At 46.9% G+C, this 57671-nt stretch carries 49 protein-coding genes and 2 pseudogenes (1 of these 51 running past the window's edge); 34 read left to right on the top strand and 17 right to left on the bottom strand.

Going from position 1 to position 57671, the window contains the following annotated elements; genetic code table 11:
• From QUB56_RS17615 to QUB56_RS17595, 5 genes are all read left to right on the top strand, one after another.
• Positions 1-1115: the 3' end of a HEAT repeat domain-containing protein gene (locus QUB56_RS17615; RefSeq protein ID WP_332956854.1), read on the top strand. 1675 nt of this gene lie to the left of the window's left edge; only the last 1115 of its 2790 coding nucleotides appear in the window; its start codon lies off the left edge, out of view; it ends in the stop codon at positions 1113-1115.
• Positions 1116-1157: 42 nt separating this feature from the next.
• Positions 1158-1298, top strand: a complete 141-nt coding sequence (locus QUB56_RS17610; protein ID WP_332956853.1) for a hypothetical protein — start codon at positions 1158-1160, stop codon at positions 1296-1298.
• Positions 1299-1632: 334 nt separating this feature from the next.
• Positions 1633-2418, top strand: a complete 786-nt coding sequence (locus QUB56_RS17605) for a nucleotidyltransferase domain-containing protein (RefSeq protein ID WP_332956851.1) — start codon at positions 1633-1635, stop codon at positions 2416-2418.
• 62 nt (positions 2419-2480) lie between these two features.
• Complete coding sequence (locus QUB56_RS17600) at positions 2481-3203, top strand: pyridoxine 5'-phosphate synthase (RefSeq protein ID WP_332956850.1); 723 nt, start codon at positions 2481-2483, stop codon at positions 3201-3203.
• Between the two features lie 670 nt (positions 3204-3873).
• The gene (locus tag QUB56_RS17595) at positions 3874-4620 is read left to right on the top strand and encodes a hypothetical protein (protein ID WP_332956849.1); all 747 of its coding nucleotides are present in this window, start codon (positions 3874-3876) and stop codon (positions 4618-4620) included.
• A 55-nt stretch (positions 4621-4675) separates the two neighbouring features.
• On the opposite strand, the gene QUB56_RS37290 is transcribed toward QUB56_RS17595, so the two are convergent.
• Positions 4676-4837 (bottom strand): zinc ribbon domain-containing protein, encoded by a 162-nt coding sequence (locus tag QUB56_RS37290; protein WP_445243368.1) that lies wholly within the window; start codon positions 4835-4837, stop codon positions 4676-4678.
• Between the two features lie 25 nt (positions 4838-4862).
• Between QUB56_RS37290 and QUB56_RS17590 the strand changes: the two genes are divergently transcribed.
• Together QUB56_RS17590 and QUB56_RS37285 are read left to right on the top strand one after the other, a co-directional pair.
• Positions 4863-5216 (top strand): IS630 transposase-related protein, encoded by a 354-nt coding sequence (locus QUB56_RS17590; RefSeq protein ID WP_332956848.1) that lies wholly within the window; start codon positions 4863-4865, stop codon positions 5214-5216.
• 329 nt (positions 5217-5545) lie between these two features.
• Positions 5546-5806, top strand: coding sequence for a transposase (locus QUB56_RS37285; protein ID WP_445243367.1), 261 nt, complete (start codon positions 5546-5548; stop codon positions 5804-5806).
• On the opposite strand, the pseudogene QUB56_RS17585 reads toward QUB56_RS37285, so the two are convergent.
• The 4 genes and pseudogenes from QUB56_RS17585 to QUB56_RS17570 form a co-directional block, all read right to left on the bottom strand.
• Positions 5781-6056, bottom strand: a pseudogene (locus QUB56_RS17585) (zinc ribbon domain-containing protein); the annotation flags it as partial. The gene QUB56_RS37285 and the pseudogene QUB56_RS17585 overlap by 26 nt on opposite strands.
• A gap of 175 nt (positions 6057-6231) precedes the next feature.
• Positions 6232-6858, bottom strand: a pseudogene (locus QUB56_RS17580) (RNA-guided endonuclease InsQ/TnpB family protein); the annotation flags it as partial.
• Between the two features lie 619 nt (positions 6859-7477).
• The gene (locus QUB56_RS17575) at positions 7478-8500 is read right to left on the bottom strand and encodes a tetratricopeptide repeat protein (protein WP_332956846.1); all 1023 of its coding nucleotides are present in this window, start codon (positions 8498-8500) and stop codon (positions 7478-7480) included.
• A 348-nt stretch (positions 8501-8848) separates the two neighbouring features.
• Complete coding sequence (locus QUB56_RS17570) at positions 8849-9211, bottom strand: hypothetical protein (protein ID WP_332956862.1); 363 nt, start codon at positions 9209-9211, stop codon at positions 8849-8851.
• Between the two features lie 378 nt (positions 9212-9589).
• Here QUB56_RS17570 and QUB56_RS17565 point away from each other — a divergent pair, with 378 nt between their 5' ends.
• From QUB56_RS17565 to QUB56_RS17505, 13 genes are all read left to right on the top strand, one after another.
• Complete coding sequence (locus QUB56_RS17565; RefSeq protein ID WP_332956845.1) at positions 9590-9904, top strand: hypothetical protein; 315 nt, start codon at positions 9590-9592, stop codon at positions 9902-9904.
• 71 nt (positions 9905-9975) lie between these two features.
• Complete coding sequence (locus QUB56_RS17560) at positions 9976-11028, top strand: hypothetical protein (protein WP_332956844.1); 1053 nt, start codon at positions 9976-9978, stop codon at positions 11026-11028.
• Positions 11029-11325: 297 nt separating this feature from the next.
• Positions 11326-11784: a chemotaxis protein CheW gene (locus tag QUB56_RS17555; protein ID WP_332956843.1), complete on the top strand. Its 459-nt coding sequence runs from the start codon at positions 11326-11328 to the stop codon at positions 11782-11784.
• A gap of 113 nt (positions 11785-11897) precedes the next feature.
• A complete protein-coding gene (locus QUB56_RS17550) occupies positions 11898-13505 on the top strand; it encodes a methyl-accepting chemotaxis protein (RefSeq protein WP_332956842.1) in 1608 nt (535 codons plus the stop codon).
• A gap of 8 nt (positions 13506-13513) precedes the next feature.
• Positions 13514-14809: a CheR family methyltransferase gene (locus QUB56_RS17545; RefSeq protein WP_332956841.1), complete on the top strand. Its 1296-nt coding sequence runs from the start codon at positions 13514-13516 to the stop codon at positions 14807-14809.
• Between the two features lie 15 nt (positions 14810-14824).
• On the top strand, positions 14825-16531 hold the full coding sequence (locus QUB56_RS17540) for a methyl-accepting chemotaxis protein (RefSeq protein ID WP_332956837.1): 1707 nt from the start codon (positions 14825-14827) through the stop codon (positions 16529-16531).
• A gap of 379 nt (positions 16532-16910) precedes the next feature.
• Positions 16911-17300 carry a chemotaxis protein CheW gene (locus QUB56_RS37280; RefSeq protein ID WP_445243366.1) on the top strand — a complete coding sequence of 130 codons (390 nt, stop codon included), beginning with the start codon at positions 16911-16913 and terminating at the stop codon, positions 17298-17300.
• A gap of 2 nt (positions 17301-17302) precedes the next feature.
• Positions 17303-19546, top strand: coding sequence for a hybrid sensor histidine kinase/response regulator (locus tag QUB56_RS17530; protein ID WP_332956834.1), 2244 nt, complete (start codon positions 17303-17305; stop codon positions 19544-19546).
• 220 nt (positions 19547-19766) lie between these two features.
• The gene (locus tag QUB56_RS17525; RefSeq protein WP_332956833.1) at positions 19767-20813 is read left to right on the top strand and encodes a chemotaxis response regulator protein-glutamate methylesterase; all 1047 of its coding nucleotides are present in this window, start codon (positions 19767-19769) and stop codon (positions 20811-20813) included.
• 433 nt (positions 20814-21246) lie between these two features.
• Entirely contained in the window at positions 21247-21927 is a 681-nt protein-coding gene (gene deoC, locus QUB56_RS17520) for a deoxyribose-phosphate aldolase (protein WP_332956830.1), read from the top strand.
• 458 nt (positions 21928-22385) lie between these two features.
• Positions 22386-23261, top strand: coding sequence for a DNA repair protein RecO (gene recO / locus QUB56_RS17515; protein WP_332956829.1), 876 nt, complete (start codon positions 22386-22388; stop codon positions 23259-23261).
• Between the two features lie 231 nt (positions 23262-23492).
• Positions 23493-25064: an MFS transporter gene (locus QUB56_RS17510; protein ID WP_332956828.1), complete on the top strand. Its 1572-nt coding sequence runs from the start codon at positions 23493-23495 to the stop codon at positions 25062-25064.
• A gap of 26 nt (positions 25065-25090) precedes the next feature.
• Entirely contained in the window at positions 25091-26317 is a 1227-nt protein-coding gene (locus QUB56_RS17505) for a glycosyltransferase family 4 protein (protein WP_332956826.1), read from the top strand.
• 375 nt (positions 26318-26692) lie between these two features.
• Here the strand turns inward: QUB56_RS17505 and QUB56_RS17500 are convergent, their stop codons facing one another.
• Together QUB56_RS17500 and QUB56_RS17495 are read right to left on the bottom strand one after the other, a co-directional pair.
• Positions 26693-28381 (bottom strand): phosphatidylglycerol lysyltransferase domain-containing protein, encoded by a 1689-nt coding sequence (locus QUB56_RS17500; RefSeq protein WP_332956824.1) that lies wholly within the window; start codon positions 28379-28381, stop codon positions 26693-26695.
• Between the two features lie 2 nt (positions 28382-28383).
• Entirely contained in the window at positions 28384-29304 is a 921-nt protein-coding gene (locus tag QUB56_RS17495; protein WP_332956821.1) for an alpha/beta hydrolase-fold protein, read from the bottom strand.
• 179 nt (positions 29305-29483) lie between these two features.
• On the opposite strand from QUB56_RS17495, the gene QUB56_RS17490 reads away from it, so the two are divergent.
• Both QUB56_RS17490 and QUB56_RS17485 read left to right on the top strand, forming a co-directional pair.
• Positions 29484-29912, top strand: a complete 429-nt coding sequence (locus QUB56_RS17490; RefSeq protein ID WP_332956819.1) for an NUDIX hydrolase — start codon at positions 29484-29486, stop codon at positions 29910-29912.
• A 110-nt stretch (positions 29913-30022) separates the two neighbouring features.
• Positions 30023-30940 carry an NAD(P)H-dependent glycerol-3-phosphate dehydrogenase gene (locus QUB56_RS17485; RefSeq protein WP_332956817.1) on the top strand — a complete coding sequence of 306 codons (918 nt, stop codon included), beginning with the start codon at positions 30023-30025 and terminating at the stop codon, positions 30938-30940.
• A gap of 268 nt (positions 30941-31208) precedes the next feature.
• Here QUB56_RS17485 and QUB56_RS17480 read toward each other — a convergent pair whose 3' ends face one another.
• From QUB56_RS17480 to QUB56_RS17455, 6 genes are all read right to left on the bottom strand, one after another.
• Complete coding sequence (locus QUB56_RS17480; protein WP_332956815.1) at positions 31209-31439, bottom strand: hypothetical protein; 231 nt, start codon at positions 31437-31439, stop codon at positions 31209-31211.
• 82 nt (positions 31440-31521) lie between these two features.
• Positions 31522-31827: a small RNA NsiR4-regulated ssr1528 family protein gene (locus QUB56_RS17475; protein WP_332956814.1), complete on the bottom strand. Its 306-nt coding sequence runs from the start codon at positions 31825-31827 to the stop codon at positions 31522-31524.
• Between the two features lie 332 nt (positions 31828-32159).
• Positions 32160-32543 carry a hypothetical protein gene (locus QUB56_RS17470; RefSeq protein WP_332956813.1) on the bottom strand — a complete coding sequence of 128 codons (384 nt, stop codon included), beginning with the start codon at positions 32541-32543 and terminating at the stop codon, positions 32160-32162.
• 229 nt (positions 32544-32772) lie between these two features.
• Entirely contained in the window at positions 32773-33030 is a 258-nt protein-coding gene (locus QUB56_RS17465) for a hypothetical protein (RefSeq protein ID WP_332956812.1), read from the bottom strand.
• Between the two features lie 106 nt (positions 33031-33136).
• A complete protein-coding gene (locus tag QUB56_RS17460; RefSeq protein ID WP_332956810.1) occupies positions 33137-34102 on the bottom strand; it encodes a threo-3-hydroxy-L-aspartate ammonia-lyase in 966 nt (321 codons plus the stop codon).
• Positions 34103-34745: 643 nt separating this feature from the next.
• A complete protein-coding gene (locus tag QUB56_RS17455; protein ID WP_332956806.1) occupies positions 34746-40148 on the bottom strand; it encodes a cadherin-like domain-containing protein in 5403 nt (1800 codons plus the stop codon).
• 1413 nt (positions 40149-41561) lie between these two features.
• Between QUB56_RS17455 and QUB56_RS17450 the strand changes: the two genes are divergently transcribed.
• The 5 genes from QUB56_RS17450 (at position 41562) to QUB56_RS17430 (ending at position 46412) form a co-directional block, all read left to right on the top strand.
• Positions 41562-41816 carry a hypothetical protein gene (locus tag QUB56_RS17450; RefSeq protein ID WP_332956804.1) on the top strand — a complete coding sequence of 85 codons (255 nt, stop codon included), beginning with the start codon at positions 41562-41564 and terminating at the stop codon, positions 41814-41816.
• Positions 41817-41820: 4 nt separating this feature from the next.
• Positions 41821-43521 carry a CHAT domain-containing protein gene (locus QUB56_RS17445; RefSeq protein ID WP_332956802.1) on the top strand — a complete coding sequence of 567 codons (1701 nt, stop codon included), beginning with the start codon at positions 41821-41823 and terminating at the stop codon, positions 43519-43521.
• Between the two features lie 155 nt (positions 43522-43676).
• Entirely contained in the window at positions 43677-43844 is a 168-nt protein-coding gene (locus tag QUB56_RS17440; RefSeq protein WP_332956801.1) for a hypothetical protein, read from the top strand.
• A 1596-nt stretch (positions 43845-45440) separates the two neighbouring features.
• Positions 45441-45851 (top strand): AbrB family transcriptional regulator, encoded by a 411-nt coding sequence (locus QUB56_RS17435; protein ID WP_332956800.1) that lies wholly within the window; start codon positions 45441-45443, stop codon positions 45849-45851.
• Between the two features lie 90 nt (positions 45852-45941).
• Entirely contained in the window at positions 45942-46412 is a 471-nt protein-coding gene (locus tag QUB56_RS17430) for a regulatory protein RecX (protein ID WP_332956798.1), read from the top strand.
• A 99-nt stretch (positions 46413-46511) separates the two neighbouring features.
• On the opposite strand, the gene QUB56_RS17425 is transcribed toward QUB56_RS17430, so the two are convergent.
• A complete protein-coding gene (locus tag QUB56_RS17425; protein WP_332956796.1) occupies positions 46512-47027 on the bottom strand; it encodes a DUF4385 domain-containing protein in 516 nt (171 codons plus the stop codon).
• On the bottom strand, positions 47024-47449 hold the full coding sequence (locus tag QUB56_RS17420) for a DoxX family protein (RefSeq protein WP_332956793.1): 426 nt from the start codon (positions 47447-47449) through the stop codon (positions 47024-47026). Before QUB56_RS17420 ends, QUB56_RS17425 begins: the two co-directional genes overlap by 4 nt.
• Before the next feature lie 1072 nt (positions 47450-48521).
• On the opposite strand from QUB56_RS17420, the gene QUB56_RS17415 reads away from it, so the two are divergent.
• The 4 genes from QUB56_RS17415 (at position 48522) to ureG (ending at position 51821) form a co-directional block, all read left to right on the top strand.
• Entirely contained in the window at positions 48522-49013 is a 492-nt protein-coding gene (locus tag QUB56_RS17415) for a DUF4168 domain-containing protein (RefSeq protein ID WP_332956792.1), read from the top strand.
• Positions 49014-49439: 426 nt separating this feature from the next.
• Positions 49440-49877: an urease accessory protein UreE gene (gene ureE / locus QUB56_RS17410; RefSeq protein WP_332956791.1), complete on the top strand. Its 438-nt coding sequence runs from the start codon at positions 49440-49442 to the stop codon at positions 49875-49877.
• Positions 49878-50203: 326 nt separating this feature from the next.
• A complete protein-coding gene (locus QUB56_RS17405; RefSeq protein ID WP_332956790.1) occupies positions 50204-50917 on the top strand; it encodes an urease accessory protein UreF in 714 nt (237 codons plus the stop codon).
• Between the two features lie 307 nt (positions 50918-51224).
• Positions 51225-51821, top strand: coding sequence for an urease accessory protein UreG (gene ureG, locus QUB56_RS17400; RefSeq protein WP_332956788.1), 597 nt, complete (start codon positions 51225-51227; stop codon positions 51819-51821).
• A 70-nt stretch (positions 51822-51891) separates the two neighbouring features.
• Here ureG and murG read toward each other — a convergent pair whose 3' ends face one another.
• A complete protein-coding gene (murG, locus tag QUB56_RS17395) occupies positions 51892-52989 on the bottom strand; it encodes an undecaprenyldiphospho-muramoylpentapeptide beta-N-acetylglucosaminyltransferase (protein ID WP_445243365.1) in 1098 nt (365 codons plus the stop codon).
• Between the two features lie 185 nt (positions 52990-53174).
• Between murG and QUB56_RS17390 the strand changes: the two genes are divergently transcribed.
• From QUB56_RS17390 to QUB56_RS17380, 3 genes are all read left to right on the top strand, one after another.
• Complete coding sequence (locus QUB56_RS17390; protein WP_332956785.1) at positions 53175-54080, top strand: nuclear transport factor 2 family protein; 906 nt, start codon at positions 53175-53177, stop codon at positions 54078-54080.
• A 355-nt stretch (positions 54081-54435) separates the two neighbouring features.
• Positions 54436-55224 (top strand): SDR family oxidoreductase, encoded by a 789-nt coding sequence (locus tag QUB56_RS17385; protein WP_332956783.1) that lies wholly within the window; start codon positions 54436-54438, stop codon positions 55222-55224.
• A 1826-nt stretch (positions 55225-57050) separates the two neighbouring features.
• Positions 57051-57356, top strand: coding sequence for a hypothetical protein (locus QUB56_RS17380; RefSeq protein WP_332956782.1), 306 nt, complete (start codon positions 57051-57053; stop codon positions 57354-57356).
• A gap of 19 nt (positions 57357-57375) precedes the next feature.
• On the opposite strand, the gene QUB56_RS17375 is transcribed toward QUB56_RS17380, so the two are convergent.
• Positions 57376-57671 (bottom strand): hypothetical protein (locus tag QUB56_RS17375; protein ID WP_332956779.1); only part of this gene is annotated, 296 nt, incomplete at its 5' end.

The following is a 57671-nucleotide window of genomic DNA, read 5'->3' as shown; positions in this document are numbered from 1 at the left end:
TGCGTAAGTTGGCTGCTCTATCTTTAGAGCGGATTGGTGACAAGCGGGCAATTGAACCACTGCTCGAGATTTTTAAACAAGAGAACGAAGATAGCAAGCTGCGTTCTACGGTTGCCTGGGTTTTAGGTAAGATTGGCGATCGGCGGATAGTTGAACCGTTTATCGATGCTATTGGCAATTCAAAGAGCAACACCGACTCTGCTGTTACTGCAATACTTCGGACTGTTTTTAATTTTTTTAGACGACCGAATAAGGGTTTGAGGCAAGTCAGGACTTACGAAACATCAACTATTCCAGCCTTTTTTCCCCGCGGAAGTGTCCGAATTATTGTTACAGAGGCTTTGGGTGAGTTAGGCGATCCCCGTGCCGTTGAACCGCTGATCCAATTGCTTGAGGAGGGGCTTTTTGACGAGCGTCAGCAGGCGGCTAGGGCTTTGGCAAAAATTGGGGACGTGCGAGCCGTAGAGCCCCTGATCCAAGCTCTGAAACAGCCTTGGCCGACTACCCGTTTAGAGGCGGCCAAAGCTTTAGAAAAGTTTGCTGATGTACGGGCGGTGGAACCGCTGATTGAAACGCTTAAAGATGAGGATGAAGGGGTGCGAAGAGCGGCGGCTGAAGCTTTGGCAAAGCTTGGCGATCGCCGATCGCTTTTACCGTTTCTCGATGCCCTTTCTGATAGTAGTTTCTCGGTACGTTTCTACGCGATGGAGGCTTTAGGTAATCTGGGCGATCTCAGTGCAGTCGAGCCGCTCATTCCGCTGCTTAAAGATAAAGGTTCGGGAATAAGGCAAAGTGCTGCTAAGGCTTTGGGCAATCTTGGGGATGCACGGGCCGTAGAGCCGCTAATCGAAACTTTCCAGGATAATTATTACGGAGTGTGCGATGCTGTCCTTGAGTCTTTGGTGAAGCTGGGCGAGCCTGCCTTACTGTCCCTGTTTGAGGCCCTCAAGGATCCGAATAAAAACGTGCGGCGGAATGCTGTTGAAGCTTTGAAGAAGTTTGGGGATGCACGGGCGATCGCACCGCTCACTTCTGTACTCAGGGATAACGATCCAAACATAGGTAATGCGGCTCGCGACGCGATCGAGAGCATCCGCAACCGGAATCTTCTTTAAGCTCAACACCGTTGTTGGGGTTAAAGTTGCCCGATCTTGTGCTTGAGCAAAACCGTTGTCGGGATTGCGATCGGGCACGATTTTGCCGATCGCCCCAACTGGAACAAGCTCTTCAGGAATAATTTTAGTTGGAGCCAGATGCAAGCTGTTATTGATACCCACAGCTTAAACAATTATCAATAAATTCGAGATGACACTGCAAAATTGCTAAACTAGAAAACAGACAGTAAATCCTATGTATGAGTTTTATTTGAGGGACACAACGAATAGCAGTTATTCCTGCTCGCCCCTTGGGCTGCGGATTTTATTAATAAATAATTCAGGCGTCAGGACTCAGAATTCATACTGACTTCTGAATGAGAAGAAAAAAATCAGTAGTAATTATAATTCCTGAATTACTCTTCCTTAATATGACTCCTGAATTATGACTTTTAAATTGTTGTTCAATTGCGCTTTGTTTTAAACGGCTTTTACCGAATTGGGGCTACAATCCAAATAAACAGTATAGCTTGATTCCATGAGAAAAATCATTTTCGAAAAGATTGTTTCAACCTTACAACCTTTAGATTTTGTTCTCGGTTTGTGGCAAGGAGGTTCAGCCTCCCACGGATACACCGACGAGTGGTCAGACCTCGATATTGCCGTTGTGGTTGAAGATAACTGCGTACAACAAACCTTTGATATTGTTGAAAAAGCCCTCGCCGAAATTGGCGAAATCGAACTCAAATATCGAGTTCCAGAACCCGCTTGGCACGGTCAGTCGCAGTGCTTCTGGCGGCTCAAAGAAACCCCGCCGTTTTTGCTAATTGATTTCGCCGTTTTCCGGCGCAGCAGCAGCAACGATTTTCTAGAAATAGAGAGACACGGGAAAGTGCCAATAGCCTTTGATAAAGCTAATTTAATTGTACCGCGTCATTTGGATAAAAACAAGCATTTTTCCAAAATGCTAGCTAGATTCAACGAAATTAAAATCCGTTTTGATTTGCTGCAACCTCTGGTAAAAAAAGAGATTTATCGGGGAAATTTAGTAGATGCGATCGGCAACTATCACGATTGGACTCTTCTACCCTTAGTCGAACTGTTGGGAATGATTTACCGTCCCCACAGATACGACTTTGAACTCAAATATTTCAGCCGAGACTTCCCGCCCGCAATAGTCGAGCGCGTCGCACCGCTTTTCTGCATTGCCAACCTTGAAGATTTGGCTGCAAAACAGCAAATAGCTGAGGCTTTTTTTGCAGAAACTTTACCGCTTGCAGAAGCTAATTTTTACTCTGAGAAGTCCCTAAAGGTACCGCAATAGCCTCAATGTTTCGTACCGAAAGCGATTAATATAGTAGCAGGAACCTTAAAGATTAACCTCCCGTGACTAAACTCAGCGTTAACATCAACAGAATCGCCCTCCTCAGAAACTCTCGAAACATCGGTATCCCCAGCGTTACGGAAGCCGCAAAAACAGTAATCGCCGCCGGAGCCCACGGCGTTACAGTCCATCCCCGCCCCGACGAAAGGCACATCAAAGCGGCTGATGTTTACGAATTAGCCAAAATGCTAACCGTCGAGTTCAACATCGAAGGAAATCCGTTTCAGCCGCCATTTATGGATATAGTTTGCGACGTAAAACCGGCTCAGTGTACCTTGGTGCCGGACGCTCCCGACGTGCTAACATCGGATAGCGGTTGGAATATTCCCAAAAACCGCGATCGGCTCTTACCAATCATTCAAAAATTAAAAGACAACGGCATCAGAGTCAGTCTGTTTATGGACGCAGATGCAGCTCTCATGCCGCTAGCAAAAGAAGTTGGAGCAGACAGAGTAGAACTGTACACGGAACCCTACGCAACTGCTTTTCGCGAAGGGAAAGTTGAATTTATTTTTCAACAATATATGCTGGCAGCTAAAGCGGCTCAATCAGCAGGTTTGGGAGTCAATGCCGGACACGATCTAAATTTGCAAAACTTAGCTAAATTTTGCTCGATTCCTGATATACTAGAAGTATCTATCGGTCATGCTTTAATTGCGGAAGCGCTAGAAATGGGCTTGTTCAACACAGTACAAGCTTACCTGAAAATTCTGTCTGGTTCGTAGTACAAATCAACCTCGTGTGGTCGGGGGGGTTTGGCACTGGTAAACTCGTTAGTATCAGAGAGACTAACTCGCATCCGCCCCGACAGACCCTACAAGATCAAAACTTACGCAAAAAGTGGTTTGACACGCTACGAATATGGTACGGTGCGGTGTGTATCGCCCTACATAAGCTGTTGCGGGATTTAAATTGTATGTCCAAAAACAATAAAACAATGAGTGGGGTGTCCCGCCCGCGGAGAATATGCAATTTAAATGCGCGACAGCTTATGTAGGGCGATCGTCCAAACCTAAGTAACAGTAGGGGCCGTCACCCCTTGCTGGTGCTAGCCGTTTTCTAGTAGCAACACTCCTCCCAGAGCCAAGACACCGCGTTTTTTGGGCCTAGGCATTTTTTTAGCAATATCCTCGGAGAAAGCTTGAATTTTCCTCGAGCAAATTAGTAATATTCTCGGATGATATTCTGCCTAAGGAGTATCATTGAAATGTCCCGACAAACGGAGGCTACTACGAGATCTCCCGCACTGCCAATTGGCTACCAGCAGCCTTTGTGCAAGTACGGGATATTTAGGTATATTCTCCATACTGCTATAGCCGATCGCCAGATGAGATCCGGTGAAAACAGGCAAACACAAGTAACCATATACAACTCATTACCAATCGGAAGTGCGACATGAAAAAATTAATTTTACTGACTGGAATGCTACTCATGATGACGGTAAAATCAGTATTTGCCAGCCCTGTAGCCCCAAAAATTGAACCGAGCGAGCGGATGGCGGCCTCGGAAATTACAGAAACCTTTAACAAACCTGCTACCTCTGGATCGGTTCCCAACCTCGAACCGATCAAGCGAATGTCAAGCTCGGAAATTCGAGAAACCATCAACCAACCCACCACCTATATTTTTGAAGGCGTCAAAGGGCGGGAACTCACTCTCTCCCTGTGGGCGGGACAACTGACAGCCGAACTGTACAGTCCCAATGGTGAAAATATGGGGGTTATTGAAAAAACAGACAATCAGTGGATCGGCCAGTTGCCAGAGTCCGGAATCTACCGCGTGCGAGTTACCCCGAAAGGTGAAACCAGCAGCTTCGTGCTCGGACGCGACTTTAACGCCAAGTGGACTTATAGGCCCGATCGCCCAATTCCTATAGCCTTCAGAGAAAAAGAAGCCACAATCAAACTCAAAATGTCCGGCTACCAAATCCAGCCCCTCACGGTTCCAGGCAAACAGGGACAGACAATCATGGTAACTGCTAGCAACAAAAATCTAGATCTGGCGATCCAATCTCCGTCGGGAGAACTCCTGGATCAAGGCGCAGGTCAAACTTTTGCTCAACTCCCCGAGTCGGGAATCTACCGGGTGATCGTAGTTGCCAACAAACCGATCAAGCCCTCCATCACAGTTTCAGTGCGATAGGTAAGGTACTCCACACACTCCCCTTCGGGTGAGTGTGGGCTTCTCAACGACTCCTCTATGAGGACATTAATTGAGCTTTGAGGGCGTGCGTCCCACGCGCCTTTATGTTTATAGCCGCATTCAAATCCCTGCACAAACTTGTAGGACATACCGGGCAATTGTGCATTCTTTGCGATAGCAGCTTTTTACAGCACTTCCGGGTGTTATGAGGTACAATAAGAATAGATTAAAAAAATACACCAATGAAAGCATATTCAGTAGATTTGCGAACAAAAATAGTAGCAGCCCATATCGAGCAAAAGTTGTCGATTAGAAAAACAGCAGCGATATTTTTCGTCAGTAAAAGCTTAGTTCAAAAACTGGTCAAGCAACAAAAAATAGAGGGGAATTTACAGCCGAAACCCAGGGGGAAACCTCGATACAGTCATTTGAATAATTCCACAGCTTTTTTGAGAGAAATAGTGGCAGCCCATCCCGATGCCACCTTACTAGAATTGTGTGAGTTATTTGCCCAGAAGACTGGAAATTGGGTGGGTAGAACAGCCATGTGTAACGCCTTACAAAAGTTGGGATTAAATCGTAAAAAAAAACAGTGAGAAGTAGCCAAGCCGGAACAGAAAGAGTCATGAAGTTAAGGTTAGAGTATTGGGAAAAAGTCAAGCTGATCGACCAAAAGAATCTAGTCTTTTTAGATGAGACTGGAGTATTGCTAGGCAAAACCCGAACTCATGCACGTTCGAAGGAACGAGAGCCTATGCGGTTAAACCTTTTTATCGCGCTGCAAAAGTCACAGTAATTGGTGCAATTAGTATCAAGCGAGTAGTGGCACTCATGACAATGGATAACTCAATGGATGGCAAAGCATTTGAGGTATTTATTGAGCAATGTTTAGTGCCACAATTGTGGTCGGGAGCCGTAGACGTGAATTGATAATTTACCCGCGCATAAAGTAGATTCAATTAGATCGATGATTGAATCTGTAGGTGCTTCTATTTTATGTTTGTCCCCATACTCTCCTGAGTTTAATCCGATTGAATTATGGTGGTCGCAACTTAAATCTTTATTGATCCAGTTTTCACCAACCACCACTAAAATGGTTGATACGATAATTGCTGTAGCTCTTGACTTAATTAATCCGAAACATCTCAAAAACTGGTTTACTAATTGCTGCTACTGTACCTCATAACATCCGGAAGTGCTGTAACTTTGTGACCGCCGTTAGAACATTCTTGGCTTGTGCCGTTCGGATTTACAGTTATTACTTTCAAGCCAGCATTTTCGGCTTTGTTTGAAAGTACGATCGTAAACTGTCCCCACCCAGCATCATTAATACTTTTACCCAGTTGAGTTTTAACGAGTCCTTTGATATTTAACTTTTCCACAGCTATGACATCGTACTTATCGAGCAGCGTTCTAGCTGTCTTAAAGTGGAAGTCTTTACGAGTATCCGCAACTTTTTTTTACTGGATAAGCTGTTGCGGGATTTAAATTGTATGTCAAAAAACAATAAAACAATGAGTGCGGTGTCCCGCCGGCGGAGAATATGCAATTTAAATGCGCGACAGCTTAGCTAGTTTTTTAATAGCTTTCTTGCGACGGTTAGAACCTTTTTTATCCTAGAAACACCACGTTTGATTTTAATTTGCGTTCAGCTTGACGTAGATGTTTTGGCGCGTTAATTCTCGAACCATCCGAAGCAACATAGAAATCGACTAAGCCTACATCAATACCAACAATATTGTCAGAGTTAAAATCAGGTTTGATTGTGGGAACCGTTTGCTCATCAAGACTTAGGGTTACATAATAACCATCTGCTTTTTTGGTGACAGATACGGTCTTGATATCAAACCCTAGAGGTATTGGACTGTGAACAATTACCTTAACATCCCCAATTTTTGACAGTGTGATTTTGTTGTTAGCAAAATGATGTCTCTTGAATTGAGGGTACGTAAATGTTTTGTATGGCCCCACGCCTTTAAATCTCGGTCTACCAGATTTCTTGCCATTACTATCACCTTTTAACCATCGTTCAAAAGTTATCTCGACTTTCTTAGGGACTTCCTGCAATACTTGAGAGTGAATCTCTTTATACCAAGGTCTATCTACTTTAAGTTGGGTGAGAAATGCCTTTTGACTGTAATAGTTAGGCGGCTCTTTTAACTCTGGTATCTGGCAAATTAAGGGACATCTACCTAGAGGATAACGATTTTGCCCATGCCAATCAAACCTTTGAGCGAGTAGATAATTATATTAATAACGCAGCATTTCGAGCGTTCGAAAGATTTTTTCTACTTTCTATGAAAGTTGGTTTAATTTTGTACTGGTATGAAGTTCTAATTGCTATCCTTTATTTTTGACCTACAAATAGTATAGCCTTTCGAGCGTAACATGAGGTACTATCTGGCCCACGGGCTCACGGGCTCACGGGCTCACGGGCATACCTCACCACGAGATCGAACCGCTATATAACATCAATGCAAAGACGTTATGTAGGCATTGATGAAAAACAAAGCATTAAATTTGAGGATATCCGAGGGTAGCTTAAACAAACTACGCTTATACTCGTCTCAAAACGATAGAACCATGACTCATGTAATCGAAGATTTTATAGATTCGCTATGAGTGTTAAAAATAGCGATTCCTCATCGACCCACCGTCCTGTTAATCCTACGGATTGAATCGGTTGTGGGTCAATTCGTCCTCTCCTAAAAATTCATCTTATCGCCTCCGCAACGGGCGAGGCGAGAGGCTTCTTTTTGTTTCAGCTAAAGATGGCAAAAATACTGTCGCGCGATCGAATTGGCGCCACCCAATTATAACAGCTCGGCCGATCGGCGAGCTGTTTTTTTGCTTAAAATCAACCTTGGATCAGTGCTTCAAAACGTTCTTGTTTCCAAATGCAGCTTAAATCCGGATCGGCTAAAGCTAGTTCTCGGTATAAAGTAGGGATCAACTCCACAGCCCGCTGCAAATTGTCAAGGGCCAAATCAGCAAATCCCAGTAGCGCATAACAGCAAGCTTTATTGTAAAAAGCATTAGCAAAATCAGGATTTATTTCTAAGACTATTTCGTAGCAAGCAATCGCCTCGGAGTAGCCGCCTTTTCGCGCCAATTCCACACCCCGGTTGTACCAAATCAAATAATCTTCCAAGGGACACTCAGATGTGGGAGTGAACTTGGCATTTCTGTCATTTAAACCTACTAATTTGCCCAAAGCAACTCTCCGTTCGCCCACAGCTTCGGCTCTGCCCGGTTTCAGAGCGAGCGATCGACTAAAACTAGCCACTGCTTGTTTGTAAAGTCCCATTGATTGGGCAGCTATACCGCGATTGTACCAAGCCTTTGAGTCGTCTGGGTTAAACTCGATCGCCCTGTCAAAACTGTTGAGCGCCAGATAGTAAAGCTTGAGTTCCAACAGAGCATTACCTCGGTTGTACCACGCCCAAGCAGCCTCCGGGTGCAAATTTAAAGAGCGATCGAAACTCTGAACCGCCTTATCGTAAAGTCCCATATCGATCAGCGTCAGTCCCCGGTTGTGCCAAATACTCGCCGCACACGGGTTGAACTCCAAAGCCCTGTCAAAACTGTTGAGAGCCTCCAAGCGCTGACCCAACTTTCCTAAAGCAATAGCCCGGTTGTGCCAGCCAAAGCTCGCATTCGGCTGCACCGCCAAGGCCTGATCAAAACTCTTCAACGCCTCTAAGTGCCGTTCTAAGTTCCCCAAAGCCATGCCTCGCCCGAACCAAGCCTTATAATGATCGGGTTGTAAATTCACAGCTTTGTTAAAGTTCGCCAGAGCTGCATGGTCGTCGTTAGCTTCGAGGTGGCGCGAACCCAGGTGGTAATACCAAGCCGCTTCCAAGTTCTGAATTAAGTTCATAATATTTTGTATCTATCTTAGGGATGATTCTACCTGAAATTATAGTCCGAGTAAAACTGTAATTCCACTAAAACTCTGAAAAATTTGATACAGGGCGATCGCCCGTACAAACTGCCATTAACAAACTCAACAATTGTCTGGCGAAACAAACTATTTTACGCTGAAAAAATAGTTTTAGCTAACCGCACTCATCGCTATTAGGAGCTGGTAGGAATCTCTTCTGGCCGTGAATCACGCAACTATTACCGCATCCCGAATGAAGTTTGCAGTTACACAAAGAGTGCTAGGGCGCCCAAAGTCCAACTGCAAATCTCATAGTGTTCGCGCTCCAACTTCTGCTTGCCCAATTCAAGCAACCACAACCGCTGTTTTAGCATTCTCACTCAACAGCAGGCTGCCTCCAGCATCAATACTAAAATCTTTTCCCAGCACAAAACCCTTGCCCATCAACCGCTGGCAAACAATCAGCGAAGTAATCCGGCGAATTTCCTCCATCACGTCAGCAGGAATCAAATAACTCAAACTCCAGAGCACGGACTCGCTGTCACACCAAATCAAACGCTCCATACTGACAATCATCAAAGCAGCTACACTGTCAACAGACAGCCGCCCTCTGAGATCGGCAATCAAATCTTTACCAATTAAGCTATTGCGGCTCATCATCGCTATAGCCATTTTCCCAATTTCTTGTTCGAGTTCTAAATGATTCATGCTTGGCACTGGCTTTTATATTTTTAAAGCACTACTGAGAGTAAAAATAGTAGCCGCTACCAGCCTCTGCCCTAGCGTAGCTGACGCAAGCTCTACCGCAACTCCTTTTAACAAAGTATACCTAAAGAATGATCAAAAATGTATCTAAAGGAAGATACCAAAATATTTTTTTTTACAGCATTCGAGCTGCAAAGCCCTAGAATAGTTACTGGCAGCAGCGAAGGAGCACATTTTTGCCCGCCGAGGCCCTGGGTCTACTCTCGCTTGACTGTTTTGAACCCAATCCAGCGGGTCAAATATGCGAGCTTCTTTAAGCTGACTACCGGGGTGTAACGACCAGCACGTCGTTTTCGCGATCGGCGGTGCTATCTTTTTTCTATGAAACTCGACAGCCTAGTTTGGTTAGCGCTCGGACGGGGTTACTGGTGGCTTGTTTGTTTTCGGCATTGGTCAATATGCAGGGGAGTCGGTTATGGGGCGCACGGAGAGCCTGACCCCGGTCGATCGAATTCACCCGCGGTGTATATCTTTGCAGGCGCTCTTGCCACCGTCTTTTCCCGATTAACAGCAGAAGCAGGGCAAGCAAAGCAGGCAATGTGGCTAGACCCTCGCCTTTTATTTCGGGGCTTGACAATTTCGTTTATCGGTCTGAACGCGATCGTCATCTCCTATGTGGCGATCGTAGGTGGATAGACTATTAATGAACTTTCTGCAACCATCCTTAGGTGGTAAAATCAGGGGTTGCTTAGCAAAGGAGTTGATGAGTGAGGGGATATATTTCTAAACTGCATCATCCTGCCGTTAGAGGAGTTGTCAAGGGACTACCCTTAATTGGTTGCTTGCTGCTGGCGGTTTTTAGCTGCTGGCTGTCTCAAACTTTACCAGTTCAGGCGGAGGCTGTGACATCTCCAAAAACTTGTCAAATTGGAGTTTACTTGACATCCTTGCGAGATTTTGATCCAGCAGAGAACTCGTTTTCTGCAAACTTCTGGGTCTGGAGCGTTTGTCCTTTTGAGACTCCAAAACCTTTGAAAAGCCTGAAGGTTGTCAATAGCAAGAAAGTTAGCAAAAATTACACCACTTTTTCCCGAAGCGAAAATCTGTCAGATACATTTAAGGCAAGTAAAAACCTATTCTGGTCTCAAGAGGAGATTAGCGCAACTTTATATCACAACTGGGACACAAAAAATTATCCATTCGATCGCCATGTATTGCAAATTCCCCTTGAGGAAACACAGTTAGATGCTTCCAGCTTCGCTCACGCCCCAGATTTTGCCAACACAGGTTATCCGAAAGACCTAGATTTGGAAGGTTGGGAAATTAGAGATTTTAGAATTTCTCAAGAGAATTTTCCTTATAGAACAAGCTTTGGTAGTCCGGCAATAAAAAGAGAACTAAATTCCCGATCGCGCTTAATTATTTCAATTACAATCAACCGCGAGAGTAAAGTTAGCTTTTTTAAACTTGTGATGGGAGTTTATGCTGCTGTTGCACTCTCAATAATGGCATTGTTGCTAGATGAAGATATAATGGGCATCCTTGTCGGTAATTTGTTTGCAGTTATAGTAAATCTGCAAGCAGCGACCTCAGATTTGGGTAGTAGCAATTCTGTCACCATGATTGATTTCATCCACATCATCGCCATCATTTACATTTTCATAACAGCAATTGTGCTGGTCTACACTCGATTTTTAAGTGAATCAGAGCAGTCGCATTTGTCACGGTATTTAAGGCGCCGCATTGCTGTTCCGATCCTGGCTGGCTCCTTCGTTGTTATTAATATTGTTGTCATTTCTCATGCGGCGATCGTGGGTTAGATTAAAACGCCAGTGCACAAAAGATTACGAAATAATTTAATTCTTGCTCATTTGGCGCTCATATGCTAACGTTAAACAACCAGGGCAAACGCATCTAATTTCTAAATTCCCATATATAGCGTCTGAGTAGAGACAAAAGCGCTACAGGTGGAAAAATCGTTCTCAATAAACAACAATAAAGGCGAGTCCGCAGTGCTAAAACCCCTCGTTATTGACAATATGCGTTTACCCTGCTTAAACAACAAGTTTGTTGTCTAAAAATATTCATTCATCCCTAATAAAAACTGATCGTTACCAGTGCTAATTCTACTTTTCTACGCTGGGAATGACCTCTATGCGATCGACAGTTCGTACATTGTTGAGGTAATTCCACGAGTCAATCTCAGAAAGGTACAGCAGGTACCAGAATACGTGGCCGGTTTGTTTAACTACCGGGGAGTAGTCTTGCCAGTGATCGATTTGTGTCATTTGATCCAAGGAACCCCCTGTAAATCGCACCTCAGTACCCGCATCATGATCGTCAAATATCCCCGCCCGAACGAATCGGTACAATACTTAGGACTGATGGCACAGCGAGTGACCGAGACACTCAGTATATCAAACAAAGATATTAGGGATTCCAGCATTCGGGTTGAGGAAGCACCCTACTTAAGCGGCACGATTGTCGATGAAAAACGGATAATTCAATGTGTCCAGCTTGAGCGACTTTTCAGCGATGAGCGACATACTTACTTGCTGATGGGTGAAGAAAATTAATCAAAAAAAGTGCTGAAAAAAAAGTGCTGAAAAATCAGAAAGATTAAACCCTTAATCGAATCCGCTCCCATTCGTTCATTCTACCAGTATTAATTTCTCACGCCGCAACCTATATGTTGAACAATATTACTACCCGCATCATACTGGGCTTCTCAGTGCCACTCCTGTTCATGATGGTACTCGGCTCCATACTGTGGTCGGGGATTGACCAATTAGTCAAATTGCAGACGAACTCAAAGCAAGTCGCTGAGAACATCAGTTCTACAGATGCGTATACTTATGATGTCGCTAGGATTGTCGCCAGTATCCGAGGATATGCTCTTTATCCTAAGGATCAGTATTATCGTGGGACTTATACTAATGCGCGAGAAAGTATGCTTCTGAACAAGGAGGAATTGGCAAAGGTTGGCGATTCAGAGGCGAAAGAAGCAGTCAAGGCCCTCGTTGAGATTGGCGATGAATACGATCGCCTTGCAGCAACTGTTTATCCCCTAGTCGATGCCGATAAGCTAAATGAGGCGAAACAACAAATTTCAATTACCCGTCTTCCCAGACTTAATGAAGCCAACATTCGGTTACATAAAATTCTGGGAGCCCGACTGAGTGAGAATTTACAGGAAGCCGAGAAAGCCAAGCAGTTTGAGACTATGGTGATCCTGTGGGGAACGCTGCTGACGATGGCGGCAACGGTAGCGAGCGCCTTATGGGTGGCGGCCCTGGCTGTGCCAATCCGACGAGAGCTTCCAAGGGTAGTGGAAGCCGCAGAGAAGATTGCTGATGGAAATTTACAGGAAACAATTGAGCTAAACAACGATGGTAGCGAAGTTGGCAAGTTGATGACAGCATTTCACTATATGTCTAAAAAGCTCAATTCGCTGATTCTCCAGATGCAAAAGTCTGGAGTGCTGATCAGCACTTCCGCAACAGAGATTGCAGCAGCCGGTAAAGAGTTAGAAGCCACTGTTGCAGAACAGCTTGCCTCAACTAATGAAGTGAGTGCAACCTCGCAGCAGATTGCCGCCACTTCTAGAGAGCTCGTCAAGGTGATGGAGCAGGTGGCGCTGATGGCACAGTCTACAGCAATTGCTGCTGGTGCGAGTCAAAATGACTTAAACCGGATGGAAACGGTAATGCGCCAACTTTCAAATGCCACTACTTCCATGACCACTAAACTTGGGGTGATGAATGAAAAGGCAAACAACATTAACAGTGTGGTGACAACCATTAACAAGGTTGCCGATCAGACCAACCTGCTGTCCTTAAATGCCGCCATCGAGGCAGAAAAAGCTGGAGAATACGGTGCGGGGTTTGCGGTTGTCGCCCGCGAGATCCGCCGATTGGCTGACCAAACTGCTGTCGCCACTCTGGAAATTGCCCAGATGATTAAGGAGATGCAGTCGGCAGTTTCTACAGGCGTAATGGAAATGGATAAGTTTAATAAATCTGTTGTTGATAGCGTTGCCGATGTCAGCAAGATTAGCGATCAAATTGCTCAAGTAATTCAGCAGGTGCAAGGATTGACCCCACGCTTTGAGCAGGTAAGCCAGAGCATTGAGGAGCAATCGATGGGAGCACAACAGATTAGTGAAGCAATGGGGCATCTGAGTCAAGCATCTCAGCAGACGGTGGACTCTTTACGGGAGACGAACAGTGCTGTAGTGCAGCTTGATGAGGCAGCAAATGGATTACGATTAGAAATTTCTCGATTCAAAACCGCTTAGGCTTACAGATGGTACTATCTGCGATCGCGACATTACTGAGCAAAACTATAGGCTTAGACCCCGATACAATTGGCTTCAACCGGATTGCCAGAGCAGCGGAGAATCGTCGAGTCGGCTGTAAATTGCCTGACCTCAAGAGCTATTGGGCACGGTTACAAACCTCCGCTTCAGAATTAGACGAGCTGATCGAATTACTCATCGTACCAGAGACCTGGTTTTTCCGGGATGGCAAACCCTTTGATTACCTAAAAACCTACGTCACCTCGGAATGGCTGCGGTTGCCAAACCGCAAGACTCTCCAACTGCTGAGTGTTCCATCCTCTACGGGCGAAGAACCTTACTCAATGGCGATCGCCCTACTAGAAGCGGGTATGCATCCGAAACAGTTCGCGATCGATGCGATTGACATTAGTCATAGATCCCTGGCAAAGGCAAAGCGCGGAGTGTACACCAAAAACTCCTTTCGCGGCGATGCTTGGACAGGGCGAGAGCGCTACTTTCAGCAAACGGCGGAGGGTTACGAACTATGCCAGCCCGTTAGGGGACTCGTCAATTTTCAGCAGGGGAATGTAATGACCTCCCTGACGCTGATTCAAAAGAAATACGACATCATCTTCTGCCGCAACTTGTTGATATACCTGCAATCAGAAACGTGCTCAGAGGTATTATCCGCGATCGATCGCCTACTCATACCAGGAGGGTTACTGTTTGTTGGAGCGTCTGACACTGGAAAAATTGTCGCAGACCAGTATGTCTCTGTCCGTGTGCCTTTCACATTTGCTTATCGAAAATCGAAACCATCGCTTCCACAACTGCCACCCATCAATATTACTCAACTCAGACAGATGCCCTCTCAACTAATAACTCCTCAAACCATTGAATCGCAATCTTTAGCAGTGAAAAATTCCTCGGCGCCAGACACTGAGCAAATCAAAGAATCCGGTCCATCTGCGAGTTCAAAGGATTTAAGCCCTGAACCCACATCGTCTCTTGATTTACAAACAGTGAAAAAGTTAGCGGATGACGGGCGATCGGCAGAAGCAATCGCGCTTTGTAACTCCTATCTTGTTCATCATCCAACGAGTGCGGCTGCCTACACTCTCTTGGGAGAACTGTATCAGGCCCACCAGCAGAATGGCCAAGCAGAGCGATGTTTTCAACGTGCTATATACTTGGAGCCAACCTCTTATGAAGCGTTAGTTCACCTCGCCTTATTGAAGGAAAATCAAGGCGATACAGTAGGGGCAAAAATCATTCAGCAGCGAATTCAGCGCTTGCAGCACCGTCTCAAAACAGAAGCTTAGAAGGGGAAACCTGATATGTTCAAAAATCTATCCATGCAGGCCCGCCTAATTTTCGCGTTCATGTTCATGGGGATTTTGGTGCTGATTGTAGCACTAGTAGGTCTCAGCGGCAGCTCTCGCTTGAGTAAGCACATCGACTCCCTAGCCAGCAATAGTGTGCCCACCATCTCCGGCTTGTGGAAAATTAACGAAGGAAAAACCCAGATCGAATCATCAGAACGCGGCTTGCTGAATATCAATCTCAACAAAGAGGCGCGGCAGGCAGAGATCGATCGCATGGATAACGCCTGGAAGCAAATTCAGGAAGGGTTTGAGCAGTACGAAGCGACTCCTCAGTCGGACGCTGAAAAGGAGGCATATAAAGACTTTTTGAATACGTGGGATGCGTGGAAGATATCTCATGAGGAATTTTTGAGGCGTAATCTCCAGTTTGAGAGACTGGGAGTTTTCAATCTATTTGAAAATTCAGGGGGGAATGCTGTTTTGGCGATCGCTGCCTACAAAGAGCTGGAGAAGCAAGTTCAGGTAAACCGTCAACCCTTCACAGACGCCAGCAATACACTTTTTAAGGTGTTGAAAATTAATCAGGATTTGACAGCGGAAACAGTACGTGTATCGGCGAAAGATGTTTCTCAAGTCGGCTTTTGGGCCTTTGTGGCAATCCTGATCGGTCCGGGAACTGCGCTGTTATTTGGAATTTTCTTTAGCAACACGATCGCCAAACCTCTAGGAGCCAAAATTGCAGGGGTAGTTGACATTGCCCAAAAGATTTCTGCAGGAGACTTAACCAGCCAAATTTCACTCGCTGACCAGGAAGATGAAGTTGGCCAACTGCAGAATGCCTTTTACACCATGAATAAAGACCTGAATGCGCTAGTCAATCGCATTCAAAAGTCAGGTAATCAAATCACCAGTTCTGCCGACCAAATTACGGCATCTGGAAGAAACCTGGAAGCAACGGTTACAGAACAGGTTGCTTCAACGAATGAAGTCAGTGCAACGGCCCATGAAATTGCCGCGACATCAAGAGAATTGGTGAAAACAATGGAGCAGGTGGCGGCAATGGCTGAACAGACAACAGTGGCAGCCGGCAACAGTAAAGACAATCTGAATCACATCGATTCTGTGATGCGCCAGTTGCTAGAAGCTACTGGGGTAATTTCCTCCAAGCTGGAAATCATGGACAAACGAGCCAACAATATCAGCAGAGTGGTGACAGCCATAACGGTTGTGGCAGATCAAACTAACTTGCTTTCTCTCAATGCAGCACTGGAAGCCGAGAGAGCCGGAGAATACGGCGCGGGCTTTTCTGTTGTGGCGCGGGAAATTCGACGCTTAGCCGATCGGACTGCTGTTGCCACTCTAGAAATTGAGCAGATGATTAAGGAGATGCAATCGGCAGTTTCTACCGGCGTGACAGAGATGGATAAGTTTACGAAGTCTGTAGTTCACAGCGTCGAAGAAGTAGGCAGAATTAGCGAACAAGTTGCCCAAGTAATTCAGCAGGTGCAGGGATTGACCCCACGCTTTGAGCAGGTGAGTCAGACCGTCGATGAACAATCTCAGGGAGCGCAACAAATTAGCGAAGCGATGGAGCATCTGAGCCAAGCATCTCAGCAGACAGCAGGCTCGTTGCGAGAAACCAATCACGCTTTAGAAGAACTTGACGAAGCTACTCATAGCTTAAAGAGAGAGATTGCGCGATTCAAAGTGATGGCATAGAAATTGAAAATTGAGAAATTCAACAAGGGAAAATTATTTGAATACGGTACCCATACCAGACGATTCTGAATTTGACCATCCCACACTGAACGATTGCTGGAATCAGATTGGGGTGATGGGCGATCGCACCTGTGGCGAACTGAAGACGGTTATTCACTGCCGCAACTGCAAGGTTTACTCGGCGGCTGGACGCAGCTTGCTAGAGCGCAATGCTCCACGAGAATATCTCCAAGAATGGACAGACATCTTGTCAGAAGCTTCGACACAGCAGGCCGGAGTGGGAGAAGGGATGCTAGTTCGGGCCACAGATACCCTTTCTGTAATCATTTTTCGTCTCGGTAATGAACGGTTAGCATTGCCAGTCAACATCTTGCAAGAAGTGACTCCCCCTTACATCATTCATGCCGTCCCTCACCGGACTAACTCTGTATTTTTGGGGTTGGTCAATATTCGCGGTGAAACACTTCTCTGTATTTCGCTCAGAGACTTACTCGGTCTAGAGCCTGTCGCCGAATCAGCAGATTTATCTAATACGATTAATCCGCAACGGATGATTGTGGCTGGAAAGAATGAAAACAAGTGGGTGTTTCCAGTGGATGAGGTTCATGGAACTTACCGCTTTCATCTCAATGAGTTCAAAGATGCTCCTGTTGTCATTTCCAAAGCATCGGAAGCTTACACCAAAGGGGTCGTTACTTGGCAAGGCAAGAAGATCAACTTTTTGGACTCTGAACAATTCTTTTACACCCTAAGTCACAAGGTTTTTTGACCATGAGCGATGATTCTATGCTGGAGCTATTTCGACAAGAAGCTCAGGCGCAGATTGCGATCCTGACTCAGGAACTACTGATCTTGGAAGCCAATCCGCAATCTGATGAGCCACTGGAAGCGCTGATGCGGGCAGCTCACTCGATTAAAGGTGCCGCTCGAATTGTTTCTCTAGATGCGGTCACTACTCTGGCGCATTGGATGGAAGATTGCTTTGTGGCAGCGCAGAGCCAGATCATCGCGTTAGGTTCAGATCAGATTGATGTTTTGCTGCAAAGCGTTGATTTGCTTCAAGGGCTTAGTCAGGTAATGGAAGTCGATTTAGTTGAATGGTTGGCCCAAAAAGCTGGAGAGTTTGAGAGCTGTTATGACGCGCTCGCGGCTCTGCTACCTCCAAATTTTAGGGCTGCTCGCTCAATGTCCCTGGTTCCAGTCGATCAAAACTCAGCGCTGAGCCAAAGCGAGGGTCAGGAAATTGCCACGGCCGTGACTCTCGCAAGCCCAACTGATAGGGTGGTGCGAGTCACGGCAGAAAATTTGAACCGGATTATGGGGTTGGCGGGTGAATCGCTGGTTGAGGCAAATTGGCTGCAACCTTTTGCCGATTCCTTTACTGCCCTCAAATCTCGTCAATTAGAGCTTGCCAGACTTCTAGAAACGGTTCATACTACATTAGCGAACACTCCAATTAATTTAGAAAGCCTGGAAGTTCTAGATACAGCTCGACGTAAAGCACAAGAATGTAGGGAAATGCTCGCCGATCGCTTGGGTGAACTGGAACTATATGCTCGTCGCACCACCAACTTGAGCGATCGGCTTTACCGCGAAGTGATTGCCTCCCACATGCGTCCATTTGTTGATGGAGTACAAAGCTTTCCTCGCATGGTTCGCGATCTAGCAAGACAATTAAATAAGCAGGTCAAGCTAGATATTGTCGGTCAGTCAACCCCGGTCGATCGTGACATCCTCAAGAAACTGGAAGCACCCCTGACTCACATGATTCGTAATGCGATCGATCACGGAATTGAATCCCCCCAAGAGCGAGAGGCAGCAGGCAAACCGATGGAGGGAACAGTTCGCCTAGAATCATTTCATCGTGGCGGTATGCTGGCAATTACCATTTCTGATGACGGCAGAGGAATTGATATCGATCGGATACGCCAAAAGATTATCGATCGGAATTTAGGTTCACCCAAAACGGCTGCTCAACTTAGCGATGCTGAAATCATCGAGTTTCTGTTTCTACCTGGATTTTCTACAGCAGAACAAGTGACTGAAATTTCAGGACGCGGTGTGGGATTAGATATTGTCAAAAGTATGGTGCAAGAGGTTGGTGGAACGATTCGCGCCACATCTCAATTCCGCAAGGGTACTAATTTTCACTTTCAACTTCCCCTCACGCTCTCGGTTGTCAGGACGCTAATTGTCGAGATTTCTGGTGAACCTTATGCCTTTCCCCTAGCACGAGTGGATCAGATTGTCAAACTCGACAAATCGGACATTTATGTTGTGGAAGGTCGCCAATATTTCACTAAAGATGGTCAAAATATCGGGTTGATTGCAGCGAGCCATGTTCTGGATTTACCGGAGGCTTTATTCTCAGAGGATGCGATCTGTGTAGTTGCCATCAGCGATCAATCCAACGCTTATGGCTTGGTTATAGACAAGTTTTTAGGTGAACGGGATTTAGTGGTGCGTCCACTCGATCCGCGTTTGGGTAAAGTTCGGGATATTAGTGCCTCTGCTCTAATGGATAATGGCTTGCCTGTTTTAATTATGGATGTTTCTGATTTGGTGCAATCGATTGACAACCTGCTCAACAGCGGTCAAATGAGACCTTTTGATTTCAACAAAGCCAAAAAAGCAAAAGGTAACGCTCGCCAACGCATTTTAGTTGTGGATGATTCGATTACTGTGCGCGAAATGACCCGAAAGCTGCTGCAAAATCGAGGCTACGATGTGGATGTTGCCGTAAACGGAATGGATGCTTGGATAGCCATTCGGAGCAATCATTACGACCTTGTATTGAGCGACATCGATATGCCTCGTATGAATGGCATTGAACTTGTTAAGCAAATCAAAGATCATCCGACATTCCATTGGCTTCCGGTCATTATCGTGTCATACCGCGATGCCGAAGACCATCGTATTCAGGGTATGGAAGCTGGGGCAGACTATTACATCACCAAAAGCAGCTTCCATGACGACACATTAGTTAACGCGATCGTCGATCTGATTGGACAATAGCCATGGAAGCTGAGTTAGCTAAGGAATGAGAATTAAATAACTTCCACTCTTGAAAGTGGGATGGGCGTCGCGCCCGTCTTTTTTGGACGGGCGGGACGCCCATCCCACGAATAATTAAAATTGTAAGTTATTTAATTCGCGATCCTAATGATGAAGCATTGGTTAAAAATTATGATTTTTCTACGGAAAGATTTACAGTGGATACATCCACGCTCAAATAATGCCTGTACTTAGAATGAGAATTGGGATTGTCAATGATATGGCTATGGCAGTGGAAGCCCTCAAGCGAGTGCTGCTAACCGTTCCAGGTTATGAAGTGGCATGGATTGCACGGGATGGTGCAGATGCAGTTGCCCAGTGCGCCAAAGACACCCCCGACTTAATTTTGATGGATCTATTCATGCCAATCATGGACGGTGTGGAAGCCACCAGCCAGATCATGAAACAGTCTCCCTGTGTGATTCTGATTGTGACGGCAAGCGTCGGAAAGAATGCCGGGAAGGTTTTTGAGGCAATGGGGCATGGTGCCCGTGATGCAGTCAACACTCCCGTCTTAGGAATCCCAGGAAGTCCAGATTCTGCCCAACCGCTACTGACAAAAATTGCGACTCTTAGTAAGCTAATTGGCAAATCATCTGAATCCTCAACTCCAAAATCCCAAACTTCAAAATTTACTTCATTCTCCACACCTTCGAGCCTACTCCCTCCCCTAGTGGCGATCGGCTCCTCAACAGGTGGCCCCAAAGCTCTAGCCACCATTCTCTCCCGCCTACCAGCAAACTTCGGTGCGGCTATGGCGATTATTCAACATGTCGATCTGCAGTTTTCGGCGGGGCTGGTGGATTGGCTGAATCAACAAACACCCTTGACGGTGAAAGTAGCCAAAATTGGCGATCGGCTGGAGAAAGGTATTGTCTTAGTTGCAGGTACAAACAATCACCTCAGTCTTCGTTCGGATTTAACTCTGCATTACACAAAAGAACCGATAGACTATCCCTACCGCCCATCAGTAAATGTGTTCTTTAAGAGTCTTGCCCAATACTGGAACCACAAGGCAACTGCCGTTTTACTGACTGGGATGGGACAAGACGGTGCTGAGGGAATGAGCCTTTTGCGATCGCGGGGATGGCACACAATCGCTCAGGATGAGAAAAGTTCTGTTGTATATGGAATGCCCAAAGCTGCCGTTCAGCTAAATGCAGCGGTTGAAGTTCTGCCTCCTGAAGCGATCGCCGATCGGTTACTTCAGGGAGTTTTGTTCAAATAACTCGGTATTCTCAATGTGAACCATGATGAAGCCAAGAGAAAGAAGTAGATGAGCGATACAAATTTGATAAACTAGACAATCAACTGTAAAGTCACCACTTCCTTTTTATCAAAAACGATCGTAGGTTTTTTCTCAAGAGTTTTATGAGAGCATTTCTTAAAGAGAATATCAAATAACACTCGCTTACTGATATCAACTCCGCTAGAATCGGAATTGTAAAATCGAATCAACAGTCAATACTAAACTATCATTCAGTTTTTCGACCCGCCCGTTAACAGTCAACAGTCAACAGTCAACTATAATTCCGGTGCAACCGGAATTGATATCAAGTCCCCCGAGTCGCTTAAATTCCAGCCGGAAAGAAACGTAAGTTTTCCGCATCCCGTTTATTTTGTATAATAATAAAGTAGTTATCCAGCGAGAGAAAAAAACAATGGCTGCAAACCAGCCAGATATCGATATTGCCCCCTTTATCGACTACGGCCTGATTGACCCCACCGCCACGCCAGAGCAAGTAGAAAACTGTTGCCAACAAGCAGATAGATTTGGCTTTGTCACAGTTTGCGTGTATCCCGGCTACGTCCGACAAGCAGTCGATCTGCTGCACGGCAAGCGGCCGAAAGTCTGTACTGTCATAGGTTTTCCCACCGGTGCAACGACATCAACTGCGAAGATATACGAAGCCCTAGAAGCAGCAGATAATGGAGCGGTAGAGTTAGATGTTTCGGTTAATTTAGGATTGCTGAAAGCGGGCAAAATCGACGAATTCCACCGGGAATTAGCCCAAATTTGCGAAGAAACCAATCTCACCGTCAAAGCAATTATCGAAAGTTCGCTGCTTTCGGATGCCGAAAAAGAATTAGCGGCCCAGATTTGCATGGAGGCCGGCGCCGCCTACATCAAAACTAACACCGGCTTTTTTGGCCCGGCGAAAGTTGACGATGTGCGACTGCTGAAGGAAGTTACGAAGGGACGGATGGGGATTAAAGCGGCCGGCGGAATTCGCACTCACAAACAAGCTTTAGATTTGATCGTCGCTGGTGCAACTCGTTTGGGGACTTCTCGCGGCCCGGAATTAATCCGCCAGCGGGATAATTTAGAGAAGAGTCATTAGTCAGTTGTCAGTTGTCATTAACTGGTTCCAAGGCTCTGCCTGGGAAGCCATATAAGCGAGGCTCGGCCTCGGCTGGGATTAGGAGGCAGAGCCTCCGGAGCTGCGTTACCAGGCTCAGCCTGGTAACGAGTATCTAATAAAAGTTCTGCGTGGCGGACTGTTTTTGCTACTGTCCTTGTAAATCTCAAATCGAGTGACTCGAACTTACAAAATTAATCCGCCAGCGAGATAATTTAGAGAAGAGTCATTAGTCAGTTGTCAGTTGTCATTAACTGGTTCCAAGGCTCTGCCTGAGAACCCATATAAGCGAGGCTCTGCCTCGGCTGGGATTAGGAGGCAGAGCCTCCGGAGCTGCGTTACCAGGCTCTTCCTGGTAACGAGTATTTAATAAAAGTTCTGCGTCGCGGACTGTTTTTGCTACTGTCCTTGTAAATCTCAAATCTCAAATCTCAAATCGAGTGACTCGAACTTACAAAGCAACTGGAATCAATCTCAAGAGTGCGCCGATGGGGGAATCCGATCGAGTGCTGACAGTTTTGACGCGGGAATTCGGCTTAATTCGAGCCGTAGCACCGGGTGTTCGCAAACACCGATCGACCATTGGCGGTAGAAGCGAATTGTTTGTGGTCAACGAATTGCTAATTGCCAAAGGCCGATCGCTCGACAAAATTACCCAAGCCGACACGGTACAATCCCATCCGGGTTTGAGCCGCAACCTCGGGAAACTCGCAGCGGCGCAATATCTGGCCGAATTGGCGATCGCAAGTGCCCTTTCCGACGAGCCCCAAGAAGAACTCTTTTGGTTGCTGGGCGAACATTTGAGCCGTTTGGAGCGTTTGTCCGACCGCACAGAAATCCAATCCGCCGCCGTGCTTGTCGCCCACCTCGCCCACGGCATTTTTCACCTGCTAGCCTTAGCAGGCCTCGCGCCCCAAGTCCAAGTCTGCTGCGCCACCAGACAGCCGCTCATCCCAAATTTCAGCGATCCGAACTGGCAAACCGGCTTTAGTATCCCCTCTGGGGGAACCTTCAGCTTGTCGGAACTAGCTAATTTAGAGGCAGAACTCTCTGCAGAAATCGGTAGCTTGTACAAATCCGCCTCCCGTTCCCGCCAAATGAATAGCAGCAAACACTTGACAAATTTCCAGATTAATGCTAAGGAAGTAGCAGCGCTGCAACAGTTAGCTAGTCCAGAACTGGGAGAGGGGATTGCCGATCGAACAACTTGGGTATCAGTAGAAAATATTTTGCGGCAATATGCCCAGTATCATTTAGGTTGCACGATTAGATCGGGAAGCTCGATCGATACCTACCTAGAGAGTTTTGAGTTTTAAATTTTGAGTGTTGACTTAAAGAGGTGAAGGAACGATCGTACATCGCACCCCCAGCCAGGGGGATAGCCGAACCTGCGGGCAATTTGAGGTAAATTTTCAAGATTGTTGCGACATCAGATAATAGATAGAGATAAAGTTACGAGATTATTAATAAACTTAGGGGTTAACACCTCAATTTGAAATTCACATCCCCCCAACCTCCACCATCCCAGGCGAGCGACCCCAAATCCTATGATGCGACTGTCCGATTCTGATTTGACAATATCTGTTTTAGCTGTGACCCACCACCAAATGGAAGAACGAGAAAATTTTCCCGATTTTGGCTCGGAACCCGCCTTGGCAGATCGACAATGGAGCAACGTCCAAGACTTAGAAATGGATAAATATCCCACAACGCCAGAAACAGAGTCAAGCAACGGCAAAAGCCAAGAACCCGAAGCAATCCCCCCGGTGGCAACAGCAGACCTAGCAGCCGGGAGCTCGGAAGCAGTAGCCGAAACTCCCGAAAAAGAAAGAGGATTTCTGCCCGTTTTGAAAAATCGAAATTTTCTAGTATTGTGGAGCGGGCAAGTTTTTTCCCAACTAGCAGATAAAGTTTATCTCGTACTGACGATCGCCCTGGTGGCCAGCCGCTTTCAAGCGCCAGATCAAACCATCAGCAGGTGGGTATCAGCAATCATGATCGCCTTTACCATTCCCGCAGTGCTGTTCGGGGCCGCCGCGGGCGTGTATGTCGATAGGTGGTCGAAAAAAGCAGTGCTGGTAGCCACAAACCTGCTGCGGGGAACCTTCGTTTTAACATTGCCCTTGCTGCTGTGGCTCTCTGACGGGTGGGAACTCGGTCAACTGCCGCTCGGATTCTGCTTGCTGCTGCTAGTGACATTCCTAGTCTCGACTCTAACTCAATTTTTCGCCCCAGCAGAACAGTCAGTGATTCCCCTAATTGTGGAACGCCGCCACCTGCTATCGGCAAACTCCCTCTACACCACAACCATGATGGGTTCGGTGATTATTGGCTTTGCAGTCGGAGAACCCTTACTAGCTTTAGCGGACACCCTATTTAGCAACCTCGGCGGCGGACTGGGAATCGGCAAAGAATTAGTAGTAGGCGGAAGTTACGCCTTCGCCGGAGTGCTGTTGCTGTCGATGAAAACAGGCGAAAAAAACGATGCCGAACACGAACCGCCACACCCCCTAGCAGATTTGCAAGACGGCCTGCGTTACATCAAGCATCAACCGAAAGTCCGCAATGCTTTAATTCAACTAATTATTCTCTTTTCCATTTTTGCAGCCTTGGCAGTTCTAGCGGTGCGGCTGGCAGAAATTCTCCCCGGTATGAAAGCGTCGCAATTTGGCTTTTTGCTGGCTGCAGTGGGCGTCGGTATGGCTGGTGGGGCGGCGACAGTCGGCTATCTCGGTCACAAATTTTCTCACTCCCAACTGAGTTTAATCGGATCTATCGGCATGGCACTTGCTCTGATGGGTCTGTCTGCATTTACACAGCATTTGTGGATATCGGTGCTGTTCATTACCCTGTTGGGTTTATTTGCCTCATTGGTAGGAGTGCCGATGCAGACTACAATTCAAGCAGAAACTCCAGAAGAAATGCGGGGAAAAGTCTTCGGGCTGCAAAACAATGCCACTAATATCGCTTTGAGTTTACCGTTGGCTTTGGCCGGGGTAGCGGAAACATTTCTGGGTTTGCCGACAGTATTTTTGGCCTTAGCAGGATTAGCGATCGCTGGCGGTGTCTTAACCTGGTATATTTCCCGTAGCAGTAATAGCAAAGTCGATCGAATCTAAAAAATAACAAACTCTGATTTACTGGAATGCACATCGCTTGGCTAGGAAAAAAATCACCTTTTTGCGGTAACGTCACTTACTCCAGGGAAGTCACCAACGCACTGTTAGACCGGGGATACCAGGTCAGTTTCCTGCACTTTGCCCAAGAAGCGGGCTCGCTCGACAGGAACAATACGGCGTGGAGCATGGCAAATGGTTCGTGGGGAAAAGGAATTGCTCAAACCTCATATACCAATTCGCTCTCGCCCGCCAGTTGCAACGAAGTGTCTTTACCCTGTCACTACAAATCGCAAATTTATACGATTCCCACTCTCAAGTCGCGCACAGTGCTGATGAAATCTCTGCGGCGGCTCAAACCCGATGTTGTTCACGCTTCCCTGACGCTTTCGCCTCTAGACTTTTTACTGCCGGAAATTTGTCAAGAATTGAATTTGCCTCTGGTGGCGACTTTTCACCCGCCGTTCGACCGCAAATTGCGGAATTTGACATCGGGAACCCAACACCTGATGTATCAACTTTATGCTCCGTTTTTGGCTAACTACGACTCGACGATCGTATTTTCTTACATTCAGCGGGATATTTTGGTGAAGTTGGGAGTGCCGGAAGAACGGGTAGCCGTGATTCCCAACGGAGTAGACGCGGTGAAGTATTCGCCCGGACCTTCGGGGTTGAAGTCGCAATTAAAAGCCGATCGAATTTTTGTTTACCAAGGTCGCATTGCCCCAGAGAAAAATGTCGAGGCCCTGCTCAAGGCCTGGAAACAGTGCAATTTTGACCGGGGCAACGTGTTGGCGATCGTAGGCGACGGGCCCCTAGCCGCGTCGCTGCAACTGTCTTACGGCGAAGACGAGGGCATTGTGTGGCTCGGATTTGTCGCCGAGGAGGAACGCCGGATCGAAATTTTGCGGGGTGCAGACGTATTTATTTTGCCTTCTTTGGTGGAGGGACTGTCCCTGTCGCTGCTGGAAGCGATGGCCTGCGGTTTGGCTTGTTTGGCAACCGATGCCGGTGCTGACGGCGAGGCCTTGGAGGCAGGCGCGGGCATAGTTTTGAACACTCAGCGGGTACGGAGTCAGTTGCAAACCTTGCTGCCGCTGTTTTGCGAGCATCCTGAGTTCGGATCGCTGCTCGGTCAAAAAGCACGCCAACGGGCGATGGAGCGGTACACTCTCAGTCAGAATATTACTGAGTTGGAAAAGCTGTACTCAGAGGTTTTGCAAAAGCAGCGCGTACTAATTCGGGGTTTAGCATGAAGGTTTTGATTGCTCGTTCCCAGGCTAGAGCCTGGGAACGCAGATCCGCAGGCTCTGCCTCCTCCTTTGTCCCCAGCGAGGCTCTTTTACTCGTTTTTACTTGTTACCAGGCAGAGCCTGGTAACGCAGATCCGGAGGCTCTGCCTCCATTTTCCAACCGAGGCAGAGCCTCTAGATATAGGTTCCCAGGCAGAGCCTCGGAACCAGTTAAAGGAAGTCGTGTCTCTACCCGTGGATATTTACTCGTTACCAGGCTGGAGCCTGGTAACGCAGATCCGGAGGCTCTGCCTCCATTTTCGGGCCGAGGCAGAGCCTCGCTTATATGGGTTCCCAGGCAGATCCTGGGAACCAGTCAAATCTAAAATCCAAAATCGCCTACCCTCCCGGGCGCAAATAATCCAAAAGTCGATCGCCCGAATCGGCCCGAATCAAAGCAACCACAACATCCGGCAAACTTCCCAAACTCGGATAAACCAAATAACGCGGTTCCCACCGCGGCCCAAACTTATCTTTAAAACTGTGCAATCCCTTAAAATTATAAAACTTGCTCAAGTGCTCCGAAAGATAAATTAAAACCTTTTCCAACCGCCCGGATTTCTGGGCTTCTCCGACTCCCGCCAAAGCCGACAAACCCAAATCAAATTCTTCATATCCCAATTCTTGACAATGCTGCAACATCGAAGCAAACAAACACTCCATCGTGCCATTTTCCACCTCAGTGCGACGCCGCATTAAATCAACTCCAACTACCCCATCTCCCGCCGATATCATATTAGCAAAAGCACTAATTCTACCGTCGGGAGTGTAGATGGCTACGGCGCGAGTTTCCCGCAAATATGCCTCGTCAAACCAACCAACCGAAAACTTTTTTTCCGCACCCTGAACCATTTGCAGCCACTCGTCGCTCACGAGTTTCATTTGTCGCATCAATTCGGAACTTAAAGGAGGTTCGTAAAATTCGATTTGATGGCCGGCTTTTGTAAGTCTGTTGATAGCAGTTCTCAAGTTTTGATTGCTCTTGCCTTTGAGAGTAAAAGTTTGGAGATTTACAATAGCTTCTTCGCCAATTTGCACCACTCGAAAACCGAGAGTAGAATACATTTCTAGATCCTGGGGCAAAGTTTGATAAAATGCTGGATACCAATCATTGCGATCGCAAAATTCTTGAAACCCCAGAATTGCTTCTTTGCGGTCTTCAGCAGGCCCGATGGGGTCTCCCAAAGCAATCGCGCCTCTACCTTTCGGCACGTAGGCGATCGTACTTTTTCCCGAAGGACTAAAATAATAAGATTTATCCGGAAGCAACGCCAGTCTCGCTAGCGTTGTCCACCCGTATTTTGCTACAACTTCTTGAGCTTTATTCCGTTCCGAAATACTTGCCGAACTTCGTAGCAGCACCGGCCGTAGAAGCATTAAAAGTGCGTAACCAAGCGTTACCGTACCCACAGCATAAATCGAATCCGCAAAAAAGTTAGCAAACCGAGTTTTCGGAACCAACCCCGCATTGTCCTCCGTAAAAAACATGGCAAAAGTCTGGAACAAAGCTCTGTCTAAATCAAAATTAACCGCTTGTCCGTTAACTTCAAAACGCCCGTCCAGAATGTAAAAACCCGCCGTCCCGTAAGCCAGCGTAAACACCAAAGCCCCCAGCAAAACCCGAATTCCTTGAGCAATTGAAGGGCGATCGGATTTAGCCGTAAACGTCTTTCGCATCACCAACAACTGAAACAGCAGCACCCCAGAAAGCAAACTTTCTTCAATATCCAATCCCTTGACTAAATGACTTACAATAGAAAGGATTAACAATCCCACAGTCAGCAACCAAGCAATCCGCTTGCGCCGCAACAAATTAGTTGCCAGAGTTAGCAGCATAAATCCGATAACTGCTGCAAAAAAATGGCCGCCCGCACGCACGGGAAAAGGGAAAAATGGTTCTAGCCAATTTCGGCGCTCGGGTAAACTGGGAGTTACAGCAGACAGCAGGTTAATAACTCCTACCAATCCGGTTAAAAATGATGCAGTCCAGAGTCCAATCCTATTTTTTTTTTGTAACACTGTTGACATTTCTAATTTTTATGTGTGGCCAGTGATATTTTAAACTGTTTTCCCACATAGCTCAAAGAATCGGCTAAATGCTTGTGCCAATAATTCCAACCGACATCCGGGCCCACAATCCCGTGTCCTCCCGGAAATTTGTTAAACTCGTTGGCTATACCCAAACGGTTTAATTGCTCGTGAAACTGTTGAGTGGAAATCAGAAAATTTTCGTCTGCTTCCCCCGCATCCAAATAAGCGCGCAACTGCTGCTTATCTTTAGCAGAAAGTTTTTCCACTAAATATTTAGGACTGTTAGCCTTGCCGCTTTGGTCTGTAAAATAACCGCTGTGGCTGAAGAGAATATTAAAATTATTCAAGTAGCGCAAACCGATATTAAAAGCTCCCCAACCCCCCGAAGATTGTCCTCCCATTGCCCAGAATTTGGGGTCTTCCAGCGTTCTGTAGCGCGATTTTACGATGGACACTAACTCGGAGCCGATCGCGCTTCCCACCTTACCGTTGGGCCCGTCAAAATACTGCGGGTCCCACAAAGGACTCGTACCCCGCTTGTCGTTCCCGTCAGGAGTAATTACAATTGATGGCGGCAATCTTTTGCTTTTATATAAATCGTGAAGCACAGAAGTAACAGCCGCTTTGTCCTGATAAGCGCGGGCGTCTCCGTGCCCGCCGTGCAGCAAAAAAATGACTGGATAGCGCTGTTTGGGATTTTTTGCGTACCCAGGCGGCAAAATTAAGCCGTAGGTGCGCTCTGAATTCATAGCGGCACTTTTATAGGTTTTGAGTTGAAAATTTAAGTCAGCATCAGCGACTACTTTCGGAGGGTCTAACTGAGGTGCTCCGGCAATAAAAACGTACCAGTATCCAGTCGCACCGAGGAGGATGATTGTACCCGCACCTATACCTAAAACTTTTCCCAGCCACTTAGGCATACTTTCAATCTCTCTTTTTTGTCTGCGATCGCAATCCGTACATTATATGCAAGTATATTGTAGAACTGTATGCGAGGTCGATCGCACATTTTGCAGCTAAACTGCAACGGTCTCAGGGGCCCGTTCCACAGTTAAACTGCAACGATGCTAAATTCTTCAATTCTTTAATCTAAAATGGTATGACTTATCGAAATCCCGTTCCCACAGTTGATATTATCATCGAATTAGCCGATCGGCCCCATCGCCCGATCGTACTCATCGAACGCCGCAATATTCCCTACGGCTGGGCAATTCCCGGCGGCTTTGTCGATTACGGGGAATCAGTAGAAACGGCGGCAAAACGCGAAGCTTTAGAAGAAACGAGCTTGAATGTAGAATTAATCGAGCAATTTTACGTTTATTCTGACCCAAATCGCGACGCTCGCAAACACACGATCAGTATTGTATTCTTGGCTTCTGCAACGGGGGAACCTCAAGCCGCCGACGATGCTAAAAATTTACAGGTTTTTGAATCTTGGCAGATTCCGCAGCAATTATGTTTCGATCACGATCGCATTTTACGAGATTATTGGCGTTACCGTCATTATGGATTGCGGCCGCGTTTGTAGGAGAAGAGTTTTTAACCGCAGATGCACGCGGATTAACGCAGATTGATTGCTATGATTTATCGGTGATTTATCTGTGTTAATCTGCGGTTAAATTCATTAAACTAAATTCTATGGCAAGCTTGACAATATTAGGCGGAGGTGCTTGGGGTTCGGCACTGGCAAATCTGGGAGGCAAAAAAGGATCTAGAGTTAATTTGTGGTCGCGCAGCAGTTCTTTTAATCTAGAATCAGTTATCACAGGTGCGGATGTTGTTGTTTCGGCAGTTTCTATGAAAGGAGTTGGAGCAACGGTCGATCGACTTTTGGCTTTAGAGTTAAGTCCCGGTACAATTATAGTTACTGTCACCAAAGGTTTAGACCCCGCTAGCACGCGCACTCCATCTCAAATTTGGCAAAATGCCTTTCCTAACAATTCAATAGTCGTACTTTCGGGTCCCAATCTTTCCGAAGAAATTGAGCAGGGGTTGCCGGCTGCAACGGTAGCGGCGAGTTGGGATTTAGCGGCGGCCAAGCACGTGCAAAATATTTACAGTTCTGATATTTTTCGGGTTTATGTGAATGAAGACCCGCTGGGGACTGAGTTAGGTGGAACTTTGAAAAATGTATTTGCGATCGCCGCTGGTGTTTGCGACGGTTTACAATTAGGAACTAATGCTAAATCTGCTTTGCTGACTCGCGCTTTGCCGGAAATGATTCGGGTGGGAGTTCGTTTGGGAGCTCGCGCTGAAACTTTTTACGGTTTGTCTGGTTTGGGAGATTTGCTCGCTACTTGCAACAGTCCTTTATCGCGCAATTATCGGGTTGGTTTCGGATTAGCTAAAGGCAAATCTTTAAATCAAATTTTGCAGGAATTGCAGAGCACTGCTGAGGGAGTCAATACTACTAATGTATTGATTGATTTGGCTAATCAACGCGGCATTGAAGTGCCTGTTTCTCGTCAAGTTTATCGCTTATTAAATGGTGAAATTACTCCTGAACAAGCTGTTTTATCCCTGATGGAACGAGCTTTGAAACCGGAGATTTTATAACCTGTACGACTAGAGAGATAAGGACTTAAGCAAAGCCTAAGTCCCTACCTGTAGCTGAAGTTTCAAGAAGCGGTGTCACCAGTTGCTAGTTATGAATTAAGAGTTCTAAGCGACATTGGTTGAGCGGTCAGATTGATGTTTAGCTCGCTCGGGAGAGAGAGAGTTTAAGGAATTGAATATCACTTGTGAATCCAAAACTCTTTAACTCATAGCTGCTACTTAACTCATAACTCATAAGTCATAACTTGCAGAGCGAGATGCACCAGCTTTACATCTTGCCTTGCTGCATTACCTGTTGAAGGTGCTGCCGAATTTCCTGCGCGTGCTCCATGTCAGCTTGCTGCAATTTTTGAAACAGTTCAGCACAAGGCTGGGAACCCATTTCCTGAGCATCTTTCATGTAAGTTTCGTAGGCTTTTAAAGCTTCCGACTTGTTCTGCAAAACTGTTAACAAATCATACTCGAGGTTGCTGATGACGGTATTTCCGTTAGTGCTCATAAACTTACCCTCTGCTAGGATTTGTCCCAAGTTTGACCCATCCGGGGATGACTATTCATCTGTCTAGAAGGGTAGATAATTTTTACTTTCCGCCGTAATAAAAAGCAACTTCTTTATCTTTTAGCGGTGCGAAGTCAGCAGCAACTAGCATTTTATCGAGCTCGTTTTGAGGCAGATGTTTGACACCGATTCGGACAATGCGCGATCGCATGGTATTTGACACGCCACTGCGCTGTCTGCCGGCTTCTAATGCCATCACTTGCTTGTAGAGGTCTAATTTTGCTTGCGGAATCGGAGTACCGTCAAAGTCGATTCCAGAGGCGATCGCAACATCGATCGCATCTGCACCAGTTGTAGATTGAGCCGCTGAGTTTGTTTCTGAAGACATTGTGCAAATTAAATAAAAAGGACGATCGTCATAAAAAGTAGTTTAGTCCTAAAAGTACCAAAGTTGAGCACCAAACTCTAGCACAGCTCAAAATAACGTAAAATCGTGAAACAAGCTAAACAGTCCGCGAATAGTTGAGGCGCATGATTTGTTAGCTGTTGGTTATTGTTTATTCTACTCGTTCCAAGGCTCTGCCTTGGAACGCATATCAGGAGGCTCGGCCTCCAATTGATCCAAGCAGCAAACGAGGCAGAGCATCGCTGACATCGGTTCCCAGGCAGAGCCTTGGGACCAGTTAAATCTGCATTGGTGTTATCCCAAAAATTTAGAGATTAATATTCAAATAGCTCTGCTTTTTCAACGATAAACCATTCGTGGTACAATACTGCTAAGAAAAACTCTTCTCCTTTTGGGCGATCGCACACAGCCATATATCCCGATACAAACATATCATCGTCAAAAGTTGTATCCTTAAGAAACAGAGTCAGCGAGTTGCCATCCGCGCTCCAAATTGTCCGCAAAATCGTGATATTTTTGTGACGAGATGCTTCAACGGGCAATAAAACCCACCGCCCCTCAATCTCGATAAATTCTGGTTCGCCGTATCTCAACTCAGACTCCCATGTCTCCGGTCCTTCGTGCTTCTCAATAATTCGATCCCACCGCACTGTTTTAATCTTCGCTAAAGTTTCGTTTGACAAATCAGCTACTTTCATCAGATTAATTTCCTAATAAAATTAACTGGTTCCCAGGCAGAGCCTGGGAACCGATTTCTAGAGGCTCTGCCTCATTTGTGGCTGGGAAAGATGGGAGGCTCTGCCTCCTGATATGCGTTACCAGTCAGAGCCTGGAAGTAGAATGTGCCTCTTCATTATATCAAATCCGTTAGCATCGGAATAGTAAATTCGAGTTGACTGTTGACTGTTGATAGTGAACAGTAAACAGTTAACAGTCAACCCCGTCAACCGTCAACATAATTCCGGTGTAACCGGAAATGATATTACTCATCGCCATAATTCCCTCGGCAATATTAGCAATTCGTTCGTTTTTCGAGATCGAGCGGCTGAAAAGTTCCCGGATTAGGGTTTTAATGCCATCAGTTGCGAAGGTATTGGCAAATAATTTATTGGCATCTCGATCAACTTGAGGTGCAGTTCCTCCTACTACCAGCCGCAATTTTGTTGCAAATAAATCTAGAGACAAATCTCCCGATAAAATCTCATCTCTTCATCGGAATTATTCATCTCTCTCTTGTCTCCCTCCGTGTTCTCTGGGTTCTCTGCGGTTAAATCATTCCGATATCCAATAACTAATGACTAAAATCGACATTTCCCCCACTGACAATTACCCCAACTCTCGCATTTTCAGCTTTCACAACACCTGAAAGCAAAGCTGCTGCCCCCAGCACTCCAGTCGGTTCAACAACAATCTTCATGCGTTCCCACATAAAAAACATTGTGCTGCGAATTGCCTCTTCCGAAACAGTTGCCATATCATCAACATAATGCAGCACCAAAGGAAAGGTTAATTTCCCCAAAGATGGCGTGCGCGCACCGTCAGCAATCGTATCCGGATTAGTAACAGTTTGTAGCGTTTTCGTGCGGAACGATCGCGCCGCATCGTCTGCTTGCTGGGGTTCTACCCCAATTACTTTACACTGCGGAGACAAAGTTTTTGCCGCGATCGCGCATCCCGACAGCAAACCCCCGCCACCGCAACAAACTAACAGCAAATCCAACACCCCAACTTCTGCGATTAATTCCAGCCCCGCCGTACCTTGTCCCGCAATCACCCGCGCATCATCGTAAGGAGGAATAATTGTCAAGTTCCGTTGGGCGCCAATTTTAGCGGTTAACTCTTCGCGGGAAACTTGAGTGCGATCGTACAAAATAATCTCTGCGCCGTAGCCGCGAGTTGCCTCTTGCTTGACTTTTGGCGCATCAGCAGGCATGACAACAGTAACAGGAATTTCTAGCAACCGTGCCGCAAGGGCGATCGCCTGCGCGTGATTTCCCGAAGAAAAAGTCAGCACACCCCGCTGTTTTTCGGCTTCAGATAGCTGCATCAAAGCATTGCAAGCACCCCGAAATTTAAACGAACCCGTGCGCTGAAAGTTCTCGCACTTGAAAAATACCTGAGAATTTGTGCGTTTGTTGAAAGTTTCCGAAGTCAGCACCGGCGTCTTGAAAGCTTTGCCCTGCAAGCGATTTGCCGCCGCTTCCACATCGGCGAAACAGACTTGCAAGGGATTTTCACCAGAGAAGTGGGTACTCATAGATTTTAGATTAGGGCGATCGAGGACTTTATTTGTAGGATGCGCATGGCCCGCTTCACTCCTACCATTAAATTATAAATTTTTATTATATTTTGGACCATAAGAATTATTAGGTGTTGCGCTTAATGGTTAAAAAAGCTGTTGACTAAAATCAAAGTTATGACAATTTACTATCAAAAAGTAAACGAACGTTTGTACTTGCACAGGAGAGGGATTAATGAATACAAATTTAACCGCGGCCCGATTAATTGTAGGGAAACGGCACGGCGCCGTGTCCTGATTTTGGGTAATATCAAATCCGTTGGCCTCGGAATTATTCATCTCTCTCTTCCCTTTCTCTGCATCCTCTGTGTCCTCGGCGGTTTCATCATTCCGATACAACCGGAATGATATAACGGGTAAAATCAACCGGATTGGATAGTGAAATTGCCCTCGCGAGTGCGATCGACTCCAACCATCAACAACAACGCAAAAGAGAACACAGCAATGCCGTTTTCCTACCCAAAAAAGCTCATCTAAATTATTGAACTATTACCAAAAAAAAGGACACAACCATGGTGTGTCCCTACCCGTATGTTGTAGGAACACGGCATTGCCGTGTCCCCACCTGTAGCGCCGATATCCCGATTAGGATGCTTGCCGTTTAGAACAAGAACAATTCAGAATTACCGGTCGGTCCAAAATTGACATTATTGACAGTTGCAAACAAATTGTTACCGCCAACATTAGAACCGTTGCTATCGTAATACAGCTTAGTAGACAAACTGTCGTAGATAGCCATGATCGACGGCCCGGTTAAAGTTGCTTCGAGCGCAGTTACAGAAACTGTACTGCTGTAAGCGTAGAAACTCGAAGCCAAAGTCCCTCCGGTGGTGAACGCTGCAAAACCAGTTTTGTCGAGGTTAATTACATCATCAGCAACGCTGTAATTGGTAATTAAATCCCCGCCGTCAGCAGTAGTTCCGCTGAACACAAACACATCCAAACCAGCACCGCCGTTGAGAACATTGGTTCCCAAACCGCCGATTAAAGTGTCATTCCCGAGGCCGCCGTTGAGAGTATCGCTACCGCCACCGCCGAAGAGGCTGTCATCACCATCGTCGCCGGAAATGCTGTCGTTACCCAAACCGCCGTCGAAAATGTCGGCACCAGAACCGCCGCTGAAGATGTCAGCAAACTCAGTACCCGTGGCGCTGTTAGCACTCGCATCTCCTGTAAACAAGACAGGCGAGGTGAAATTGTAACCGCCACTACCAGAACCGAAATTGTTAAAGGCGGTGGGGAAAGTGTTCCCAGCCGCAGTTAAATCGGCAACGCTGCCGGAGTTGGTAGTAGTACCAGTCGCAGGAGGTGCGATCGTACCTGTAAATACAAAGTCCGCCGTTCCCAGATTGCTAGAAGCAGTACCCAGATTCGCAATCAAGGTAGAACCACCGGCTGCGGTACCGTTCGAGTCAAAATACAACACAGTCTCGTTCGACGCATTAGTAAATGCGAAGAAACCAGCAGTTGTAGAATTGCCCACGGCCTTAGCTTGTGCAGCGTCCAAAGAGGCATAACTGCCCCCTGTGAAAATCACTAACTCTTTGCCAGTAATGTCAGGAGAAGGCCCGCTAATACCGTCAAAGTTAGTCGTAGTCAAATTGCCGAAAGCGCTCGCGGTAAACTGGAATTTGTCTACCCCAAGGGTAAAGTCAGTAATCGTATCACCGCCTTCACCTGTTGCTTTGTAAACAAAGATATCCGCACCAGAACCGCCAGTCAGAATATCTGCACCGCCACCACCAGTGAGGATGTCAGCAAATTGAGTACCAGTGACGCTGTTAGCATTCGCATCTCCTGTAAACAAGACAGGAGAGGTGAAATTATAACCGCCAGTACCAGAACCGAAATTGTTAAAGGGAATGGGGAAAGTGTTCCCAGCCGCAGTTAAATCGGCAACGCTGCCGGAGTTGGTAGTAGTACCAGTCGTAGGAGGTGCGATCGTACCTGTAAATACAAAGTCCGCCGTTCCCAGATTGCTAGAAGCAGTACCCAAATTAGCAATCAAGGTAGAACCACCGGTCACCGTACCGTTCGAGTCAAAATACAACACAGTCTCGTTCGACGCATTAGTAAATGCGAAGAAACCAGCAGTTGTAGAATTGCCCACGGCCTTAGCTTGTGCAGCGTCCAAAGAGGCATAACTGCCGCCTGTGAAAATCACTAACTCTTTGCCAGTAATGTCAGGAGTAACGCCGCTAACACCGTCAAAGTTAGTCGTAGTCAAATTGCCGAAAGCGCTCGCAGTAAACTCGAATTTGTCTACCCCAAGGGTAAAGTCAGTAATTGTATCACCGCCTTCACCTGTTGCTTTGTAAACAAAGATATCCGCACCAGCACCGCCAGTCAGAACATCTGCACCGCTGCCGCCCGTGAGAATATCTGCACCGCTGCCGCCGTTGAGAATATCTGCACCGCCACCACCGTTGAGGATGTCAGCAAATTGCGTACCGGTGACGCTGTTAGCACTGTCATTGCCGGTAAACAAGACAGGGGTGGTGAAATTGTAACCGCCAGCACCAGAACCGAAATTGTTAAAGGCGATGGGGAAAGTATTCCCAGCCGCAGTTAAATCGGCAACGCTGCCGGAGTTGGTAGTGGTGCCAGTCGTAGGAGGTGCGATCGTACCTGTAAATACAAAGTCCGCCGTTCCCAGATTGGTAGTAGCAGTACCCAAATTAGCAATCAAGGTAGAACCACCGGCCACCGTACCGTTCGAGTCAAAATACAACACAGTCTCGTTCGACGCATTAGTAAATGCGAAGAAACCAGCAGTTGTAGAATTGCCCAGGGCTTTAGCTTGTGCAGCTTCCAAAGAGGCATAACTGCCGCCCGTGAAAATCACTAACTCTTTGCCAGTAATGTCAGGAGAAGGCCCGCTAACACCGTCAAAGTTAGTCGTAGTCAAATTGCCGAAAGCGCTCGCGCTAAACTCGAATTTGTCAGTTCCCGACTTAAAGTCGGAAATTTTATCGCCGCCTTCTTTAGTTGTCCTGTAAACAAACAGATCCGCACCACTGCCGCCGCTTAGGACATCCAAACCGAGGCCGCCGGTGATGGTATCGTTGCCGTCGCCGCCCTTGAGGTTATCGTTATAATTGCTGCCGACAATCTTGTCCTCGCCTGCTAAACCATCGTAAGTAACTGGGGCTGGAGAAGTGGTGAAATCCACATTGTCAGCACCAGCAGTACCGACAGGAATATTTAGTTCCGGGCCCGTGAAGACAAAGTTACTGATTTGCAGGCGAATGCTGGCCGAGAAACTGGCCACAATTTCAAAGCGCGCCCCAACAGCAAATACCAGCACAGCACGGCCGGTAGTGGCATCTATAAACTCACAGAAAATAGGCGCATCTGGGTTGCCACCCAACTGTGCAAACCGCGCTTGCAAAGTCGCGATGCTGGTAACAGTGGTATCCAGGGTGAAGTCGAGCAAATTAGCGCTGCCGATCGACCCAACAACAGAAGTAGAAGTAATCTCCCGTCGGGTCAAGCTAGAAACCCTGAGATTACCAAAAGCTGCCGTAGAAAGCTCTAAAACATCCTCAGCGACATTAAAGTCAGTAATAAAGTCAGCTTCTGCAACTGTTTGAATCTGTTGGCGGGAAGTGCGGTAAATAAAGCTATCCTTGCCAGCACCCCCAATTAGACTATTAGTTCCTTCGCCGCCTTCGATCGAGTCATCGCCATCATTTCCAGTTAATGTGTCATTCCCAGGACCGCCTATTACTGTGTCATTGCCGATGCCAGCTTCGATCGAGTCATTATCCTCGCCGCCTTCGATATTGTCACCGCCATCCCCGCCTTTAATTGTGTCCTTGCCTTTGCCGCCGATGATTGTGTCCTTGCCTTTGCCGGCTGTAATATCATCATCACCATCGCTGCCTTCGATGTCGTTATCCAGCGTCGCAGAACCGACAATATTTCGACCCTGTGTAGTGCCACCAAACTTAAAGACATTTGCCTCGACGTTCAAGCTAAAACGCTGGCTGGTGACAACGTTTCTGCCATTGCTAACTTCAAAACCAAAAGTAGCCGCACCGATAAAACCGACTGCCGCTTTGAAACTTAACAAGCCTGCGTTAATATCTGCTTGAGTGAAGGTAAAACCGCCTTGTGTTACGGCGACTCCCTTAAAGAATAGTTGCCCGGTTGTAGCAGGGGGCAGCTCAGTTAGCCTGTAGGTTATTCCGCTAGGACCTTGCTGGGTATCGACAAAACTCAACAACGCAGAAGTAATAGTTTGCTCGCTGCCGCTGGAACCAGCAGTCAAGCTATTATTACTTTCCAGTCGCGGAGGGTTAAAAATCGGCCTCGGAGTTGGAGTTGGAGTTGGAGTTGGAGTTGGAGTTGAACCGGTAACTCCTAAAAAGTCGCCAGCATCGAGAAGCGTTGCGTTGACATTCAACAATAGCGCCAGCGCGAAGTTATTGACCCGAATTTCGGTATTGCCACCGACTTGTATAAAGGTCAAGCTGCTAAAGTTCAAGCCGCCAAACAGCAAAAACTTGTCCTTGTCGTCTTCGTAGTCAGTGATGACTGAACTCGCGCCGTTGGTAGAGTTACTCAGGACATAAACGTCATCTCCAGCACCACCGACGCAGGTATGGTTGCCAGTACCGCCCATCAGCGTATCGTTGCCCTCGCCGCCCATCAGGGTATCGTCGCCGCTGCCGCCGCCGCTAACGCTGTCGTCGCCGCCGCCGCCATCTGCCATGTCATTGCCGTCGCCAGTAACGAGGGTATCGTTGCCCGCACCGCCCATCAGGGTATCGTCGCCGCTGCCGCCCATCACGCTGTCGTCGCCGTCGTCACCCATGCAAGCGTCGTTGCCGTCGCCCCCCATCAAGGAGTCATCGCCAGTGCCACCGCTAACGCTGTCGTCGCCGTCGTCGCCTGCACAGTTGTCGCTGCCATCACCGCCCATCACGGTATCGTCGCCGGTGCCGCCGCTAACGCTGTCGTCGCCGTCATCGCCTGCACAGTTGTCGCTATCGGCACCGCCCATCACGGTATCGTCGCCGGTGCCGCCGCTAACGCTGTCGTCGCCGTCGTCGCCTGCACAGTTGTCGCTATCGGCACCGCCCATCACGGTATCGTCGCCGGTGCCGCCGCTAACGCTGTCGTCGCCGTCGTCGCCTGCACAGTTGTCGCTGCCTACACCGCCGCTAACGGTATCGTCATCTTTGCCGCCGTTAACGGTATCGTTGCCGTCGCCGCCCTCGCAATCGTCGTTGCCTGTATCGCCCCTGACGGCATCGTTGCCTTCGCCGCCCTCGCAATCGTCGTTGCCTTTGCCGCCGTAGACGGTATCGTTGCCTTCGCCGCCGTCAGCGTCATCATCTCCTTCGTTGCCGTGCACCCAGTCATCGCCGTCATCGCCTTCGCAGGTGTCGTTGCCGGTACCGCCAAAAAGGCTGTCGTTATCTTTACCGCCGTTACAATTGTCGTTGCCTTTGCCGCCGTAGACGGTATCGTTGCCCCGATCGCCCCTTACTTCATCGTCGTCATCGCCGCCCTCGCAATCATCGTCATCTTTACCGCCGTAGATTGTATTTTTTTTGCCGCGGTTTCCTCTGATTCTGTCCTTGCCTTTTTTGCCGAAGATCTTATCCCGATCGCCGGTGGCTACAATATCGTCATCGTCATCGGTACCTTCGATCGTGCGGCGGCGATCGCTGTCATCATCATCCTCCTCCTCGGGTAAGGGGGGGCTAAGTTTAGCAATTTTGCTGTTATCCTCAACGCCATTTTCTGATGCGCCGTTAGACTGATTCGCACCTTTGCCGTTATCGGCGCTGCTGCCAATCTCGCTGGCGATCTTTTCCTCAATCTTTTTCTCAATTAACTTGACTAACTCGTCGTCCTCGGACTCTTCTGGATCGACGGGGAGCGGTGTAGTAAACATCCAATTGGGGTCTGTCATCTCAGGAATTCCTGTATCATCTGCTAGAGCGAGCAAAGGTGTTTCCGGTAGCGTTTTTAACAAGTTTTCTTCGGCCATTGTTGATATTTCCCACACACTGGTAAGCTTCTTAGACTCAATTTATCAGCAAACAGGAGACAGCAGAAAAAATTTCTAACTTCATGCTTGCGCCTGCTAGAGGGGCTGATCGCCTCATTTTTATCTTATAGATGCCTTTTAAACTGCAAGGGATTTTTGCTCTCAGTTGCGAGTTTTATATTCTGCAATGCCGCACACAAATTAATTGAGCCGCCACCTACACCGTAAGTGCTGCGCCGAAGAGCCGAGCATTTGAGCTCTTCTCCGTAATTTCTCCAGTAAGCTGCGCCCAAGTGGCCTTAACTGTAGAGTTTATACGTAATTTATACAGTGTATTAGCTGAATTTAAACTCGCAACTTACAACTCCCAGATAACTACCCACAACCTTGAACCCCAAAATTTTACCCTTGCTTTTCTTGCGATCGAGCCTGGGTGCATTGAAGTAGGGTAACACTCCCAGCTCGGACAAATCCTTCCCTGACGTAGGATTTGAGCTTCTTTCCTAAACGACAGCACCCTCCTTATTTTAGTTCCCGATGACTAATTAGAAATTTAGATATTTCGCGCGGGCAAATATTTGTTTTTATTTTCAGTCGCCTAATTTTATCTCGATTTTACCGAGCCCAGCAAAATGAAAAAACCTTTATTTTCAAAAAAAAAATAGCCGGGAAACATCTATTTATCTCAAGACAGATTGTAAGATTCAGAAACGAACAGAAATAAACGCAGGAGTTGTTTTTGGTTAAAGTTGTAAGCTCGATCGGCATTTTGAGCGGGAATGACGCACCGCGGGGTTGAAAAACCCGGTTGCTTGGTAGAGGCTTCGCTGCCAAATCCGATATTTCTCCGAGAAACCAGCTTGATGAGGTTTAGTCCTCTAGATGATAAAAATGATTGTTCCTGGAGAGGACGGGAATAATTTCCTAGCCGTTGTATTGTTGAGAATTCTTGGCTCCTTAACTTTATTTTTCCTGCTGAACTTTAACTAGATTAAGACAGTTAAATTAAAAAATCTAATAACATGAAAGTGGTAAATTAGCAATACTCGATTAGCAATTATCGATGGTCAACTATCGATTACCGATCGCCACGCTCGGTCTTACGGATGAGGGCGGAGGGCTTACGGATGAGGAGCCAGGGCTGACCAATTAATTAATTGACACAAAATCAAGATTTCAGATGGGGGGGTGGTGCTAGAGGATAAGCGGTAAGGATCCATCGACAGATCGCCAAAAAAAAAAAAATACTCAACTTTGCCTTCGATATTGCCCTGAAACCGGTTGGCCAGAGGCGAAGTAATTTTAATAAGAACTCGATATCCGCCTGGTAAAGTGCCTCCAATTTAACTTTACTCAGCAATGAGAAACTCAAGTTCGCGACAAACCTAAAGGGGTCTGCGGTAGAGGTGCAAAATGTTAAAGATAGCAAGATTTGAGAAATTTCGGCTTTCACTGAGCCACAGAGCAATAAAAACTAATAAACTGTTATTAAAGTACAACTTTTATACCCTCAAGGTGTTTGAACAAATATATTTGACCCCAGCGCTCGCCCGATCGGGGGAAGCGCATTCAGAAACTTTCATTCAAAGAGTAAAAATAATTTTGCCGATCGCTATTGCTAGCCGCAAAAACGCAGGCAAATACAGAATTAAGGCGGGAGGGCGCTAAATCCGTGAGCCAGGAATTTCAACTCTCAGTCACCCCAGTTGGGGACGACGAATATCTAGTGCGGACAGAAAGGGTGGCACCCGGTGTACCCTTAGCAGAAGAACAAGTCCGCTGGCCGATCGACGAATGGCTTGCACTCTCTGCTCAACTGATGAACGACCCGCTGGTGGGCTTGCTCCAAGGAAAAGCATTACAGGGAAGCAGTTTTGCTGGTCGCGGAATCTCGCGCTCGGGAAACAGCTCAGGGCCGAATTTAGTAGCCCTCGGGCAACAATTATACAGCGGGCTGTTTCAAGGAAACTTGCGCGATAGCTGGACTTGCGCTCAAGGCATCGCCCAGCACCGCCGAGAAGTGCTGCAACTGCGGCTCGGACTCAAAGGCCGGCACTTGCCGCGGCTGCCGTGGGAAGTTCTGCACGCCGGCGATCGCCCTTTGGCAACCGGCACCGATGTCGTGTTTTCCCGCTACCAACCAGGTACAAGTTTGTTCAAACAAACCCGGATAGTGCCTCAGCCGGGGCCGCTAAAAATTTTAATGGCGATCGCCTCTCCGAGCGATCGAGACAGCTTGCAGCTCAAGCGAGAAGTGCTCCACCTGCAAGAAGAACTCGAAAACCGCAGCGCTAACCCTCTCAAAAACAGCCCCCACTCCCCGGAAATTCAACTGACTATTCTCGAACAGCCCGATCGAGAACAACTTACCCAAGCCCTAGAACAAGGACACTACCAAGTCCTGCACTACGCAGGCCACAGCAACTTAGGTTCCAGAGGTGGCGAACTCTACCTAGTCAGCAGCCGCACCGGCTTAACCGAAACCTTGAGCGGCGACGACTTAGCTGGATTGCTCGTTAACAACGGTATTCAGATGGCCGTGTTCAACTCGTGCCGCGGCGCCTATGGCGACCCCTCAGAGCTCGCGGACGACAGCCCGGAACGCAACTTAACCGAAGCTTTAGTCAAGCGGGGAATTCCGGCAGTGCTAGCAATGGCAGAAAGCATCCCCGACGATGTAGCCCTGACTCTGACGCGACTGTTTTACCGCAACCTCAATCAAGGCTATCCAGTCGATCTCAGCCTGAGCCGGGCCAGAGCCGGACTAATTTCTGCCTACGGTTCTCACCAGTTATACTGGGCTTTGCCGATTCTCTACCAGCACCCGGACTTTGACGGCTATCTGATCGGCGGCCCAGCCCACAGCGCGGCATCCGGGTCTCGGGTGCAAATAATCGCGTCGGGAACGCAGCCGGCGATCGCGGGTACAGAATGGAAGGCGCCGTCTCCGGTTTCGGCGATCGCCCAATACCCGCCAATGCCAGCCAATCGATCGTGTGAGTCAGACAGTTCTGACGGCGAAGTCTGGGAATATTTGCCCGACCAATTAAAAGATCGCAGAGATTGGGTTCACCAGAACGATCGAGCCGAGGCTGCTAATTCACCAAACTCACCGGTGGCGAAGCCTTGCTCTATGTCTAATCCTGACTCTTCGGTTATCCAAGCAATTTCCGCTGCAGCACCGGCTCAGAAACCGTTAAAAAAACCGGGATTGAAAAAATCTGTGGCCCTGATACTTTGCTTGTTGCCCCTTGCTTTGAGTGCTGGCTTTTTTGGGTGGCGGTACTCGCACCACCGAGACACGAAACCAGAAGAGTTACTGCCGGCGGTACGGACTCCCCTGTCGCAAAATTACCTGCAACAACACCAGTAAAAGCAACAACCTCCGCCTCCCCTGTCGCAAAATTACCTGCAACAGAGCCAGTAAAAGCAACAACCTCCGCCAGTGCTGAGTTTGGACTTGCTTGCCCTTACTCTAAACAGGCTCTGGTTGTTGCTGGCAATTGGCTCCCGGCTGCCGCTGGAAAAATGATCAAAAGTATGCTGCTCGATCGCATGGAGGACGATCCGGCTCATCAACCCGGTTTCTACCCAAAATCAGAAGCTAGGCAACCGGAACATCTAGGAAGAAACCCAGTTTCTCGTCTAGAGAGTAAGTCCGGGACTGCTCGATCTAGAATTCGTCAGTCGATTTGAGATTTTAGACGGGGGCGTGATATCATTTCCGGTTACACCGTCCGTGATGTTGACGGTTGACTGTTGACGCCGTGAACAGCGAACAGTCAACAGTCAACCGTCAACAGTGAACTCGAATTTACTATTCCGATGCTAACGGATTTGATATGAACCCAAGCGTCGAAGGATTTGAGATTTTAGATTTATACCAAATCCGGCTTAAATACCCCCTCGATCTGGCTTGTCTGCAGAGGCAGATCAAAGTTTGACTCCCTGCAGCGGTTTCAACCGCCTTTTGATAAAAGGGGTAGCTTTCCCCGGATTTGGTATTACTCCACAGATGAATCTGGGAGCTCGAACAAGAGTCTAAAATTTTGAGTTCTCCACTAAAGGAGTCGGTAGCTTGTATCCGTTTTTGTGCAGGCCCAGAAAGGCCGCCTGCGCATTCGTCATTCGGCACAAGACAATAAAAGCAAGAGTTGGAACAATTAAGAACGTCCTCACCGTCAGCGCGGTTACTATATTTCACAATAAGTAATTGTCGAAGCGGTGGTGAGTTTGACCTGCCCCTACAGCTTGCGCATAAATTTTGAGAGTCTGGCAGTTTGCAGGCGAAGAGTGGGAACCAGTACATTTGCACCAAAACTCCATGCCGGGAACGGCTGATAATTTGTAGTGCATCAAACATTTAAGCTCTTCTGCATTTAACTCGGTCTTTTTCAATTCCCCTGTGGAAAGAAGCTCAAATTCTCTGCCTTGGGGCCGGAGGAGGAAGATTTTCCCGAGTTCCCCCTAAAAATCTACTGATTCGCAACGAAGTGTTAAGAGTCGCGAAGCAATCTCCCCCGATCGAAACTATTCCCCTCCTGGTAGCTGCGCGATGTTTCTGCCGCCGCGCCCATTGAGTCGGGTTTTAGCTTAAACCCGTTCAACGAACAGGTGAAATTTCCTTCAATTTTTACCGGATTGCCTTCCCCAGACTGCGTTATGTGCAAGTTATATGCCGAACACCTTAATAGAAGATTGCTCGTTGGTATTTGGGGTTTTGAGGGGATTTCCAGCCCGAAAAACAGGGTTTATACCCTTTGAGATTTGAGATTGAAGAAGTGGGAATGACTTATTCCATAAGGGTTTGGAGCAAGGGCCTACAGTTGGATTCTTTTTGTAAACTGGAAGTAGCTGGCAGCCGCATCGAGAACAAGTGCTGCCTCCCCTTGTTGAGGTAAAAGTTAACCCTGCGCCGGTAACTGCTTTCGGCTTCTTTGCAGCGGCCGCCCTCTAGGTATTTCGATTCCTGGCTGTCTTATTTTTACCTTGACCGCAGACACGATCGGGGACTGGTGAATGCAGGGAACAGACTTTACTGTAAAAAAGTAAAGCATTTAATTTGCGACAATAATTCCCCGCGCGATCGCAAGAGAGGCTTACGCAAGCATTTGGGCCGCGAGCAGCAAATTGATCGCCCTTCGAGCATCCTTACTTGCACCCCCGGTCTTGAGGCCACAGAAATTTATCCAGAATCTTAATATTCAGAATTCTTAGTATTGACAGTGAAACAAAGTTAATCTAATGTGTTGTAATTGATATAAGTAAAGTCCAATAAGCGAGGTACGGTCAATGGCAGAAACAGCTACAGCACCCTTAACAGGAAAAGGTCTGCTTCAAAAAATCAAAGGCAGCGATTTGCCACGCAGAGAACTTGCAAAGCTTTGCGGCTACTTCACAGTCAGCAAAAGTGGAGAAACGCGGATTAATCTGGCTGAGTTTTACGATGCAGTGTTAGCTGCTAAGGGCATTGAGCTAGAGAAGTCGAAAGCAGACGGACGCGGGCGAGAAGCGAGTTATCGAGCTAGCGTTCACAAGAATGGCTCGATCGTGATCGGGGCAAATTATACCCAAGAAATGGGATTAAAGCCGGGAGACGAGTTTGAAATTAAGCTCGGATACAAGCACATTCGCTTGATTCAGATCGATGTGGACAGACCGGATGTGGAATTGGATGAAGAAGAGGAGGATACAGAAGAATAAAGGCGATCGCGATGCAGTCAGTCTCGGGCAAGGCGACTGGATTTCGCATTCGCTACACGAGTATTTGCGCGCTACCCTTCGATTTAACTGATGAGCTGTCTTGAGTATTTCTATTTTCTCTTGTCCCGCAAAGACTACAGTGCCTCTGAACTTCGCAAAAAGGGGCAAGAGAAAGGTTTTGGCAATGAAGAAATATTGGAGGCGATCGCGCAAATTCAAGACCGGGGCTATCAGTCCGACACTCGCTTGGTGGCAAACTCTATCGCCTCTGCAGCAGGCAAATACGGGAAGTCCGCCATCAAGCGCAAGTGCCTGCAAAAAGGAATTACCAGCGATTTGTTCGAGCAAGTCTGGGAAGAAGAAATTGCCGAAAATCAGGACTCCGAAGCAGAAAAACTGGCGGAATTAAAAGCCAAAATCATGCGGAAATACAAGATCGATACTTGGGGTAAAGCAGATCCGAAAACCAAGGGCAAAGTCTTGAATTACCTGCAATACAGGGGCTTTAATGCCTTTGAAATTTGGCGGCAGTGGCAGACAGAAGAAGATGATGATGAGTAAGTTATAGTACAACCCTCGATCGATGCGGCCCCCAGATAGTGAAGCACAACTGCACTGCTGGGGGCTAAATTGTGAGTCCTGAGTTTTTGTAACTGTATGTCAATCCTCAGACTTGACTAAAAAAGATTCGTACATCTGCCGGTGTCTGGCTAAAAGCTGGAGATATTTCTCGTTGATTTTGGCCAGCATCCATTTCTCTTGAAAAATGGCGGCCGATTCTGCTTTCACCGGATCTGCTTCTAGCGGCAAAATATCTTTTCGAGCTCTGCTTTGCTCTGCAGCAGACTTCAGCTTTTGAGGGTTTTCCTCATATTTCCGACCGCTTTTGTGGTTGGCGTAGCGACGCGATCGAGTGTACCCCATCTGCAAGAACTTGCGGGCCATGTCGGCTCCAACAAAATCATCGGCATCGAGATACTCTAAAAACAAGGAGTAAATTTTGCTGCTGGACTCTCGGGCAATTTCAGGAGTCTTAAATCTCCAGAAAGGCAGAATTTCTCCTTTGTAGGGTTCCACCAACAGCACTCCCTGTTCTCCTTTCCCTACCCGATAAAGTTCCGGGTGCTCTCGAAAGTCGATGTTCTTAAAATCCAAAGAGTAGTCGAACTGCTTCATGGGGCGTTTTCTGTTCTATCTGGAACTATAGAAGCCCGCGGTTTACCTTCATCTGGTTGGGTATAAACCCAGGCCCAAGCAATGAAGACAGCTTGAAAAGGCAGCCTCAACCAATACAGTAATTGGTTGTGGGGAATCCCTTCTATCGGAATGTTGTTGACGGCTTGATTGATATTAGCTGGAAACACGGCAATAAACAAGGCAATTAATCCCCACGCCGCCGCCGAGCTCACAGGAGGAACTAACAGCCCAATTCCGCCCAAAATCTCAAAAAAACCGCTGATATAAACCAATGCTTCCGGGTAAGGAAGCTGGGGCGGCACGATTCTGATAAAAGGTGCCGGCACTGTAAAGTGCAGCACGCCTACAATACACATAGCTACTGCGAGGATAACTCGCCAAATTTCTTTTTGACTTTTCATGGGGAATTGGTAATTAATAATTGTTAACTTGCGGAGAGAATGCTTGCACAAAATCGCTATCTGCGATCGAGATGACAAGAACACTCTCGACACAAAAATTCCCGGTTTCCGGGTTTGTGTACTCTTGCTGGTGGCTGAAACGATCTTCTTTAGTAAAAAAACCTGGTTTCTGGGTAAGTCCCAGACAAACTTTCGCAGCCCCAAACTTGAGGAAGCGAGAACTCGAATCTTCGGCCTGCGGGTTGAGTGCCGAAAACAGATAGCGCGCATTTTGATACCAAGATTTTAATGTCTAGTTCCCTGCTGCTGTCTCTATCTTCCGGTAGTAAAACCTGATTTTTGGTTCCGGCTCGGGCGGAGGCTGCAGCCCGCGCCAGCGGGGGATTTTCTCCATCGACAAATCAGCCTGGGCTTAACATTAAATCCTCAAGAGAATTGATGAGTGCGATTGCTGCTAATTTTGACACCAGTTTAAAAAAAAGAATGCAACTGTAGGCTCGCGCTCCAAACCCATACAGAATATAGCCTTTCGAGCGTAACACGAGGTACTTTCTGGCATAAGGCATAGGGTATAGGGCCCAGGGGCATACCTCACCACGCTTGATAACCGCTATAAGTCATCCCCAATTATTCAATTCTTTAATTCTTTAATCTAAAATCCTCTGAGCTTGGCTTGCAGGCGATTCCCTACCCTTCGGGAACGCTTCGCGAACGGGATAGCAACGCTTGCGCGTACCTTAACTTGACCTATTAATGCGAGTATTTTGTCAAGGAATTTTAGAATTATTTAATGTTTCGCTTTAAGAATTATGGGTAGAGGCAATTCGGGAAGGCTCTGTAATTTTAATTACCGTCTAAATTTGGTGTTTTGTCAACCTCCCAAAAATGTTACAATGGATGAAATTATGGAATTTGCTAAAAAGTCGATCGCCATAGCAACTCCCAAACCATCCTGCTTGAATTAAAGATTATCACCAACGGCAGGAACTTTTTAGCCACCACATTATTCAAAAAGATTGAGCCTCCCAGCGCTGTGTCATTTTTATCTACACGCAAGCAATCACCGACGACCATGAACACCTCACTCAACAACTCAAAATTTCGCGTAAACCGGATGCTGCGACAATCGCTGTTTGCAGGCATCATTTCGGCAGCAGCTTTGGCCGGGGGATGGGCGCCCGGTTTGTACGGACAATCCCCAGGCCTCGTTTTCGGAGCCGGAGCCCAAGCTCAAGAGATTAGCAACCAGGAAATTACTAACTACGCTCGCTCCGTCTTAGCAATAGAACCTAGACGGGTGGAAGCTTATAACGAAATTAAAGGAATGGCTGGGGGTTCGGTTCCCAGAGTAGTGTGCAACGAAACTCAGGAAATTAACAGGCTGTCTGGAAGTTTTCGTGGCATCGCGGTGAATTACTGCCAACAAGCTAAAAAAATTATCGAAAGTAATAACTTGACAGTTAGTCGCTTCAACCAGCTCACTTTGCTCCAGCAAGCGAATCCGAGAGTCAAACAGCTAATTCAAGCCGAGCTGCTGCGACTGCAACAACCGGGCAATAAATAATATCGGGGGTTTGAGTCTTTCTTCCTCTCCCGTTCTATTGTTCGAGTTACGAGACGGTAGGGAAAAATATTGGAAAAAATGGCGATCGTCTTTAAAAAAGTGCTGGACAAAATGACCCAAATTTGGTAATTAGACAAGAACGGGAGCGGTTGAGAGAGATGACTATTTTCCGACTAGGTGTGACACTAGATAAGATAATCCCTGGATGTAACCGTACATTACCGGATATCAAGGCAAAAAAGTTTTATACCCCAACAAAATATGAGGGTTGTTGAAAGATATTACATAGATAGACAGAATCAGCTTTTTCAACAGTTCAATCGCTTATCCTTCCGGTGAAAAAACCTGTAAATTCCAATTAGCTCGAAAAGATATTCCTCAAAAACTAGATGTGAAGTAAATTCGTCAGAGGAATAGAATATAAAAATGCTAACTTTCACAAAACATTTGCGGCCAAATCCCGATGCTATTGTCAGCTTTACCTTACCAATGACAGCCGACGATCGCACTCGCAGTCGCCACAGATTGGAGACAGAAACCGGGGAAAGGCTGCACCTGAGTTTGCCAAGAGGTACGGTACTGCGCGATAGGGATTTATTGGAGTCCGAAGACGGTAGCTGTTTGGTACTGGTAAGTGCAAAACCCGAATTGGTGCTGACAGCGCGGGCCTCAACTGCGCTGTTACTGATGCGGGCAGCTTATCATTTAGGAAACCGTCACGTAGCTTTAGAAGTTGCCGAGAATTATTTAAGGCTTTGTCCAGACTCTGTGTTGCAGGGAATGCTGGAAAAAATGGGTTTAGAAGTAACAGAGGAAATTGTACCGTTTCAGCCAGAAATAGGCGCTTACGGGCACAGCCATTAGATTTTAGATTTTAGATTTTAGATTTTAGATTTTAGATTTACGGACACCGATGAATCCGAGGGCTGAGGACCAAATTGGTTTCGGTCATTCAACAAACAACAAGTCATATTAAATCCGGTAGCATCGTCGGGGTAAAATCCAGTCAACACTCACCAGTCAACAATCACCGAGGGTGCAAGCGGAATTGATATAATTCATCTGCGTTAATCTGTGTTTATCTGCCTGTATCTGCGGTTAAAAAAAGAGAATTTGTCGGGCCGCAGATGACAAGGGATTGACGCTGATTCACGCAGATTAAGAGAATGGTAACAGATTGGAGATCGACAGTGAACAATCAACTTTTATGTTTGTTGCAGTTAGCTTTTGCACCTGTGGGATCTTATAGTTATTCTGAGGGAATCGAAAGTCTGGTAGAAACCGGTGCGATCGACAGCGAGATTACTTTAAGGAATTGGTTAGAAAATTCGCTGCAATTCGGGGCAGTTCGAGTAGAAGCGGCTGTGGTGGTAAGGGCTTTGAGGGCGGCCCAGAGGGGGGATTTGGCCGCTTTGAGTTACTGGAATGCTTGGGCGACTGCTGCGAAGGAAACAGAAGAGTTGCGCTTGCAAAGTTGGCAAATGGGGCGGACGTTGGTGAGGTTGCTGCTGGATTTACGTGAAGCGAAGCTATCCCGCAGGGAATCGCCCGTTTCTTCTGTGTTAACAACAATAGTAAAAGATTTGGTGGAATGTGGCGGCAATCCGTGCAATTTTGCGATCGGCTTTGGCATTGCCGCGGCAAGCTGGCAGATAGAAGAGGAAGCGGCCGTGTTAGGATATTTGTACAGTTGGGCTGCAAATTTGGCGAGTGCGGGCGTTAAACTGATTCCCCTCGGTCAAACAGCCGGTCAGCAATTGCTGTTAGATGTGCGATCGCAAATTAGCTGCACGGCGCGAGAAGTTTTACAATTAGAAGATGATGACCTTGGTAGTTGCAGTTGGGGATTAGGACTGGCTAGCATGGCCCACGAGACTCAGTATACTCGGTTGTTTCGGAGTTAAAAATTCAAGGGGGAAATCCGCGGAAGGTGCGCCACAAGCACCCTCAAGTAGCGTAAAGTGCTTATAGCGCACATACTAAAATAAAAAAAATCTAAAATCGATCGAAGGTGCGCCACCAGCACCCTCAAGTAGCGTAAAGTGCTTATAGCGCACATAGTAAAATAAAAAAAATCTAAAATCTAAAATCTAAAATCTAAAATCGATCGAAGGTGAGCCACAAGCATCCTAAAGTCGCGTAAAGTGCTTATAGCGCACATACTAAAATCTCAAAAAATCTAAAATCTAAAATCTAAAATCTAAAATCGATATGAGTGCTTTTCGTGTAGGAATTGCCGGCCCGGTTGGTTCGGGAAAAACTGCTTTACTTGATGCTTTGTGCAAGTCGCTGCGACAGCAGTACCAGATTGCTGTAGTTACTAATGATATCTATACTCAGGAAGATGCACAGTTTTTGGTTCGGAGTCAAGCTTTGGAGAGCGATCGAATTTTGGGAGTAGAAACGGGAGGCTGTCCCCACACAGCCATCCGCGAAGATGCTTCGATCAACTTAGTAGCTATAGAAGAGCTAGAAAACAAATTCACTGATTTAGATTTAGTGTTTGTAGAAAGCGGCGGCGACAATTTGGCTGCAACTTTTAGCCCGGAGTTAGTAGATGTAACAATTTACGTAATCGATGTCGCTGCGGGCGATAAAATTCCGCGCAAAGGCGGGCCTGGAATTACTAAATCAGACTTGTTAGTGATTAATAAAATAGACCTCGCCTCTTTCGTGGGAGCAGATTTAGGCGTGATGGAACGGGACGCTAAAAAAATGCGAGGGGAGAAACCAGTTGTTTTTACTAACTTGAAGACTAAAGAAGGATTAGAATCAGTAGTTAAATTCATCCATTCCCACATCATGTAAAACATCAGTCTTCATCTGCGTCCATCCGCGTTAATCTGCCGACATCTGCGGTTAAAACTCCTAAAAACAATCACCTCACCACCAATTCCCTGACCAAATTTGCCAAACGTTCTGTACTGTCTCTCACCGCTAATTCAGAAGCAGCTTGAGACATTTTTGCCAAATATTCCGAATCTCTTAACAAATACAACACTTTGCTTTGCAATACCTCTGCTGTTAGTTCGCTTTGACGGAAAACCACGCCGGCGCCAGATGCGGCAAATACTTCCGCATTAAATCTTTGGTGGTCGTCAGCGGCGTGAGGATAAGGAATTAAAATAGAAGGTACTCCCGTCACTGCTAATTCTGTCAGAGCACTGGCACCCGATCGACTAATTGCTAAATTTGCTCGCTGCAACAAACTCGCCACATTGTCGTAAAATGGCATAGACAAATATTGCTCGTGTTTCAAACTTTCAGCATCCGGGTCATGACTTCCGGTGAGGTGAACTACCCAAGCACCAGCATCAAACCAAGCCGGAGCGCACTGCCGCACTAACTGATTGACAGAGACAGCACCTTGAGAGCCGCCCATGACTAAAATTACAGGTACGCTGTCAGGAATGGGCAAATTTAGAGGTTGGCGAGTCAGGAATTGCGATCGCACCGGCGTACCAGCAACCACGGTTTTCGCGCGGGGTAAATGCTGGGCTGCTGCTTCAAATCCGATCGCCACAGCAGTGCACAAAGGACTAAACCAGCGCGTCACCTTCCCGGGAATTGCATTAGATTCGTGGAGAATCACCGGCAAACCCAAAGACCGGGCCGCCAGAATTGCCGGTGCTGCGATGTAACCGCCGGTAGTAAACACTCCCTGAAAATTTCCCGCTTTGAGCAACTTCCGCACCTGAAGGATCGAGCCGGCGAGTCCGCCCAAAATTCGCAGTGTACCGAGTCCAAATCGATGCTGAAAGCCTTCAACGGCGATCGTGTGGAGGGGGTAAAGGGATGGAACTAATTGCGTTTCCATGCGGTCTGGGACTCCTAGCCATTCGATCTGACAGTCGTTCAACTGGCCAGCGGTGGCGATCGCAGGAAATAGATGTCCACCAGTGCCGCTAGCTGCAACCAACAACCGGAGGGGGGCTTTTGTCAAGGTATTAGTTTCTTTTACAAGTACAAGTTCCACAGGTCGATCAATTTTATATTTGAGGTTTTAGATTATTATGCTTATTGTTCCGGCAGTTTCAGCCAATTTTCAATCAGCCATCTAAAATTAGATTGTGCCGTGTCCCTCCTTTCATTGTCAGTTTTCGTTGCAGGCGAATAGTTGCCCGCGCCACGACTCCTGACAAATAACCAAATTATCATCTAATGCGTAATTTTTTGAATTTAATGCCAAGTGCATCTCAGTATTTTTCCAGCCGTCGGGACGAAAAAGCCGGTCGGGCGATCGTTTTCGGCTTTAACTGCGGGCAGTCGATCGCTCAAATGTTGTTATGTTTAACAGTGGTAAGTGCTGGTGTGCTGCATCCGAGTGCGGTAAGAGCGATCGGTGCGATCGGGGCGACTCCGCAAACGATCGCCCAAACAAGAGCAAATGCGCCGGCCCCACTGACAAAACTGCTAACAGAAATTGACGCAGCAGCCAACCGGCGCGATGTCAAAGCAGTCATGGCATTTTACAGCCAGAATTTCACTCATTCTGACGGCTTAAACAGCCAAAGCATGGAAAAAGCCCTCACCCAACTCTGGGATCGATATCCGACTTTAAATTACCGTACCGAACTCCAATCTTGGAAAACAGAAGGTAGCGCGATTGTCGCAGAAACCGTAACTACAATTGCCGGCACTAATAAAAAGGATGGCAGAGAATTAAATCTCAAAGCTACCATCCGTTCTCAGCAGCGCTTTGAAGGTGAAAAAATAGTTAAGCAAGAGATTTTAGCCGAACAAACTCAGCTGAGTTCTGGCAAAAATCCTCCCACACTCCAAGTGAATTTGCCCGAGCAAGTTAAGGTGGGCGAAGAGTACCATTTTGATGCCATTGTTCGAGAGCCGATCGGCGATGATATTTTAATAGGGACTGTTTTGGAGGAACCCGTTACCGAAAAAACATTTTTTAATCCGTCACCAGTCGAGCTGGAGTTGCTAAATTCTGGGGGGATTTTTAAAGTAGGTAAAGCTCCGGCTACGCCTGAAAATCGGTGGGTTTCAGCAGTTTTGATGCGACAAGGCGGAATTGCCATGGTTAGTGTGCGATTGCGGGTTGTCAAGTAATAAAATAGGTGTTATGGGTTATTTGAGTAATTTCTGTAGTGGCGGGTCAATCGATTTTAGATTTTAGATTTTAGATTTTAGATTGACCCTACGGATAAATGCGGGGGCTTGAGGATTTTCGATTTGGGATTGATTCCACGGATAAATCCGGAGGCTTGTACCACCTTTGAAATTCTTGGTTAAGTAAAATCTCTAATACAAATGAGAGAATCAGGTAAACCTGCCCCTACAAGAATTATGGTTAATTGGCCCGACTTGATTGTATACCAACTAAAAACTCAGTTTTTCCCTCTTCCTTCCTCTCTCTGCGCCCTCTGCGCCCTCTGCGGTTACTAAATCTTCCTTCTTATTAAAAATGATTTCTCTCCAAAATCAAATTGTTTTCATTACAGGTGCGAGTAGCGGTATCGGAGCAGCCTGTGCCAAGATATTCGCCAAAGGTGGAGCCAAACTAATTTTAGCAGCCCGCCGCCTTGAAAAACTCGATCGACTGGCAAACGAACTTGTAGAAACAAAATCGATCGCCTCGGCGAAGGAAATTTATTTGCTAGAATTGGACGTGCGCGATCGCCCGCAAGTCGAATCGGCGATAGCTGCGCTTCCCGATGCCTGGAAAAGCATCGATATTCTGATAAACAATGCGGGATTGAGCCGCGGTTTAGACAAACTGCACGAAGGCAACTTTCAAGATTGGGAAGAAATGATTGATACCAATGTTAAAGGCTTGCTTTACATGACTCGTTCAATCGTGCCGGGAATGGTAAGCCGAGGCGGAGGCCACGTAGTGAATATCGGCTCAATAGCAGGCCGCCAAACTTATCCGAAAGGTAATGTTTATTGCGCTTCCAAAGCAGCAGTGAGAGCTATTTCTGAAGGGTTGAAACAAGACCTTTTGGGAACACCTGTGCGGGTGACGGAAATAGAGCCGGGTTTGGTGGAAACAGAATTTAGTAAGGTCCGGTTTCACGGCGATGCAGAAAAAGCCAAAAATGTCTATCAAGGATTGACACCTCTGACTGCGGACGATGTAGCGGATGTCGTGTATTTTTGCGCGACGCGATCGCCCCACGTCAATATTAGCGAAGTATTGCTAGTTCCGACAGACCAAGCTAGTGCAACTCTGGTTCACCGAAAAGAGTTTTGAGCAGTAAATGGTGATACCAAACCAGAATTAAATACCCCTTTATTTCTTAGTCCCTATACGCTTTGATTTCGTTTGTGTAGGTAGGTTTCAACGGCAGAGAGTTATTGACATATTGTTCTCATTAGGTTCACTACTACTAGCTATTAGTCTAGTAGTAGTAGGTATCTTGATAAAGGTATCGATCGCGCTTTTATACTACTTACACAGAGAAGAGTCGGTCAAACTGCCTCCCAATCAAAAGAAACGGCACTAATACACAGTCGATCGCCCCACTCACTCCTGGATCGGACTCCGCGCGGGTCAATTCATCCGAAATGCGATCGCCCCCCAACTCTGTAATTCAGATTTTGCCTATCCTCAAGCGATCGCCCTGTTGAAAAATTTAATGCGACTGTCCGGATGGGGCTGGAATTCGCAGGAAGCTTAGTTGGTAGATGCACCCTGATTAATTAACTCCCGACCAATTTTGGCCGGGTTTTTTTTGTCGATCGCACCCCCTCGCCGCAAATTCTCAAAACTGTCCCGAAAAGGTACACCTCGAACCGGAAGCTTAGTTGGTAGATGCACCCTGATTAATTAACTCCCGACCAATTTTGGCCGGGTTTTTTTTGCGGTATCGAGGCTGAGGCTGAAAAAGTTTGAAGTTGTCCGGATGGCGCTGGAATTCTCAGAAAGCTTAAGGAGTAGATGCACCCTGATTAATTAACTCCCGACCAATTTTGGCCGGGTTTTTTTTTGTCGATCGCACGCCCTCGCCACAAATTCTGCCAAATTCTGCCAAAGTGTCCTGAAAGAGGTGTTCTCTGGCGGGAGATTAAATTAGTAGATGCACCCTGATTAATTAACTCCCGACCAATTTTGGCCGGGTTTTTTTTGCGGTATCGAGGCTGATGCGGAAAAAGTTTCAGTTTGTCCGGATGGCGCTGGAATTCTCAGGAAGCTTAAGGAGTAGATGCACCCTGATTAATTAACTCCCGACCAATTTTGGCCGGGTTTTTTTTGTCGATCGCACGCCGTCGCCACAAATTTTCGCAAATTCTGCCAAAGTCTCCTGAAAGAGGTGCTCTGGGGCCGGAGATTAAATTAGTAGATGCACCCTGATTAATTAACTCCCGACCAATTTTGGCCGGGTTTTTTTTTGCGGTATCGAGGCTGATGCTGAAAAAATTTGAGATTGTCCGGATTGCGCTGGAATTCTCAGAAAGCTTAAGGAGTAGATGCACCCTGATTAATTAACTCCCGACCAATTTTGGCCGGGTTTTTTTGTCGATCGCACGGGTTCGCCACAAATTCTGCCCTATTCTGCCAAAGTGTCCTGAAAGAGGTGTTCTCTTGCGGGAGATTAAATTAGTAGATGCACCCTGATTAATTAACTCCCGACCAATTTTGGCCGGGTTTTTTTTTGAGCGATCGCCCGCTTATACCAATTCACTATGAAGATACACTAAATAGACCTCTTGCAAAAAAAATATCTGTGATAATTAAAAGTTTGCTCGAGTTTAGGTCAAACTTTTAATTATTGGATTGATTGGCATCTCCTTAAACTTGCCCAGCCTGCTAGATTTAAAAATTGTCGAAAGTTTTTATAATAGCACAAAATTATTTGGCAAGAAGTCTAATGAGGCTGATCTCTCTCTCTGGTGGGAACTAGATCCTTAGCGTTATATCTAAGTGCAGTTTCATAGTAAAGTGGTATAATCGTCAAATTCGGGCAAATTTCCGAAACTGTCGCGAAAGAGGTGGGGTACTACCGGAGACTAAATTAGGTGATTTCCCTTTAAGCAGTCGAAAGCTAGACCAATCATCAACGAACAGGAGATACCTATATGTCGAATCAAAGAATTGCTTCGGGAAACACCCCGCAAGGTTCAACGGCTTGGATGCTATATAGCGCTACTGGCATCTATGTTGATGTCAACACCAGTACGGGGAAGTTCTCTAGTACCCCTGTGTATATCACATCACTTGGCGGCACCAGCAATCATTGGGCAACTACGGGAGCTACGTCTATCTACTCCCCAACTGCCACGGGTTTTCGTGTATACGTTAAATGGTCAGACAGCAGCCCTCTGACAGTGGCACAAGCCAATACAAATGGCTGGCACATCAATTGGATTGGCATCGAGGCTTAGGTGATTTCTCAGAAATAAATTACCTATTGCGTTGCGGGCATCCTGCCCGCAACGCCAGCGAGACGCTCCGGCTACAGTCATATTGGGGATATTCTGGAATGGAAATCACCTTAGTAGATGCACCCTGATTAATTAACTCTCGACCAATTTTGGCCGGGTTTTTTTTGTCGATCGCACGGGTTCGCCACAAATTCTGCCAAATTCTGCCAAAGTGCCCTGAAAGAGGTGCTCTCTTGCGGGAGATTAAATTAGTAGATGCACCCTGATTAATTAACTCCCGACCAATTTTGGCCGGGTTTTTTTTGTCGATCGCAC

It is taken from the genome of Microcoleus sp. AR_TQ3_B6 (assembly GCF_036702785.1).
Taxonomy (GTDB): Bacteria; Cyanobacteriota; Cyanobacteriia; order Cyanobacteriales; family Microcoleaceae; genus Microcoleus.
The sequence above is the reverse complement of the archived record's forward strand: the minus strand, read 5'-3'. Positions and strand labels throughout refer to the sequence as shown.

Bases quoted from the DNA above. Each gene is read 5' to 3' on its own strand.
- QUB56_RS17425 (WP_332956796.1), bottom strand. From the start codon at position 47,027: ATGAAGCAGTTCGACTACTCTTTGGATTTTAAGAACATCGACTTTCGA.
- QUB56_RS17595 (WP_332956849.1), top strand. From the start codon at position 3,874: ATGAAAAAATTAATTTTACTGACTGGAATGCTACTCATGATGACGGTA.
- QUB56_RS17475 (WP_332956814.1), bottom strand. From the start codon at position 31,827: ATGTCTTCAGAAACAAACTCAGCGGCTCAATCTACAACTGGTGCAGAT.
- QUB56_RS17505 (WP_332956826.1), top strand. From the start codon at position 25,091: ATGCACATCGCTTGGCTAGGAAAAAAATCACCTTTTTGCGGTAACGTC.
- QUB56_RS17525 (WP_332956833.1), top strand. From the start codon at position 19,767: ATGCCTGTACTTAGAATGAGAATTGGGATTGTCAATGATATGGCTATG.
- QUB56_RS17510 (WP_332956828.1), top strand. From the start codon at position 23,493: ATGATGCGACTGTCCGATTCTGATTTGACAATATCTGTTTTAGCTGTG.
- QUB56_RS17540 (WP_332956837.1), top strand. From the start codon at position 14,825: ATGTTCAAAAATCTATCCATGCAGGCCCGCCTAATTTTCGCGTTCATG.
- QUB56_RS17440 (WP_332956801.1), top strand. From the start codon at position 43,677: ATGATCAAAAGTATGCTGCTCGATCGCATGGAGGACGATCCGGCTCAT.
- QUB56_RS17530 (WP_332956834.1), top strand. From the start codon at position 17,303: ATGAGCGATGATTCTATGCTGGAGCTATTTCGACAAGAAGCTCAGGCG.
- QUB56_RS17490 (WP_332956819.1), top strand. From the start codon at position 29,484: ATGACTTATCGAAATCCCGTTCCCACAGTTGATATTATCATCGAATTA.
- deoC (WP_332956830.1), top strand. From the start codon at position 21,247: ATGGCTGCAAACCAGCCAGATATCGATATTGCCCCCTTTATCGACTAC.
- ureE (WP_332956791.1), top strand. From the start codon at position 49,440: ATGCTAACTTTCACAAAACATTTGCGGCCAAATCCCGATGCTATTGTC.
- QUB56_RS17390 (WP_332956785.1), top strand. From the start codon at position 53,175: ATGCGTAATTTTTTGAATTTAATGCCAAGTGCATCTCAGTATTTTTCC.
- QUB56_RS17605 (WP_332956851.1), top strand. From the start codon at position 1,633: ATGAGAAAAATCATTTTCGAAAAGATTGTTTCAACCTTACAACCTTTA.
- QUB56_RS17420 (WP_332956793.1), bottom strand. From the start codon at position 47,449: ATGAAAAGTCAAAAAGAAATTTGGCGAGTTATCCTCGCAGTAGCTATG.
- QUB56_RS17485 (WP_332956817.1), top strand. From the start codon at position 30,023: ATGGCAAGCTTGACAATATTAGGCGGAGGTGCTTGGGGTTCGGCACTG.
- QUB56_RS17500 (WP_332956824.1), bottom strand. From the start codon at position 28,381: ATGTCAACAGTGTTACAAAAAAAAAATAGGATTGGACTCTGGACTGCA.
- QUB56_RS17590 (WP_332956848.1), top strand. From the start codon at position 4,863: ATGAAAGCATATTCAGTAGATTTGCGAACAAAAATAGTAGCAGCCCAT.
- QUB56_RS17385 (WP_332956783.1), top strand. From the start codon at position 54,436: ATGATTTCTCTCCAAAATCAAATTGTTTTCATTACAGGTGCGAGTAGC.
- QUB56_RS17570 (WP_332956862.1), bottom strand. From the start codon at position 9,211: ATGAATCATTTAGAACTCGAACAAGAAATTGGGAAAATGGCTATAGCG.
- QUB56_RS17450 (WP_332956804.1), top strand. From the start codon at position 41,562: ATGTTAAAGATAGCAAGATTTGAGAAATTTCGGCTTTCACTGAGCCAC.
- QUB56_RS17435 (WP_332956800.1), top strand. From the start codon at position 45,441: ATGGCAGAAACAGCTACAGCACCCTTAACAGGAAAAGGTCTGCTTCAA.
- QUB56_RS17550 (WP_332956842.1), top strand. From the start codon at position 11,898: ATGTTGAACAATATTACTACCCGCATCATACTGGGCTTCTCAGTGCCA.
- QUB56_RS17460 (WP_332956810.1), bottom strand. From the start codon at position 34,102: ATGAGTACCCACTTCTCTGGTGAAAATCCCTTGCAAGTCTGTTTCGCC.
- QUB56_RS17545 (WP_332956841.1), top strand. From the start codon at position 13,514: ATGGTACTATCTGCGATCGCGACATTACTGAGCAAAACTATAGGCTTA.
- QUB56_RS17415 (WP_332956792.1), top strand. From the start codon at position 48,522: ATGAACACCTCACTCAACAACTCAAAATTTCGCGTAAACCGGATGCTG.
- QUB56_RS17455 (WP_332956806.1), bottom strand. From the start codon at position 40,148: ATGGCCGAAGAAAACTTGTTAAAAACGCTACCGGAAACACCTTTGCTC.
- QUB56_RS17430 (WP_332956798.1), top strand. From the start codon at position 45,942: ATGAGCTGTCTTGAGTATTTCTATTTTCTCTTGTCCCGCAAAGACTAC.
- QUB56_RS17470 (WP_332956813.1), bottom strand. From the start codon at position 32,543: ATGAAAGTAGCTGATTTGTCAAACGAAACTTTAGCGAAGATTAAAACA.
- QUB56_RS17495 (WP_332956821.1), bottom strand. From the start codon at position 29,304: ATGCCTAAGTGGCTGGGAAAAGTTTTAGGTATAGGTGCGGGTACAATC.
- QUB56_RS17575 (WP_332956846.1), bottom strand. From the start codon at position 8,500: ATGAACTTAATTCAGAACTTGGAAGCGGCTTGGTATTACCACCTGGGT.
- QUB56_RS17480 (WP_332956815.1), bottom strand. From the start codon at position 31,439: ATGAGCACTAACGGAAATACCGTCATCAGCAACCTCGAGTATGATTTG.
- QUB56_RS17380 (WP_332956782.1), top strand. From the start codon at position 57,051: ATGTCGAATCAAAGAATTGCTTCGGGAAACACCCCGCAAGGTTCAACG.
- ureG (WP_332956788.1), top strand. From the start codon at position 51,225: ATGAGTGCTTTTCGTGTAGGAATTGCCGGCCCGGTTGGTTCGGGAAAA.
- QUB56_RS17565 (WP_332956845.1), top strand. From the start codon at position 9,590: ATGAAACTCGACAGCCTAGTTTGGTTAGCGCTCGGACGGGGTTACTGG.